Source organism: Lacticaseibacillus salsurae, assembly GCF_045862175.1.
Taxonomy (GTDB): domain Bacteria; phylum Bacillota; class Bacilli; order Lactobacillales; family Lactobacillaceae; genus Lacticaseibacillus; species Lacticaseibacillus salsurae.
This window is the reverse complement of record NZ_BAAFZI010000014.1, coordinates 1-48435: the sequence shown is the minus strand read 5'-3', so window position 1 is coordinate 48435 and position 48435 is coordinate 1. Positions and strand designations below refer to the sequence as shown.

Below are 48435 nucleotides of genomic sequence, written 5' to 3'. Positions count from 1 at the left end.
GTCCACAATAAGATGGTTCGGCGAGACTTTCCCAAAGGTGAATCCCTAGACGCTGTCAGCCCACAAGCTGTCGCCGAAACTCAAGATCGGCTCAACCGCCTCCCTCGTCGCCAACTCAGATATCGGACGACCGAGGAAGTCTTCGTCGCTGAGCGCGCTCGAGCTCAGCGACGAGCTGCCAAGGTAGTCGTAGCCAGCTAACTCAACTCATCAAAGATAACAGTTCATCTCACGGTGTCGTGCCATGGGGTGGCTAACTTGTTCTTGCAATTTGCGGGTTTAAATCGTTTGGCGAAAATAAATGAAAAAAGGCGTAAAGCCGTTTGCCTCTTCAGTATTGGCAAAACGGCTTTACGCCTTTGTATTTCATGTGCTGATTATCGCTTCAGAGCACAGAAGCTTTTTTCGAGATCACTGGGTTGAAAATGTTTTGTATACCGTGCCGATTTTAGTTCCAGAATTAGGTCGATACAGATTCAATGTCACTCGGTGAGTACCATCATGTACCAGTCTACTCGTATGATCAGATACGACGTCTGTTGTTTGCCAAACATTATTTCCCGAAGAAAATTTTGCCACGTTGACGCCGTCTAGCAATAATTGTCCAATACACCGCTTTGGTAACACGGCGGATATTTTCAGCTTATTTCCCGTAACTCTGTCGACCGTTTCTCCCTCGGCAATTTTTTTACTACCGTACGCGACTTTCACCACTGGCAGTTTAGTCAGGCTGTCAGCTGACGTTGATGTCGTACTTCTTGCATTTTTACAGCCTCCCAAAGTAAGCATTGCAAGTATAAAAACGGTCAATATCGCCGCTACATTTCGACGAGAAATACGCAAATACATTACCCCTTTACGATCTACGGCACAATTGAAATAGGATCTGGCATGTTGCCCATAATAGCTGCTTGAACAATGAAGCTTTCGGCAATAGTGGTGCTATCAACGTGACTTAATTCAAATTTTGTACTTCCTCATCATACCCAGCCGTCGTTGAAGTCATAGACATCAGTGATATTCATGTGTCACAAGCTGAATTTGAGCTATTCGGTGAAAATGAGTAATCAAAAAAGACATAATTGCACCCACCGAAATGTTGGCAGAGTGGCTTTATGGCTATTGTATTGCTTGTGTTGCAACCGTGTAATTCGTAAGCTTGCTCCTTGAAAAATCGTATTCCGTTGGAAATACAAGCTTTCAAAAGAACCTGGCAAGTAAAAAGATGATAACAAATATCACAATCGCAGTTGTGATAAGCTGAGGCGTTAACTTTTTCATGATCTATTGCTCCTAGATTGAGTCTAAAATCAAAGCGTTGGTATATGCCCTATTGATAACCGAATCCAGTAACTTTACCTGAAGATGTGTTTATATCAAACCACATGCCCTTTGTAACGTGCGAAAATCGTGAGCCAATAAAAGCGCCAATAGCGGCTCCGATGGCTTCACCACCTGCAAAGTTTAGAAAACCACCGAGAATCGCCCCACCTGCGGATCCACCGGCCTGAATAGCAGCATTAATCGTTTCACTAGAGAGACCCACATGAACGTAATTCCAGTGGATGCTGAAACTATCTTTACCAGAGCGTTCTTGAATCATTGGTTGAAGAACGCCATCATAAACGGCATATTCAATTCCTGTTGTAGGATCAACAATACCAAAAATGTGTCCTGCTACCAATTGCGCTTTGATATGAGCATTACTAAGCTCGATCGTTGCAACCACGAAATCATATTCTTCTTTTGAAACTTCATCAAGCAAATCGGGAGATAATTCAAATTGAACGGTTTCTTTGTTAAGAGAAACATATTTTCCGACTATTGTTGTATCGAAGTCTGGAGTGGCAAGCTCATTGTTACCAACTGTGGCCGTTACGCTAGTTGGCTGATCTGTGGTTGAAGCAAACGTTGTTGCGGTAGGTGCTAGTGTCCCTGTCAATGTCGCAGCACATAGCAGGGCATAGCTAAGTTTTGCAATTTTCATGTTAAGTCCGCCTTGTATATTAAGTGTTAGCTGTCTGAACATCTGTCGAACATCTAGAGCGGTGGAGAAAAATAAGGGATCATGATTTCCTTAACTTAATTAAATCAAGTTGAGGCAAGCTGTGCAATTTTGAGCAATCTTTCAGAAGCCCTAAATAGGTACAAATTTCGCGCTAAACGATCTGATGCGTTTTTTTGCTTTCATAATTATTTAGTTAATGCCATTTACAATGAGCTTTCATTATGAAAATGTATATGACAGTTCACCGGTGTCTAGTTAGGAACAAATAGTGAAATTTTTTTCGAGTACATCTCGAGAATTAGAAAATTTCACAATGATTTCGAGCACATGTCATAGCTGATGTGAGCCAGCAAAATCTGGTGGTGCACTTAGATCAAGGGGTGCTGGGATCTGACGATAGGTTGGATCAGATCCAGCTTTTCTGTTAAGTTCATGAGAGAAGCTTTTGCAACTGGCGGCAACGCGGTATCCTATTGGCGGAGGCATGCTTATGCAATATCATCCCATTACCAAAGCGGGGGTCCAAGCCTTCGCTGATGAAATCGAAAGTTTAAAAAAACAACGTCCTGCGCGCATCAAGCGCTTGGCTGAAGCGGCTGCGTTAGGCGACCGCTCAGAAAACGCGGAATATTCTGCGGCCAAGCGGGACTTGCGCCAATTGGAAAGCCGCATGCGTTATTTGGACAAGTTGATCCGCTATGCGCAAATCGTGCCGACCCCAACTGGTGACACGGCAGAAATCGGGACGCTGCTAACGATCAGCTTTGGCCCAGACGATGAGGATGTGTATGCATTGGTCGGGCCCAAAGAATCAGGGCAATCCGAAACAAATTTAGCCAGTGATTCACCGTTAGGAGCGGCAGTGTTACATCACAAAGTCGGGGATGTGGTGTCGGTTTCAGCGCCTGCTGGCAATTATCAAGTGACCTTGACGAAAATCGCTGTACCAGACGGCTTGTAACATTTTCGTCTTAATTGTTAATCTGTTATAATAGAGGTTGCTACGCGGCCAAAAACGCCGCACTCGCTCACACAAGGAGATCATCATGGCATTATCGTTGAATGCATGTATTTTATTACTTAAAGAACATCACTTGCTGAAAAGCTCTGCTGTCCAGAATTCTTTGGATACGCAAATGTCTGGCATCAGTTATGATTCGCGCAAAGTGTCTGGGCCTAGTCTTTTCTTTTGCAAAGGCACCCACTTTCGCCCGATCTATTTATCGATGGCCAAAGACAATGGGGCGATCACTTATGTTGCCGAAAAGCCTTATGTAGAAGGCAACGGCATGAATGCTTTGATCGTGGTGAACGTCACCAAAGCCATGGCGATTTTAGCGGCGGCTTTTTACGACTTTCCTCAAGACGACTTGTTCGTGATCGCTTATACCGGTACCAAAGGCAAAACCACCTCGGCATACTTCACCCGTGGCATTTTGGAACAAGCGCACCCTAAGCGCGTGGCGTTATTTTCCACGTTGGATCGCATTGTCGGCCCGAACCCGGATCAAAAATTCAAATCCGACCTCACGACGCCAGAATCACTGGACTTGTTCCATGATATGCGCCAAGCAGTGGATAACGGTATGACGCATTTGGTCATGGAAGTTTCCAGCCAAGCTTATTTGCGCAATCGCGTGTTTGGGTTGACTTATGACGTGGGCTTTTTCTTAAACATCACGCCAGATCATATCGGCCCGAACGAACATCCTAACTTTGCATCCTACTTGCATTCCAAAATGCAACTGATGGTCAACTCCCGCAAAGTGGTGATCAACGCTGAAACTGAGCACTTCGATGAAGTGTATGCTGCCGCGACCACAACCACATATCCAGATTCGATCTACTTGTTTGCGTCTAGCGACTTCAAACCTAAGCGCGATGATCTGCATATCGACTTCCGCTTTGAAAGCCAAACTTTAAGCACCACCAAAAGTCGCTTCACCTTGGTGCCCGTCACAGAAAAAGCTGCCGCATTGAACATTGGCGGCCCATATTCATTAAGCTTGATCGGCGACTTTAACGAATCCAACGCCACTGCGGCTTTGATCGGCGGCGGTTTGGCCGGCGTGGATGGCGCCAAAGCCAACCCTGGTATCTCCAACGTCTCGATCCCAGGACGAATGGAACAATATCCCGTTAAAGATCACGGGTTGGTTTATGTCGATTATGCGCATAACTATGGCAGTATGACCGCGTTGATGCATTTTATCAAAGCGGAATATCATGACCCGAAGATCATCGTCGTCGTCGGGGCCCCTGGGGACAAAGGCGTTTCGCGCCGGCCAGGCTTTGCTAAAGCATTAAGCGAATATGCCCAAGTGGCGTATTTGACCACTGATGACCCTGGCTTTGAAGATCCTGCCGACATTGTCGACGAAATCGATGCTGGCATCGATCATGATAAAGTCACCGTCAACAAAGTTTTGGATCGCAAAACTGCGATCCAAGAAGCGATTTCTGCCAGCAAGCCAGGCGATATCGTGATCGTCGCTGGTAAAGGCGCAGACCAATACCAGAAAGTTCGCGGCATCGACACCCCTTGGCCATCTGATTCCAAAGTCGTGCAAGCCATTGCCGACGCCTCACAAAACTAGGAAGAAGGCTAAACATGCGACGCTTTTTTACCGTGATCGGCGGGATGGGTACCGCCGCCACCGAAAGCTACGTCCGTTTGCTTAATGCGCGCAGCCACGCCAAAAAAGATCAAGATTACTTGGATTATATTTTAGTCAATCATGCTTCCGTGCCTGATCGCACCAGCTACATCCTTGACCACACGCAAGAAAACTTTTATCCCGATTTAAAAGAAGACATCGAACAACAAAGTTTGTTGCATCCTGAATTTATGGTGATGGTATGCAACACGGCGCATTATTTTTATGATGACCTCAACAAACTGACGGATATCCCGCTGATCCACATGCCGCATACCGCCATTCAAACTATGGGCAAGCAGTATCCTCATGAACAGCGTATCGGCTTGATCGCCACTAAAGGCACGTTAGCGGATGGCATTTATGCCAGTGAGATCGAAGCTACTGGTCGGCAAGTTGTGCTTGGCGACCAACAGATCCAAGACATGGTGATGACGTTGATCTATGACAACATCAAGGAACAAAACCGCGTGGATCCGGTGTTGTATCATGAGATCTTAAAGCAAATGCACGACCGCTTTGACGTTAATGTCATTGTGTTGGGTTGTACTGAGTTATCTTTGGCGCAAGAAAAAGCGCCTGATCACCCGTATCAGGTGATCGATGCCCAAAGCATCATTGTCGACAAAACGTTGGCGTTAGGCCGCGCATTTCGCAAAGATGAAGCGCAAGGCCGAGTGCTACTTGACGCACTGATGAAGTAACTGTAAGACTCAGACGATTTGTCTGGGTCTTTTTTGCTGGGCTTGCGGGCCGGGCGTTTGAATTTGAGACTCCGGTTGGCCGCCCCTGCATGGTGAGGGTCCTCGGGAAAGCTAGCCGGGATGTCTCGCTACGCTCGCCACCCGCCGGATCTTTCCCTGCGGCTTTCCGTAGGCGATAAATCGCCAACGGAAATCTCACCATGCAGGGGCGGCCAACCTCCGTCTCAAATTCAAACGCCCTTCGATCCAGTAGGTATCCGGCAAACGGCGTGACGTTGGCATGACTGACACTAGTATGTATGACCTACTAGTGATGAGCTGTTGGGTCGCATCACGGAAGCAAAACAGCTCAATTGCCTGTAAGCGTGCGGTGAAGTAAGCTGCTGGTTTTGGCCGATATTCGCGGCGCCTTGAAATCGGCTACCTGGGTAACTCGGTAGTTTTCTTAGTTATGCTAGCTTGACGGTTCACGTCGAAATGGACCGTCAGCAAGAGGTTAAATAGACAAACCAAGAAAAGTTGTGAGCGGAGGTGAATTGGCATCACGGAGGAAAACTGGCCGATTTCTGAAGCCGGCCGCACGGCAACTTGGCCGGTTTTCCGGAGTGGTGCCAATTCACCGGAGCTCACAGCTTTTCGAACCGGAGGGACGGCGCCATAGCGTTCCATGACCAGCCCGCCGGAGCACTTTTTGCCGCAACCCTCAGATTTTCGGCCTGATGGCCTGCTGGTAGGCACCTATAAGTGCGTTCTTGTATCACCGCTTACATTAGTATAAATTAGATACCGAGGGGGAATCGTGCATGCAACCATTAACTATTGCGTTTATCGGCAACGGCAAAAGCACCAATCGCTATCACTTGCCTTATGTTTTGCAATTACCTGATCAGTTTCAGGTCAAAACCATTTATGCCCGCCACCTGGATTCACCTTGGGCGGCCATCGATGGGGTGCATTACACCACTGATGTGAATGATATTTATGGCGACGCTGACGTTTCATTAGTCGTGATCACGACACCAGCCAGCACCCACTACCAATTGGCCAAAGACGCCTTGAACCATGGCAAAAACGTCTTGTTGGAAAAACCTTTTACTGACACGGTCCAACAAGCGCAAGAGCTGTTCGCGTTGGCCAAAGCCAAAGGGTTGTTTTTGCAATGCTACACCAATCGGCGTTTTGATTCCGACTGGTTGACTGTGCAAAAAGTGATCGATTCTGGCAAACTCGGTGATTTGACTGAACTGGATTCGACGTTTGACTACTTCCGCCCAGAAACGCCGCTGAATTCCACGTATCGCGCGGCGGATAGCTTTTTGTATGGGCATGGCACCCACACCTTGGATCAAGTGGTGGGGCGTTTTGGTCAGCCGGATCGGGTACGCTATGACGTGCGGCAGTTGCTTGGCCCTGGCAAAATGAACGATGACTTCACAGTGGACTTGTATTATGGCAACTTGAAAGTTTGCGTCCAATCCAGCTACTTCCGCATCACGTCGCGGCCGAGTTTTTCGGTGTATGGCACGCGCGGAAGCTTCATTAAGCAAGACACCGACCGGCAAGAATATGACTTGAAGCATTTTTACATGCCAAGCCATGCGGATTTCGGGCTGGATCGGCCAGAAGACTTCGGTGTGTTGACTTATATGGACGCTGATAACCAATACCACCAAGAAAAAGTCCCCACCCTGCGCGGCGATTATGGGCGGGTGTATCAAGGAGTGTATCAAACCATCGTCAATGGTGCGCCTAAAGTCACCCAAGATGATGAGACCTTGCTGGTGATGCAAATGCTTGAAACTGGTGTGAAAGACCTACATTAGGAGGAATTTTGAATGGCACATTTAACCAAATTAACTGATACCTATACGTTATCTAATGGCGTGAAGATCCCGATCGTCGGCTTTGGGACTTGGCAAACGCCAGATGGTGACGTGGCCAAAAGCAGTGTGGAAGCGGCGATCGACGCCGGCTATCGCCATATCGATACGGCGGCGGCTTATGGCAACGAAGAATCTGTTGGCGCTGGGATCAAAGCGTCTGGCATCAAGCGCGACGAGCTGTTTTTGACCACGAAGCTTTGGAACGCTGATCATGGCTATGACAACACGATGAAAGCCATCGATACCAGCTTGACCAAATTAGGCGTCGATTACGTCGATCTGTACTTGATCCACTGGCCAAACCCAGTGAAGTATCGCGATAACTGGCAAAGCGTCAATGCAGAAACTTGGCGCGCGATGGAAGATATCCTCAAAGCCGGCAAAGCTCGCGCCATTGGGGTATCCAACTTCCGCGAACATCATTTGGATGAATTGTACAAAACGGCGACAGTCAAGCCGATGGTCAACCAGATCTTCTTGAACCCATCAGATGCCCAACCTGAATTAGTCGCTTACAACAAAGCTCATGGCATGTTGAATGAAGCTTACAGCCCACTTGGCACGGGTAAGATCTTTGGCATCAAAGAGTTACAAAAAATGGCCAAGCGCTACAACAAGTCTGTGGCGCAGTTGGTATTGCGGTGGTCGTTGCAACATGACTTCTTGCCATTACCAAAGTCAGTGCACGCAGACCGGATCCAACAAAATACTGAATTATTCGACTTTGAATTGTCCCATCATGATATGGAAGTCATCGATGCGCAAGCGGGATTGGCTGGTAGCTATACTGATCCTGATACGGCTAACTTCTAAATATTTGTACCTTGATCAAAAGATCTGGCTGAACGCTTATCACGTTCAGCCGTTTTTGTATGCTTATTGAAAATATTGGGATCAATATTAGCTGAAAGTTCCCCAATAATCCTTCCGAGTTGTTCCGACTGCATTGCCAGTTGGCAGGTAGCCGAAGCCGTTATCGCGAGGCTGTCGGATCCAAACGTAGCCGCCTGAATAGCAAAAGGCATTGTAGTTAACCACTGACCCTTTTGGGAGTACGGCAATTAATGTTGCTGTTGTGCTGGGTCTACTTGAGCGCAACTTGATGCCAGCACTCGTCGTGATCGTGAATTTACCAGATTCAGTGATCCAGTTTATACCACTGTTTGATGCAACAGTTTTTGTGCTAGTGGTTTTAACGGTGGTTGTTGATGTGTTGAGCCCATTTTTCAAATCTTGGGCAAACTGCGCTTGAGAGATACCGATCGAGTTCATGTAGCTAATAGGATCAACATGTGTTGTGCCGCCAAGGTTATGGGATATCCAGTTATGCGTCTTGACGCCAGCGCGATCCTGCGTATCTAGAGTCAACGGAATACCATACTTCAAGCATTGTTCGCGTAGCAAGTTGACATAGTTGCGGTAGGCCGATAACGCGCGGGATCGATCTGAGAATTCGCACAACTCAACTTGGATCGGCGCTAGTGGGTTGGCGATAGCACCGGCGCCCCAAGCGACATACCCTGGGGTTCCGACTTGATAAACGTTCGCATCGTCAACATTGAAATGGACATAAGCATTATTGAAATCATTTTTCATGTTCCGGGAAATGTTGAGGGCAAGGGCATCAGGGGTGGCGGTTGAATGTGCGATCGCGATCTTTCCTGTTGCCAGACGGCTATCGCCTTGGGCAGATGCAAGCGCGTATTGATAATTGATGTTAGTCATAGGCTTTTTCCTCCTTGGGATGATTATTAAGCAATTAACTTGGTTTTCGGCAGCATTTTGAAAAGTCGATTGGCCAATTCGTCTTCATGTACCAAGTGTGCAAACGCAATGATCTTTTCAGGGGTAATGGCTGGATCATCACCGTGAAGCGCCAGCAAAAACAGGTACTCCAAATAGTGATTGAAGGTTGCGGATTTACTAAATTCAGGGTGCCAACGTTGTAACAAATTAGCTACGGAGGATGAAAAGTGACGCTCACCGATATGAAATAAATACATGCCGATATGAACGGTGGTATCGAAGCTTTCCCCCAGATGTTCCGAGTGTTTCATTGCGTTTTCGAGTCCACGTACTACTTGCGGAAATACTTGTTCGAGGTAGGCGGCGTCGCACTTGTTAAGGATGCTACGTAAGATTTTCATTTCTAAGTCATAGAACTCATTGCTTCGGAACAAGTGTTCACGGCCGTTATCGTGTAAAGGTTGACGTTCGTGATGAAAGATGGCTTGTTGAATTTCATGAATGACCCGCATGAGATCAACGCTTGACATGTGCATATTTGCTAGTAACCCGAAGAAAACATAAAGACTTGGGTCGTGGTCACCTTTTTCGATACTGCGAAGTTGTCGCGGAGAAACAACATCTCCTGATACAGCGGGTTGAGTCAGCCCTTTGCCAAGTCGAATTCGTTTAAGCATGTCGCCAATAACAAAGTTGTTCATAAGTGTCGCCTCCTAATTTGATTAGTTAGAGCTGATAATCTTTGGTAATCATATTCCAATTTCCATTGTATATTGAGATTTTTTTATGAAGATTTTTGCGGAAACATGTTTCCGCTTTCTCAAAAAAGGTTTGGCAACACGATATGCTTAGATCGTTCTCAAGGAGGAACACGGAAAGTTGCTCGGTGGATGTGAAGCAAAAGGGAGTGATGAATATGCTTGAACATCTGATGATTCATTTTTTTGGTGAAGCACACGTCCTCGTCAACTTCTATCTGATATGTGTCGGCATCCGGTTACTGCTGATCTTGATCACCAGTAAAGGGGCACTAAAGAAGGAGTTATTGGCGCTGTTCATCAATATTACGATCAGCACCTGTTTGATCATGATGTGCGCCGTAGTAGATGGGCTGCTCCCACACTTAAAGATGCAGTGGGAATGGAGCGTTGCCTTGATCTTTACGATTTTTGTCATCCTGCAAGAGATGATCACGATCGTTTCTAAGGCGAGTCAGTATGTAAATGTTGGCATCTTAAAGGAGGTGTTAGATGGCTTAGTCACAGTCGTTCAGAAAAAACACACTAAGTAAAGGAGGAGCCTCACATGAAGACATCATTAACTAGTCTAGATATTGACGTACTTTTGATCGTGCATCGTGAAATCGAGCAGATTCTCCGGACTGGAAAATCAATCACGATAGCCCGCGCTAATGAGCTTGACCACCTGATCAAAGAGGCGTCAGAAGAGCTCTTGAGTTTGATGGAATGGCAGGATATGCGAAGCTTCGGCTCTCGGCTTGTCTTGAATAGCTTGTTTTGGGAACTTGATCGTACTCAACCTGTGAGCGATATTCAACGCCAGATAGTCAATGCGCTGAGTGCACTAGAGGCGTTGAAACGAATGGATAAGTTAAGTCGTGGCTTGCTGAAATGGCGTCCGAATGTGGTTGACTTTATGGATTATCTTAGTGGAAATCGGCTTGTACTCGTTGACAGTATTAGTATCGAATCATTTTGATGAATCAATTGGAAGAAGGCAAATAACAGGTAATGTCAGAAAAACAAATTAGGAGGAAATTATTATGGCAGACGCAATGGTATTGGAAGTACAACAGTGGTTGAATGCAACTTATGGTAATGTTTCGGGATTTGAAGCTGCTCCGGAAAATGGGTTGACTGGCTGGCCAACCATCTACAGCTTACGGATGGGGTTGCAACATGAAATTGGTATCACTACCCTTGGCGAAGGTTTTGGGGATGCAACCAAGGCAGCATTAAAACCATATGTTGGTTTGTTCAAAGAGAAATATGATAATGCAAAAATTACTCGATTGATTAAGGGGGCATTCTGGTGTAAAGGTATTTCACCAGGCGACTTTACGGATGACTACACGGCTGAATTGACCGCGGCGTTTGAAGAATTACAAACCGATGCTGGAGTTACTGCGAACGGCGTTGTCACGGTTAACTTAATGGCGGCGTTGTTTGATATGAGTGCATTTGTTCTTGTATCTAATGGTAAGGCCAAGGTGCGAGCTATGCAGCAATGGCTGAACTCTGAATATAGTGGTTACACGGGTATCCTACCTTGTGACGGAATTTATCAACGCGATACCAATGTAGCATTGATCTATGCTTTACAGCTTGCATTAAATGTTGCGAACGCAAATGGAAATTTTGGCTCTGGAACTGAAACTGCACTTAAGGGTGTTAGCCTAAGCACCGGGTCAACTGGTGTAATTGTACGGATCGTTGAATACGGTCTTTACTTGAATGGGTTCTACGATGGGGATATTGGAATGACTTATACAGAAGAGGTTGGTGAAGCAGTTGATCTGTTCTGTCTGTTCATGAACTATGATAATGCTTCTCCTGTTGCTGGATATACTGCAATCAAAGGCTTACTAACTAGCAATGGGGATACTAGTCGAAACTCAGATACCTTTGATACCGCGACTCAGTTGCTAGACGCTAGTGTAATCAAGAAACTGTATACCGATGGCGGTTTCAGTATCGTAGGACGTTACTTGACAGGAACTGTGGGTACTGACTATGTTGATAAGAGCTTATCGAAAGCAGAAATTAAGTTGCTTACTGATGCAGGGTTTAGCATCTTTCCGATTTATGAAGATGGTGGGTATGTAGAAGACTACTTTACTGCCGCTCAGGGTAAGAGTGACGCTAAGGCTGCGGCAACGGCAGCGCGTAAGCTTGGTTTTCCGTCTAGTAACGTCATCTATTTCGCCTGTGATGTTGATCTGACGGGAGACGATATTCCTAATACGATCATTCCTTATATCAAGGCAGTTAAGAGCACTTTGAATTCACGGGGATACGAAACGGGTTTATACGGGACTCGCAATGTTTGCTTACAGGCTGAAGCAGATGCTGGTATTTCTTACTTCTTTGTTGCTGATATGTCTTATGGTTGGAGCGGTAATTTAGGCTTTGCAATGCCAAATAACTGGGCATTTGATCAGTTTACCGAATACAATTACTATGTTGATCTGGATCAGGATGCTTCATCTGGACGTGATACTGGGGTAAGTGAGTTTAATACAGCTGAGATATCTAGTTCAGATGATGCCGTGCAAGCTCTCTGGCCAGGGTTTGATCATACTGTTGAAGTGCCATTCACGTTGCTTGATTTGAATTGGTTGAAGATTACTGCTAAGTTGACGAGTGAATATGAGGCGCCTAATGACAGTACAGTGATTACCATTAAGAATGGTAAAGTTGATGAAGTCAGTATGAAAGGATTTCTGGAAAAACTTGGTGTTTCAAGTGATGCTGTCGATAATCTTGTTATTTCAGAGTTCAACAAGCTATCGTTGACGAGTGAAATTGAGGAAGGGAATGTAACGGTGAAATCCTCAACTTCGTCTGATGGATCATATACCTTCGAAATTGCGTGGACTGTCTATGAAGCGTCAACAGGTGTATTGGAGGAAACAATTACTTTCGCTTTAGAACTAGAACTTAATCTTCCGGATTGGACAAATTGGATCGATTTTTCTGGGAAGCTTGCTCGTTATGCGATTATTGCGGCTTTCTTGGCAGGTATTGTTGTGTGCGGTGCATTCGTTGTAGCATCCTTACCTGTTGATATTCCCGCAGCTGCTACTGCGGCTGCAACAGCGGCTTTAACAGCTCTTGCAACAGCGTTGGCGTAAAGAGTTCTTAACACACAAAGAAATCTATATGGTGTAACATTAACCGTATAGATTTTTTAAGGAGTGATGAGATGACACAGGTTCTTGGAACGTTAATTTTATTAATTGGAATAATCTTTTTCTGTATCGCGTTGGTAAGTGTTATTATGTTAATTTTACAAACCCGACGAATCAACAAGTTTCGTGATGAAAAACTAGAAGGAATATCTCAGCAGTTGAAAGATGAAGCACAAGCTTATATCAATCAGCGAATTACAAAAAAGCAATCTCGAAATTTCGCTGTATATGCTCTTGGCTTATTGGGGACGTTCTTGGTTGCTGGATATGTATTTCGAATGTTTGTTACCAGCCATTCTTCAGATGGTGTCATGTGTGCTGTGGTAGCGGTTATTTACTTTCTTATCGCAATCTTCGCAGGAATGTCGCGCAATGTTATTAAAAGTACACAACGCGTTTATATTGAATATCAAAGTCAAGATCATGACGTACCTTTGCCACTAGTTGTGTTGCCAGGTAACTTGTTAGCGCCTTACTTTAAATATAGTACCCGTGTTTCAAGACTTATGATAGTTAGTGGCTTACTGTTTTTGATTGCATCATTCTTAATGAAATGACTAGATTCACTCCAGGAACAAGACGGATGCTTTTCACTCCGAAAATGGGTATTTAATCGGGGGGATATTAATCAGACGATGCTGCAAAGGCATTTGTAACAATTTCAGATTATCTATCGTAGTGGCTGGTGAATGATTTGTCCAAGTTATTTGTAACAGCGACTATTTACGATTAGCCTGTTTACCGTGGAATTTAATCCACACAGCAGAAAAAATTGAAAAACTGGCCTAAACAAGCAGCGCCTCGCAATCTCGATTTTTGAGATTGCGGGGCGCTTTAGTACGGTCGATTATGGGATGCTTAGAATTTGTAGTACCAAATGGGGTAAAAAGATTGCCTACTGGATCTTTTTGCGTTACAGGCGCGTTTTTTCGATCGCTTGGCGAATGTTGGCGAGCACGGCTGTGGAGCCGGCGTCTAGGCTGACGGCGCATAACATAAATAAGGTGTCCATCAACGACATTTGGGCGATCAAGGCGTGCAAGGCTTCAACGCGGTACTGGGTTTCCTCGGCGATGGCAACAAAAAGCACATCGGCCAGCTTGGCGATCGGCGATTTGGCGGCGCCGGTGATCACGATCAGTGGGACTTGATGGTCATGAACCACTTGCGCTAACGCCAGCGCATCGCGGTCGCTACCAGTGTGGGAGATCACCACTGCGCAATCGCCAGGTTTCAAGCGGGTGGCGGCCATCAGTTGCATGTGAAAATCACTGGCATAAGTGGCGTTGATCGGGGTACGCAAGAATTTATGATAACCGTCTAACGCCACCAAGTTACTGGCGCCTAAGCCAAATAACCCGACAGTGCCGGCTTGCGTTAATAAGTCGACAGCTTGCGTAAGCGCTTGTGCATCAAGATTGGCGCAAGTGGCGTTTAACGCATCAACATTAGCCGCAAACACTTTATCGGCCATGGTAAGCAGCGAATCGTCTGGTTGGATCTCTTCAAACAGCTGGTGTTTGGCTTGCGGCTGCGATAAAGCGAGGCGCAAGGCTTGAAAGTTGGCATAGCCAAGATTTTTGGCAAAACGCGATACCGTGGCGGTAGAAACGCCAGCGTTTTGACTTAAAGTCGAAATCGACCAGGTGCTGGCGTCGAGTTGGTGTGCCAGCAAATAATCGCCTAGGGCTTGTTCTTTGGCACTAAGCGCTTGACGGTTGGTTTGGAGTTGTAAGGCGAAATTTTGCATGTCCATATCCTCTGTCGCTAGTATAGCATGGTTTAATGAGAAAAAGATTTACGCAATTATAATTTGAATTCTGTAAATAATTTACATATACTAGAGACAAATAAGGGTCCACAAAGGAGAATTATCTTGAAAATCGGCATGATCGGTTTAGGCAAAATGGGAATGAACTTGGTGCGCAACATGCGCGACCATGATATCGATGTCGTCGCGACTGACTTAAGTGCCCAAGCGCGCGCGGAAGTGCAAACCACCGGCGCCCAAGCGGCAGCGGATGTGGCTGAATTAGTCCAAGCATTACCAACGCCGAAGATCGTGTGGGTGATGGTACCAGCAGGCGATCCGACCCAAGCGTGCATCGATCAACTGGCTGACGTTTTAGATGCAGGGGATATCGTGATCGATGGCGGGAATTCCTATTATCAAGATTCTTTGCGCCACAATGACCAACTGGCGGAACTAGGCATCAAGTTCTTTGATGCCGGCACGTCAGGTGGTATGGAAGGCGCGCGGCACAACGGCAACTTCATGGTCGGCGGGGATGCCAAGACTTGGCCAGTGATCGAACCATTATTCAAAGCCATCGCCCAACCAGATGGTTACTTATATACTGGCGTTGCCGGTTCCGGTCATTATTTGAAAATGGTCCACAACGGCATCGAATATGGCATGATGCAAGCCATTGGTGAAGGTTTTGATGTGTTGTCCAAATCTGAATTCGATTATGACAATGAAGCCGTCGCTAAGTTATGGGATCATGGTTCCGTGATCCGCGGTTGGCTGATGAGCTTGGCGCAATCAGCATTTAGCGACGATCCGAAACTCGATGAGATCAAAGGCGTGATGCACTCCAGTGGTGAAGGCGCTTGGACCGTTGAAGAAGGCATTCGCTTGCATGTGCCAACGCCAGTGATCTCCAGTGCTTTGATGATGCGTTACCGTTCTGAAGAAGATGACACCATGACCGGTAAAGTGGTTGCCGCTTTACGCAACCAATTCGGCGGACATGTCGTCGATAAAGCCACGAAATGATCCCTTGAGAGGCTGAGACATAAAGCGGTTTTAGCCAGTCACACAAGCGGCTCTGCACCACGATTCGCACTTTGAATCGCGGTGCAGAGCCGTTTGTGTGACTTGGCGGTGCTTTATGGAACGCGACTACGTGACTTATGTCTGGCCCATTGTAATTGGCGTATACTAAAAGCAACAAGTCTGGGAGGTAAGTTATGGCAATCGTCATCGGGGTAGATATCGGCACCACCAGTACCAAAGTGGTCGCATTCGACCAACAAGGCCACGCGCTGGCGTCAGCGGATCACGGATATCCCTTGATCCAAACCCAAGTGGATATGGCCGAAGAAGATCCTGAAGCCATTTTTGATGCCGTGTGTGCCGGCTTACGGGCAGTCGTTGGCCAAATCTCGCCAAGCGACGTGCGTGGGATCAGCTTTTCTGCGGCAATGCATAGTGTGATCGTGATGGACGCGGCAAATCGACCGTTAACTCGGGTGTTGACTTGGGCTGATGCCCGCGGCGCCAAGTTTGCGGCGCGATTACAAAACACGTTGCAAGGTCAGGCGATCGTGGCTCATACTGGCGTACCGATCCACCCGATGAGTCCGTTTATCAAGTTGATGTGGCTCAATTCCGCAATGCCTGGCGTCATGGCGCAAGCGGCACACGTGATCGGCATCAAAGATTATGTGTGGTGGCGCTTGTTTGGCGAGTATGTGCAAGATACTTCGTTGGCTAATGCCACTGGGTTGTATGATCTGCACACCAAAGATTGGTTCCCGCAAGCGTTAGCGCTGGCTGGCGTTTCCAGAAACCAACTGCCGCGCTTGGTAGCGCCGACGTATCACCAAACGCATATGCGCGTTGAGGTAGGCTTGCCTCAAGCCACGCCAGTATTTATCGGTGCTTCTGATGGGGTATTGAGCAATCTTGGCGTCGCGGCGCAAAAGCCTGGTACAGTGGCGCTCACCATCGGCACTAGTGCCGCGATCCGCACCGTGATCACCAAGCCGCAAGTCGCCACCAATGGTAAGTTGTTTACCTATTATTTGGCGCCGGATCGTTATGTGGTCGGCGGGCCGGTGAATAACGGCGGGCTGGTATGGCAATGGGCGCAGCGTACCTTTTTGCCAGAAGGAGACTTGGCGGGTCTCTCGCAAAAAGTTTCGCCGATCCCTGCTGGTGCGCATGGCTTGTTGTTTCTCCCTTATTTGGCTGGCGAGCGCGCACCGCTGTGGGATGCCGATGCCCGTGGCAGTTTTATCGGCTTAACGCCACAAACTGATCCGCCAACGATGGCCAAAGCGGTGCTGGAAGGGATCTGTTTCAACCTTAAAACCGTGCTTTCAATGGTCAGCGCAGTGGCAGGCGCGCCTAAGGTGATCCATGCCACTGGTGGCTTTGCCCGTAGCGACTTGTGGAAGCAAATGCTATGCGACATTTTACATGTACCGATCCAATTGCCAGATAGCTTTGAAAGCTCAGCGTTTGGCGCGGCAGTGCTGGCAATGCAAGCGCTGGGGCTGATCGATTCGTTAGATGACGTTGAAGCGTTGGTCGGATCTACCAAGACTTTGACGCCAGGGCCTGATGCCGCAGTGTATCAGCGTTTGTGGCCGATCTGGTTGCAGATGAATGCGCAGTTGGCTGGCAGTTATCACGCTTTGGCGAAATTTCAGCGAGCGTAAGCATTGCGCTGACTGCGTGGATAGCGTAAAGTAGTTAATAACAAAACGTAAGTAGAGGTAAATCATGTACGAAGCAACCAAGCGCCATCATGTGTCTGAACAAGTCGCTGCGACTTTTCCCACAGAAGTGACTGATCAATTGTTTGAAGTGATCGGTTTAATGAACAAAGCCAACCAGCTGGTGACTGCCCCAGTGGCGATCGCCTTTTCAGATGATTACGATGATGATGAATTGTATGCCTTGTTGATCCAAGGCAATTTGGCTCCAGCCCAAGAATTTCCGCTGAGTTATGCCGGCGACAAGTCTGATTTCTTAGGCCACGGCTACATCCTGATCGTTAAAGATAACCCTAAAGCGATCTATATCGACTTCTCCAAAGCCAACGATTTATCTGATCTTAAATAAACCTCAAAACGATCTGAAAAGGTCGTTTTTTTGTCTGCTGGTTTGGTAAACTGGAACAAAACTGGAGGACCGCGATGATAATTTTGATCGGGGCAGTGGTATTATTGCTCGCTGCCGGCGTGTGTTGGGCCATGTTGCAAAATATCCAAGTGCAAGTGGTCGACCTGCAACTCACCACCCATAAATTAATGTTCCCTTCACAGATCAAAGCCGCGCGTAAAGCCTATTTACGCGGCTTATTGCGCGACGCCTATCGGCAAAAACTCAAACGCAATGGCGCGATCGGTTTAAGTATCGTCGCGGCGATCGCAGCATTTATCGCCGTGAATATTCAATTCAATACCACTGTCACCACTGACGTTCTCAGCAATCAGGCATTTGACGCTGGGGTGGTGTTATTGATGCGCAACTTAGCCATCAGCGTTGCCGCTGTGGCAGTGATCACTGCCGTATTGTTGGCACTGTCGGTGGCCAGTTGGCAAATGCAGATCCAAAGCGCGGCCAATGCCGATCATGATGCCAACGATCTGTACTTCACGCCGCAGAAATTGTTGACTAAGCAATTGCTATGGCGGCGCGAGTTGGGGTTGAGTTTTGCCGCTTTGGCCGTGCTGTTGATGCTAGGCGGTTGGGCTGGGTGGCTACCGGCGCCGACCATTGCCGCGGCAACGAAACCAGCGCAAACGTTTCAGCCCGCCACTAGTAGTCGCAAATCCGATGCGGCCACCAGCTCGTCTGCGGCTTCTTCAAGTACGACGAGCAGTTCGTCATGGCAGCGCAGTGATCCCAACACCCAGTATCCGATCGACGCGATGAAAGAAGCCAAGTATGCGCCTGAAAGTGCGGTGAAGTCGTTGACTGACGCGGACTTGGCCAGCTTGTACTTTTTGGAATATTGGGCGTTAAATGGCATTGAAGCCAGCGAAGCCGGGGGATACGCCCAAGCAGGTGGTTATTCCTATCAAGTGGTCAAAGATGAGCGCGGCGTGTTGACTAGCGGTGACACGGTGATGGTGATGAATGAATCATCTGCTACCAAAGGCCAAACGCATTTATTTTATGCCATTCGCAATGGCGATCAGGTGCAGTTTTTCAATATGTACAATAGTGGCATCGTGATCACCAGTTTTGCCAGCCAATTCGGGTTGAATACCATCAACGGCCATGCTGCGCCGAGCACGGCGGAGATCAGAGATTCCACGGAGCCGCTTGCACAACTGGTCACGGCCTTCAAGTCTGACGCCGCTTTTGCCATCACGAAAGCCAATTTAACGCGTGGTGCAGATCTGACGTATTAGCGAAAAGTCGCCAATTTGGCGACTTTTTTGCGTCAGGGCTGGTCAGCGTGAAAGTTTTCGTGTAAAATTGTTATTCGTAATCGTTACTATTTTCTTTTAAGGAGACTCAGATGACTGACTTGCTGTCGGTAGATCACCTAAGCTTCGGCTTTCATGACCGCCAACTTTATCAAGATTTGACCTTCAACTTGAAACAAGGGTCGATGACCAGCCTGATCGGCGCCAATGGGGTGGGCAAAACCACCTTGGTGCGTTTGCTGATGGGGCAATTGCACCCGCAAAGTGGATCGATCACGTTCATGCCAAAGATGAAGCTGGGGTATGTGCCACAATTTCGCAATATCGACCCAGAGTACCCATTATCGATCAAAAGCTTCGTGCAACTGAATCAATTAAGCCATCCATTTCCTTGGCACACCAAAAAAGAGCGGCAACAAGTCGATGCTGCCTTGGCGCAAACGCATTTAACTGCGCGCCAAGATCAATTGCTTGGGCGCGCTTCTGGTGGCGAAAAGCAAAAAGCTTATTTGGCCCAAGCGCTGTTGACGGATCCAAACTTTCTGATTTTAGATGAAGCCACTGCCAGCTTGGATGTGAATACCAAAGTCGAATTGATGCAGCTGGTGCAAGAGCTGAACCAAAAGCTGAACTTAACGGTGTTGTTTGTCACGCATGATCTGGCATTGGCCAAAGAATACACCCAGCAATATTTGCTGCTGACGCCAGGCCATTATGAAATGCGCGCCACCCATGATATGAACGAAGCCGCGATGCCTAAAGAATTGCAACCCGCTCAGGAGGTGGAATAATGTTTACTTACGCCTTCATGCAAAATGCTTGGCTGGCCAGTACCTTTATTGCCATCACTTGTGGGTTAGTCGGGGTATTTGTCACCGCTCGCGGGATGAGTTTTTTGGCGCATACCTTGTCTGAAGTCGGCTTTGCCGGTGCCGCTTTTGCGGTATTTATGGGTATTCGACCGCTGGATGGGATGTTATTGTTCACCATTATTTCCTCGATCACCGTGGGCAAGTTGTCTGTGCAACAATCCCGGCGAGAAGCCTCGATTTCAGCGGTGTCCAGTTTATTTGTCGGTTTAGGGATCTTGTTTTTGTCGTTATCCAGCGCGTCTGCCAGTTATGCCACCACGATCTTATTTGGGAGTATCATTGGGATCTCTCGCGGGGATGTGTGGCAGTTGTTGATCTTGGCTTTGGCGGTGTTGGTCACCATGGGTATCGGGTATCGCCGCTTGGCCTATGATTCATTTGATGCCACTGGCGCCATTGCCCAAGGCGTGCGGCGCAACTTGATCTCGATCTATTTCTTGTTGATCTTAGCTGTGTCGGTATCCATCGGCGCGCAGATCGTCGGTAGCTTGTTGGTGTTTATTTTATTGACGCTACCACCAAGTGTCGCCAAATATCTTGGCAAAACGCTGCCGCAAATGCTATTGATTTCAGTGGCAGCGGCGTTGATCGGCGTTTGGGCGGGACTGGCATTAGGCTATTACACCAATTGGCCAGTGACCTTCTTCATTGCCGCGATCGAATTTGCCTTTTACTTTATCGCCTTGGCGATCCATCGCTGGCGTTTAGATTAAAGCCATCATAACAATGCCCCTGCCTCACGGTTTGATCAAACCGTGAGGCAGGGGCATTTGTTTTATGTCTAGCGCAGGGGCTACTGCCAGCTAGGATAGCTGGTGATCAAGCCTTGGGTGCCCAGATCGCCTGAGCCAGCATCGACTAAGGCTTGGTAAAGTTGTTCGGCTTGCTTCGTTGCCGGCAAGTCTAAGCCCATTTGGTCGGCTTCTTGTAAGGCGATACGCAAGTCTTTGACGAAATGCTTAATGAAAAAGCCTGGCGTGTAATCCCCAGCTAGGATGCGTGGCCCGTAATTTTGCATGCTCCAGTTGGCGCCAGCGCCGCCGCCAACTGTGGCGAGCACTTGCTTGAGATCCAATCCTGCCGCTTTGGCGTAAACTAGCATTTCCGTCAAGCCTGTCATGGTGCCGGCGATCATGATCTGGTTGGCCATTTTGGCATGTTGGCCCATGCCAGCGGTGCCGAAATAATTCAGCGACTGGCTGAACGCGTCAAAAATCGGCCGCAAGTGCTCAAAAGCGTCGCGGGCACCGCCGATCATCACGGTCAAGGTGCCATTTTTGGCGCCGATATCGCCGCCAGATACTGGCGCATCTAACGCGGCAACGCCAAGTTTTTCTGCGGCAGCATGGATCTTCACTGCCAAACTTGGGGTGCTGGTGGTCATATCCACAATGGTTTGCCCAGCATGGACGCCACTTAAGATCCCGTCGTCACCAAAATAAATGGTTTCGACGTCTTGAGGAAAGCCCACCATCGAAAAAACCACATCTGTATTTTTTGCGACCGCTTGGGGAGTGTCTGCCCAAGTCGCGCCAAGATCCAACACCTTTTGGGCGTGGGCTTTGGTGCGGTTATACACGGTGACTGAAAAATTTGCTTGCAACAGATTACCGATGATCCCAGTGCCCATGACGCCGGTGCCGATAAAGCCGATCGTTTGTTTCATCCCAGTCATCCTTTCTGATCAAGCAACGCGGTGAGCTGCGCCAAACGTTGATCAAACACCGCAAATGCCGATTCCAAGTAATCAGGTTTGGTCATGTCCACGCCAGCGGCTTTCATGGTATCCAGTGGGGTTTGACTGCTACCAGACTTGAGGTAGTTCAAATAGTGGTCAACGGCATGAGGCTGATGGGCGCTGATGCCAGCAGCTAACGTTGAGGCCGCCGCAAAGCCAGTGGCGTATTGATACACATAATAATCGTAGTAAAAATGCGGGATGCGCGTCCATTCTAAGGCGATCTGCGGATCTTGCACCACGCCTTGATAATAATGCGCGTTGAGTTTGGCATATTGTTGATTCAACGCTTCTGCTGTCAGCGCTTGTCCAGCTTGGTCTTGTTGATGGAGCCAATGTTCAAATTCAGCAAATTGGGTTTGGCGATACACCGTGCCTTTGAACCCGTCCAGATAATAATTCAACACATAAGCTTGGACAGCTGGGTCTTTTTGGGTACGCAACAAGTAATCCGTCAGCAGGTTCTCGTTGGTGGTCGACGCGATCTCCGCGACGAAAATCGAATAATCGCCGTAAACATAAGGCTGATTGTGGCGCGTGTACCAAGAATGGACGGAGTGGCCGGTTTCATGGACTAAGGTAAACAGCGCATCAATGGAATCTTGCCAGTTCAGCAAAATAAATGGATCGGTATCATAGCTACCGCCAGAATATGCGCCTGAGCGTTTGTTTTGATTTTCCACCACATCGATCATGCGGTGATCAAAAATAGCTTGCACATGGCTGAGATAGTCTTCCCCTAAAGGCGCCAAAGCTTTTAACGCCACGGCTTTGGCTTCGTCGATGGTGTAGCTGACTGGCGGTTTGCCGTTTAGCGGCGTGTACAGATCATACATGTGCAGCTCATCTAAGCCTAAAAGTGCTTGGCGAAAGGCCAAATAGCGCTGCAAGCTTGGCAAGTGGGCGTTGACGGTGGCGACTAAGGTGTCATAAACGGTTTCTGGGATCTGATTGTCAGCCATGGCTTGGGCGCGGGCGCTGGCATAATGGTGGACTTTGGCGTCAAAGGTGTGCTTTTTGATCTCGCCGGCTAAAGTTTGCGCAAAAGTGTGTTGAAACTTCCCATAAGTGGCATATAGCGATTCAAAAGCCGCTTGGCGTACAGAGCGCTTGGTGCTTTTGATCAATTCGCCATAGGTGCCATGCGACAATTGCACCGCATTACCTTGTTCATCGAGAATTTCCCCAAATTGCAAGTCGGCATTGTTCAACACGTTAAAAGTCGCACTAGAGGCATTTAACGCATCGCCAGCCGCGGCGATCAGCGCTTCTTGATCTGCCGACAATACATGCTCGCGCTGGGCGACCATGGTATTGATGAACTGTTGGTACAACTGCAGTTCTGGCGTTTGTAGCCACTGGGTCAAGGTTTTGGGGGCGATGGCCAAGATTTCTGGTTGCATAAAAGCGGTTTGCGCGGAGATCTGCGTCCATAAACTTTGGGCTTGGGCGCTGAAGCCCGAGTAAGTGGCATTGGCAGTATCTTGATCACTTTTTAAGCTGGCGTAAACGTATACTTTCTCGATTTGACGATAGGCTTGGAGGATCGCTGCCAACCCATCAGCTAAGTTTTGCGCCGAGGCCCCTAAGCGGCCTTGCCACTTCGCCGCCTGCGCGCCGGCATTGGCGGCTTGGTCAAAAGCATTTTGCCAATCGGCGTCGCTTTTGAAAATGGTGGTCAGATCCCAGGTTAATTCAGTGGGTACATTATTACGATTCGGTAACATAGACATCAAAATCACTTCCGTTTCTCAACTTTTCATTAACATTATTATAACACGTATGATTTTGAGCAAATCGCGTGCGTTCGTTACGCTTTGCGAGTAAACTATTGTGAGATGAGTGTAAACAATAGGAGTTAACATATGGAAGAAGAAAACCACCGGCGTTCGCGCAAGCATCAGAATTCTCGCCGCAGCATCGGTCACTACATTGCGATGATCTTGTTGACCTTAGTGATGTTAGCGGCTGGATATGCCGTTCGCATTTACAGTCAAACCAAAACCGCAGTGGACAAAACCTACGATCCTGTTTCAACCAAAGTGGCCGTTAAATCAGACGTCACCGGCGACAAACCCATCAGCATTTTGTTAATGGGGACGGATACTGGCGAATTCGGTCGGGAATACAAAGGTAATTCTGATACGATGATCGTCGTGACCATCAACCCGAAAACTAAGAAAACGACCATGACCTCGATCCCGCGTGACACCTTAGCAGAGATCGTTGATGGCAACGGCGCCGCGGCACAAAAAATCAACGCCGCGTATAACGCCAATGGCAACGAAGCGGCCATGAAAACCGTTGAGAAGTTGTTGAACATTCCCATCAACTACTATGTCACCGTGAACATGGCCGGCTTGGAGAAAATCGTCAATGCGGTTGGCGGCGTCGACGTCAACGTGGCCTTCACTTGGACAGACGCGTCTGCAGGTGGCTACACCTTCACCAAAGGCAAAATGCATCTAGACGGGGCCCATGCGTTGGCTTACGCGCGGATGCGTCATGAAGATCCGCAAGGTGACTATGGCCGCCAAAAGCGCCAACGCGAAGTGATCACCCAAATCGTGACCAAGGCGTTATCGACCAAGTCCTTAAGTAATTATTCCACGTTGATGGACAGCTTGTCGAGTTCCATGCGCACCAGCTTGAAGTTCAGTGATATGGTCGCGATCGGCGAAAAGTACCGCGATTGCATCAAAAACGTTTCCCAATCCACGTTGCAAGGCTTAGGCGTTTATATCAACGGCTCGTCTTATCAAGTGCCAACGACGGAAGAATTGCAGAAAGTTTCTGATGAGATCCGCACCTCGATGGGTCTTGAAAAAGCCACACTGGATAATTACAACACCAAACAAAATGCTTACAACACGGCCAATGGCTTTAACTGGAATGATGGTTTCAATCCGGTTTACACCTTGTATTCAGATAATGGGACTGCCGCTGCCACCAGCACTTACAATGATGATGGCACTGTGGTCACCACTACTGGCGGCAATGGCTACTAAGTTCTTGAAATCGAGTCTTCGGGCTCGATTTTTTTGTGCGGTGGAGGCGGTGGGCGTTTGCCTTTGGGACTCCGGCTGGCCGGGGTGGCCATAGTGAGGGTCCTCAGCCGAGCTAACCGGGATGTCTCGCGTTGCTCGCCACCCGCTGGATCTCGACTTGCGGAACGCTATAGGCGATAAATCGCCAACAGCGTTCTCACTATGGCCACCCCGCCCAGCCTCCGTCCCAAATACAAACGCCCGCCGCGATGTACCTGTCCAACATGAGCATTGATGCATGAAGATCGCTTGGATGATTGAATCAGATAGTTAGCCGGCTAACTATCTCAGGTCAGACAACGTTCGATAGCACCATTCATGTGGTGGTCAACACGATTTGATTCGGCAATGCACGAGCATCGTCAAGAAAATCTGTGGGCGAAGGGGGATTGCCATAACGATTACCTATCACGACAAAAGACACGCAATTTCTGCGATGGAAAACGGTTTCAATATCGAGTCCATCTGATATAATCAAGCTGAATATGGGTGGAGGTAATGACATGACTAAATCGCAACCACAATCGAAAAAACTCCAAGGATATATAACTCTCTCTCAGTTGGCATATGAGGATGCGGTTCAGTTCTTGCTTAACAAGTATGGACCTGCTAAGGATGATTACTTTCGTGAAGTGTCATATCAACGATTTTTAAATGGTGAGATTAAGGCACCTGCCAAAGGAAAGTATTCGCGTGGCGGCGAGGGGCTTTACGCTCATCATATCGCCGAAATTGAGAACATAAACCTTGCTGGCTCCATCTTCATAAAGTACTTCGAGTACCCGTTTGAACTTCAGAAGAAAAGCGGGCTGGTGTATTGCGATATTTTCGAACATCTAATCCTACACGCGATAATTGTTCACGAAACTGATGGTGTATTTGGAATAGGCGGCTACGCCGGATTTCTCCTGCCAATGGTTAAGGATTGGTACATTCAAGGAAATCTCCCTAAGCCCAAGTGGATGCAAACAGCCTATCAGCGTGCATTTATGACTGCAAATGAAACACAACAATTGATTGACTTACTGAAAGAGAACCTTGTTGGAGATGCATTAGAAGAATTTGAGGCATTTGAACTTTTGAATGCAAACACTGTAAAGCAAGACAAGCCAGACACGAAGAAGTTGTGGTTTGATCGAGTGACCAATCGTCTCGATCAGATCCCGTTAAGTTACTTTCAGCCTTGGGTTATCTTGAACGGGAAGCGGTCTAATCCTAAGCTGAGCAAGGCGGTTGATGCTATGGCGAACTATTGTGATACTACTTGTGGAGAAATCACTGATGATAAATTTGAAGAGATATTTCAAAAAAGGTTCGCTAAGTATTTCAATTACGATGCTAGACTTGAACTCGTAAGACAAAAGGAAGCCGCCAAGAAGCAGCGAATACAGAGTGCGATTGATAGAGAACGACAAGAAGCAAATAAGAACGCAATCCATCACGAGATTGACGTGCTTGATGTGCTTGCTAAGTTTGAAATTGACAGCTCCACATCACGAGATGCGATTCTATGGCAAATTTATTCTCGAAAGTCGTCCGATATTTATCCAAAATTCGAGGATTTTAAGTTGTCCAGAGTTAACCGCACGCGCGACAAGCTACTTGCTGAATTAGCTCAGCTATTGTTGAATTAATAACCATGTTGCGATTGTTCCAGCATGGTGTTTTGATCTTGCGTCAGACTAGTACGCAATGCCTACTAGTGTGAGTTTTACTGTTCGATGAATGACGGCTGAACCAGAAAAGTTGTGGGCGGAGGGGGATTGGCAGAACGAAGGAAAACTGGCCAATTGCCTGTGGCAGTGAAATCAAGGATGACGCCTGTTTTTGGCGGTATCCGCGGATTTCACCGGCAAATTTTGAAACAGCGCTTTTTGCTGGTTCAGAATTTAGGCGTAAGCTCCTCGAACGGGTTGTGTTCGAGAGCTGAAGCCGGCCGCACGGCAACTTGGCCAGTTTTCCGCAGTGGCGCCAATTCCCCGCAGCCCACCGATTTCCGTGCTGCACGGGCAGAACCACTTGAGCGCCCAGTCAAAGATTGCGCTATACTTGGCGGTAAGTATTTTTTGGAGGCTGGGGCACGTGCAAGAATTTATGGCATTGGATCGAAACTTAAAACTGCGGACACTGACAGTTTTTTTGACCGCATTACTGAATGCGGCGGTCTTGCCGAACATGACGATCTACTATTCACATTACTTTGGCGCCGCCACGGCAGGCATTTTATTGATCGTGGTATCGATCGCCAGCTTCATCGCGGGGTTATATGGGGGACATTTATCCGACGTGCATGGGCGCAAGCCGATCATGTTAGCCGGCAGTATCTTGTTGATCATCGGCTATTTGATCGCGGCTTTGGTGAACTCGCCATTAATGACCAATCCAGTGTTGGCGTTTGTCGGCTTCTTATTAGCGCGTGTCGGTGGGTCGCTATCTGACCCAGCAGAACAAGCCATGATGATCGACGTGTCCACGCCGCAAAACCGGCGCTTCGTGTATGCGATGTTGTATTGGGTGATCAATATTTCCGTCATGCTTGGCGCGGCGATCGGCGGGTGGTTCTTCCGGGACTATTTATTCGAATTATTGCTGGCCATGGCAGTGATCGCGGTGATCAACATCAATATCATCAACTTCGGCATGCGTGAAACATTTCAAAGCCAACGAGCAGTGTCTGGTTCAGTCTGGCAAGCGGTCAAAGCTTATGGGCAAGTGTTTGCCGATAAGCGCTATGTGCTGTTTTTAGCCGGTTCGCTACTGGCCAGCATTGTGACCAACCAGCCGAACTTTTATTTGGCGGTGCATTTAGGCCGCGACTTCAATGCCACGCATTTATTTGGGATCGCGCTGTATGGGCAGCGGATGTTGTCAGTGGTGACGATCATCAACACGGTGATGATCATTATTTTAATGGCGCTGTTCACCCGCTTAACGGCCAAATGGGCGTTAGGTGTGGCCTTTGCTGTGGGGGTCGGTTTGCAAACAGTCGGCTTTGCGCTGAGTTTTGAAGTGAATAACTTCTGGCCATTGGCACTGGCGGCGGTGATCTTGACCGTTGGGGAAATGATCGCCGTGCCGTCTTCGCAAACCTTGCGCGCGGCATTAATGGATGAACAAAAAATCGGCGCCTATTCTGGCGGCTGGGCGGCAGTCAATCCGTTGGCATCGACGCTTTCCGGCGTCAGCGTCAGCGTGTCGCCACTGCTAGGCAACAGTGGGATGGCGGCGTTGATGTTGGTGCTAGGCGCCGGTGGGATCGCGTTAGTGGCCAGATCTGCGCGCGGGGTCCAGGCGTAAGTGTCAGTCGCTTGACTGATGCTTTTTTTATGCGCTGGTTTGACGATAATGTTCGGAATTTAGTGGTGAAACATTTACCCTTTACCAATTTTGTTAATTAATGTATGATAATACCCGTTGTTTCAGAAACAAAGTTCGTTTTTTTCTGCCAGCGTTCGGAATGATCTGGCGCTGAGAATCTGGAGGCATAGTTCATGCAAAAGAAGTTACTGGCCTATTTCCAAATCAAGGAATTAAACACGACCGTTCGCCGCGAAATTTTGGCAGGGTTCACCACGTTTATTTCTATGGCCTATATTTTATTCGTTAATCCATCCGTACTGGGGGCTTCTGGGATGGATAAAGGCGCCGTGTTCACTGCGACTGCCTTGGCATCGGCATTGGGGTGCATGTTAATGGGGATCTTGGCGAAGTATCCGATCGCCACCGCCCCAGCTTTAGGGATCAATGCATTCTTTGCTTATTCGGTTTGTATCGGGATGAAAATTCCTTGGCAAACCGCTTTAGCCGGCGTGTTTGTTGCCAGTTTGATCTTTATTGTGATCACCATTTTCAAATTACGCGAAATGATCATCGATGCGATCCCTGCTGACTTGAAATATGCCATTTCTGGTGGGATCGGGTTGTTTATCGCCTTTTTAGGGTTACAAGATGGCGGCTTGATCGTCGCGAACAAATCTACCTTGGTCGGGTTAGGCTCATTTTCAACTGGGACCACTTGGTTGACGGTTTTCGGGTTGATCGTGACGGCTATTTTAATGGTGCGGCGCGTGCCTGGTGGTATTTTCATCGGGATGGTGTTGACCACGATCTTAGGCTTAGGCACCGGCTTGATCCATGCGCCGAGTGCCATTGTGTCGGCGGCGCCTTCGTTGAAACCGACTTTCTTAGTGGCGTTGAAGCATGTTGGCGACATCAACACGGTGCAAATGTGGGTGGTCGTGTTGACCTTCTTGTTGGTCACGTTTTTTGATACTGCTGGGACGTTGGTCGGCTTGGCCACACAAGCGGGTTTCATGAAAGACAACAAAATGCCTCGCGTCGGCAAAGCGTTGGCATCTGATTCGACTGCCATGTTGGCAGGGTCGCTACTAGGGACGTCTCCAGTTGGCGCGTTTGTTGAATCCAGTGCCGGCATCGCTGTTGGTGGCCGTTCTGGGTTAACGGCAGTGACCACTGGGGTATTTTTCCTGCTAGGCTTGTTCTTCTCACCACTGCTGGCAGTGGTCACCACGCAAGTCACCGCACCTGCTTTGATCATTGTTGGGGTGTTGATGGCGCAAAACTTGCGTAACATCAAGTGGAACGACTTGGCCATTGCCATTCCGAGCTTCTTGATCATGTTAGGGATGCCGTTGACTTACAGCATTTCTGATGGGATCGCGTTAGGCTTCATCATGTATCCGATCACCATGATCGCCGCCAAGCGTGGCAAAGAAGTCAGCCCGATCATGTACGGTTTGTTCTTTGTCTTCATCGGGTTCATGTGGATCTTAAACGTCGGGTAAGTGCAATTTTTGAAAGTCAGATCATTGCGGTCTGGCTTTTTGTTTTGCACTTGATTACACTATTCTTCAAAAGGGGTGAGGGAAATGAACAGCAATGCCCGAGTGACGAAATTATTAGCCGACTTGATCAATGGCGAAACCTTGGATGCGGCGGTGATCTGCGAAGAATATGGTATCGGCAAGCGCACTTTACAACGCGATCTGGCGGTGATCAAAGACGCGTTAGGGGCGCGCTTTGACTTGCAAGAAGTCACTGGCGGCTGGAAATTGACCTCGATCGATGGTGATCGCCGCGATATGGTCACCGCGATCGCGCATATTTTGTTAGCCAGCCGTGGCTTAGCGCCTCAAGAGCTCAATGCTTGTGTGACTTGGTTGTTGGGGCAATTAGGCACCCAAGAGCAAGAAGTTGCGGAAAAGCAATTACGCTTAGCGCGCGCCGATTATTTACCGATGACTGAAGCCAAGCCGATTTTGTCATTGTTGCCGGTGATCGAAAAGGCCATCGCCAAGTCATTGTTACTGACGTTTAACTATCATCCCTCTCAAAATAGTCACGCCACGGCGCATTTAGTGGATTCGCCGCGCCTAGATGCGCAAACAACGATCAAACAAGCGCAACCCGTGGCGGTATTTTTTGAAGAACATTATTGGTATGTGGCGATGTATGTCCCGCAAACTGGACATTTTTGGTTGTATCGCTTAGACCGCATCGAAGCCATTGTCAAAGCAGAACCAGGGATGAATCTGGACTATGCGAAGCGGTTTTCCTTGCAAGATCATCGACACCGCACTTATTTGCTGAGTTCTGGGGAATTCGCATCGTTTACGTTTGAATACAGCGAATACCCCCCAACGGCTTTGGATAAATTCCCTGACGCCAAGATCATTCGCCGCAATCCCAATGGTACCGTGGTGATCCAAGCCCATGCATATTTAACCGGCGCAGTGATGTGGTTGATGAGTCAAGGCCCAGGCGTTAAAGTCTTAGACCCGCCGTCGTTGGTCAAGTTGATCCAACAAAAGCATCAAGCCGCCCTTGATCGCTATCAGGCTGAATAAATTGTCGGAAACGGCAATTTTTTTTGCGCCAGAAAGAGTGAACGACATAATATGTCATCGGTATTTGCTAAGCTGTTTGTGAATTGCAAAGCAAACACTTTGGAGGTACTCATATGAAGAAAACACCATTGATCACTTTAGCCACTGCAGCAGCAATTGCCGGCGTTGGGGCCACCACGACCTCAAATCAAGTTTCCGCGGCGACGACTGCGACAACGACTAAAGCCGCGGATCCGATGACTACCGCGACGCAAAATGTGAAAGCCGCCCAAACCAAGGTGGATAGCGCCAAGGCGGAAGCGGATAAGACGCAACAAGCTAAGCAAGCGGCGATCACGGCGCAAAATACCGCGCAACAAAATGTCACCCAAGCGCAAGCCGCCGTCGATCAAGCGACTGAAACCAAAGCCGAAGCCACCCCTGAGGCGATCGCCCAAGCCAAAACCGCAGTCGACGACGCTAAAGCGACGCAAACCACAGCCCAACAGTCCGCAGATCAAGCCCAACGCGCTGTTACCGACGCGCAAAAAGCCGCTGATCAAGCGACCGCTGATCAAAAAGCTGCCGATGCTGCCGTGACCAAAGACCAAAGTGCCGTTGATGACGCGCAAAAGCAAGTCGTCGCCCAAAGTCCTGCTTCTACCCAAAAAGCGCAAAAAGCCGTGGCAGACGCCCAAAAGACGGTGGACACGGATACCAAAGCCAGCGACCAAGCGACTGCTGATGCCGCTGCCGCCAGCACGAAAACCACCACTGCGCAACAAGCCGTGACCGAAGCGCAAAGTGCTGTGGATGCCACGATGGCTGCCGTGAAGAACGAACAAGGTACTGGTGGGCTAGCCATGCCAGATGGGTACTTTGAGGCAATGTTTGAAGATGATCCGGGGGCTAACTATAATCAGGATGGTCAAGGGCTGACCAACGCACAAATGAATGCCATTTACGCCAATGATGCCTTGGCCAAGCTCAAGAAACAAGTGACGATGCTTGGGTATATTCCAACTGAAGCCGACATCGCCGAAGAAATTCCAGATATGACGAAATTGACCCAGACACAAGTTCGGGAGTTGTCTGAATTTACCGCATCCGTCTTGAATGACATTCGCCAACAGCTGGGTCTCAAACCTGTCCAAGTAACAGATGGCTCGGTGATCGCAGCACAAATGCTTGCCAATGATGGTAGCGTAGTTTATGAGCAAACAGGGAACCCTTCAGTCTATGAAATCGAGTCAGATTTTTCAGTTTCTGTTGCCAAAGCGGCAGGACTGCCCACTTATGACTCTGCAGGTGAGCCTATGGGCGTCGGGAAAATGACAAATCTTGCCCCTTATTTTGGCTGGGATATTAGCCAGGATCGCTCCACGAACATGGCAATCTTGAAGGCTGGGGTTATCGCCTATATAGGTGCGCGGTTTAGTGGGACAGATTATAAAACACAATACACTGATGTGATCGCAAATGGTCCCGTTTGGGATGAAGATGAAAGTTTCTACAATGGGTATAGTGATATTTTAAGCAGCATGTTATTGAGCGAATATGATGCCCATGGTACAGCGACGCGCGACACGCCACAGACCTATAACTATTTAGGGGTAACTGTCGATGAGGACGGCAAACTGAAGTTCGTTATGCAAGATATGACCGATGTGTCCAAGTCTGTAGCTTACTTCAACCATACCACCACGCCAGCGCCGATTGGCCATCCGACTGATCTTAAGGCAGCGGCAGGATTGGCAACACAACTAGGCACTTTGCATGATGCTCAAGAAGCGTTGACTGCGGCACAAGCGGCGCAAAGCAAAGCCGAGGCTGCTAAGACTAAGGCTACCGATAAACTGGCGGCAAGCCAAGCGACCCTCAAGCAAGCCCAAGACGCGTTGGACGCCGCGCAAGCGCAAGCAGCACACGATACCCCCGCATTGACGCAAGCTAAAAAGACGTTGGCTGATGCGCAAGCAACTTTAGCTGAGGCCCAACAAACTGCGGCGCAATTCAAGTCTGAAGTGGATGCCACATATGCCACCTTGACTGAAAAGCAAACGGCAGCGACGCAGGCCCAACAACAACTTAAAACGGCCCAAGATGCGGTGGCTAAAGCCCAACAGCGCTTAGATGCTTTGCAAAATGCTGATGCCAATGTTGAAGCAGCCCAAGCCGCGCTTGAAGCCGCTAAACGCGCTGTTGATGATGCTACTTTGGCATATAATGAATCCTTTGCCCCAGCTCAGATCGCTGCGACCAAGCTGGCACAAGCGCAAGCACAACTGAAAGCCGCCCAACAACAGCTGGCTGCAGTTAAGCAACACCAAGCCCAAGTTGCCGCTTTGGCCAACCAGGCAAAAGCAGCGGCTAAAGCCAAGCACTTGGCCAAGTTATCGGCTGGGGCCAAGCAAGGTGCTAGCCAAGCTGGCACCACGCAAGCAAACAAAATGCCTCAAGCTGGTGAAAGTTCACAAAGTGGCGTGATCGGCTTAGCCGGGGCAGCATTATTGGCCTTGTTTGGTTTTGGCGCTTACAACTTGAAGAAACGTGCATAATGTCACAATGAAGCTTAAGGCCGCGGCCTTAAGCTTTTTTTCGATTCACGCCAAAAAACGCGCTGGCAGTTCGCCAACGCGTTTTTGTCATGCTGGGGTCAATTACGCTTTTGACCCGCACACATCATAATGTAAGGCCGTCAACTGGTCGAGTTTTTCCACTTTGGATAACTGCAAGTTGACGTTTTGAATACCACTGGCGACCAGTGAGATCCCGTCGCCTAACAATACTGGGGCAACAGTGATGATCAGTTCGTCGACTAAGTTTGCTTGAAGCAGTTCGGTGAAAATATCCGCCCCGCCGACTAGCCAAATGTCTTTGCCTTTTTGTGCTTTGAGTTTGCGCACAAATTCGGGGATGTTGCCGGCGACCACCGTGGTGGGATCGTCAGTGTCATGTAAAGTCGTGGAGAAGACATAACTTTCTTTGTCACTATAAGGGTAGCTGCCAGCTAAACGCAGCGCGCGTTGGTAGGTTTTGCGGCCCATTAAAACGCAATCGATGCCGGCGTAGAAGCGCTGGTATGCGTCATCTGCGGCGCTTGAGCCCAAGGCGCCAAGCCAAGCGGTGCTTCCGTCAGACTCAGCGATAAAGCCATCTAGACTCTGTGCCAAATAAAGAATCACTTTTCGTGCCATAATGCCCACCTCGTTATCTTTGATGTGTTCATTATATCACAAAATGTAACCGTTATCACGCCTTATACACGCGACCATAAATCAAGATTAGATTCTGCCAAAATGTGTCCAGCCATCGCATGCCGCGCTTCATTCAACCAAAATCCTGGCTGCAGATCAAGCGTGGTGTCCAATGCAAACACCGTTAAAGTATAAGCATGGTCAGCATTAGGTGGCTGCGGGCCAACGTAACCTTCGGCGATTTGCGGATCGGTGGCATGTACGAAATGCCCAGCGTTGGCATTTTTCCCGCGCGTCATGGGAATGGCTTGACTGCGTTCAAGGTCTTCTGGAATGTCAGTAATGTCGCCGGGAATATTGGCGATGTTCCAATGGATCCAAGGAAAACCAGAAACTGGCACCGCGTCATAATCGATCAGCCACACGGCGAAACTTTTGGTTGCCGCTGGCGCGTTTTGGATGTGGATCGGGAAACTGCGCTTCGGGTAGCCGGCATGGGTATCGGCAGGTGCGGCGTGTTTGCCAAAGCGGTCAGGCAAGAAACCTTTTTCTAAAGGAACTGAAATTTCCATTTGATAACGCCTCCTTGTAAGTTAGACTAAGGGTAACACAATCGGAGGTGCCGCGGATGCCGTATTATGATCAACATGTTCACACTTATTTCTCGTTTGACTCTGATGCCCAGTTTGAAGCTTATTTGGCGCAAACTGACCATCCTTTTGTCACCACAGAACATTTGGAAATGTTTAATCCTGATGATCAGCATTTGGATGACAAGCCAGATTATCGCGCTTATGTGCAAAAACTTGACGCCTTGCATCAACAATACCCCAACAAATTTTTGCGCGGGATCGAAGTGGGGTATTATGAACCCAAACTCGATGATATTTATGCGTATCTTGACGCCAATCGCTATGACCTGATCTTGTTGAGCTTCCATCATAACGGCGAGTATGATTTTCAAGATGACCATTTCAAAACCGTCGACAAAAAAACGTTGGTCCAAGATTATTACGCGCAGATGTTAGCAGGCGTGCGGCGTTTTGACGGCGCTGATGTGTTGGCGCATTTTGAATATGGCTTGCGGGTGGTGGATGTGTCGCCTTGTGAACTGGCCACTTGGGCGCGACCGCTGATCCAAGGGATTTTTAGTGAGATCATTGCCAAACAAATGGCCTTGGAACTCAACACCAAGTCGATGTATTTGTGGCATGACGTTGGCTTGTATGACTTGGTGATCCCGTGGTATCAAGCCCTTGGCGGTAAGTTGTTCACCTTAGGGTCTGATGCGCATGTGCCAGAAGCGTTTGAAATGGAATTTGCCCAAGCCAAAGCGCTGTTGCATCGCCACCACATCGACCAATTGGCGGTTTATCAAGAACATCAACCGACTTTGGTCACGTTTTAAAGGAGTAAATATGGTAGAAATTCAAAATCCGATTCTCAACGACTTATTCGCCAAGATCCAACCAGGCTACACCATGCCGATCAAATTCGACATCAGCGGCACCCCGGCAGATAAGCTGGTACACAGCCAATCTCAAGAAGTCTTGCAGCCAAATGGCGACTTGTTGGTACAGATCAAAGACTCACCTGATGTCGATTACACCTTGAGCCATGAATTGATGCACATGTATTTGGCCACTAGTGGCTATCCGCAAGTGCAATATCACTTGTTGACTGGCACCCCAGAAATCGACAAACAGCATTACGCCACTGCCACCGCGTTATCGACAGCGGCGCTACATGCAGTCGTCGCAGAGTGGCAGCGCGCCCACGGCTTTTTAGGCGAGAAGCAATTTGACCTGCTTAAAAAAGGCTTCGCTGCGGCGATCCCACCAGAACCTGCTGGCGGTGACAACTTGGTGATCTATCGCAGCTTGTCGTTGTTTGATCACATGACCTTGTTTGTGGATGGCGGCACTGATGCGCAAAAAGCCCAATGGGGAAACGATTTCCCTCAAGCTTATCCTTTGGCGCAAGACTTGTATCAAACCTTGACGCAAAAAGCGTTAGATACCCCATTTGCTTATCGGCGCGCGGTGGTGAACTTGTTTGCCCGCTTTAATGCGTTGGTGCAAGCCGCCAGATTTCAGCCTTTGGATAACGACGAATTTGCGACGCTGCCACCAGTATTGTCTCAGCGGCAATTGCGCTTGAGTTTGAATCAAGTGTTCACCTTGAAGCATTCCGCTTATCGCGATCGCCAAACCAAGCAACTGGCCTATGTGGCGTTAGGCAAAGGGGATCGGCAAAATGCCTTCGTGTTGCCGTTAACAGATACGTCACCAGCAGCGATGCAAAGTTTATACCAACAACCATTAGGCGAAATTTTAGATCAGTATCATATCGACTATAGCTTACGCTAGGAGGCGGATGCGATGTTTGATCTGCAACAAGCGATCAGCGCGGCACACAATATTTGCTTTTTGACTGGAGCTGGCGTGTCAACGGCTTCTGGTATTCCAGATTACCGCAGCAAAGGCGGCTTATACGCGGATTCAGAAAAACCGGAGTACGCGTTATCCGATGATAACTTAGCGCGACATCATGAAGATTTTCATCAATGGGTGTTGGCCAACATGTTTCACCCAGAAGCGCAGCCCAATGTGATCCATGACACGATGGCGGAAATTTCCAACGCCAAAGGTACGATCGTCACCCAAAATGTCGATGGCTTAGATGCCCAAGCTGGTGCCAAGCATGTGATCGAGTTTCACGGCAACTTGTATCGCTTATATTGTCAAAAATGCCACCAAACGTTCAGTTATGCGCAGTATCGCGAATCTGACGTGCACGAAGCAGACGGTGGCATTATTCGCCCAGATATCGTGTTATACGGCGAACCCATCGACCCACAAGTCGTGCAAGCAGCCGTGCAGGCAGTTAGCACTGCCGACTTATTGATCGTGGTGGGGACGAGTTTGGTGGTGTATCCTTTTGCCGGGTTGTTGCAATATGCTTCGCCTGATGCAACTTTAGTGGCGGTCAACAAAGAAGCGTTGCAACTGCCGCCTGCCGCGCATATGGTGCAAGCAGATGCGGTATCCGTATTTGAACAGTTACATTTGTAGGAGATGAAAGCTTATGCGGCGAAAAGAACGTCAAATCGAACTTCCTGAGATCAAAGCGGTCATTGAACAATGCAAAGTGATGCATTTGGCGATGAATGATCAGCCGTTTCCTTATGTCGTCCCCACCAACTATGGCTATGAGTGGCAAGGCGACACCTTGATTCTTTATAGCCATGGCGCCCGCCAAGGCAAAAAGCGCACCTTGATCGCCAAAGATCCGCATGTGTGTGTGGAAATCGACGGCGGCGCGACGTTGATGACAGCTGGGCAAAGCGCGCCAGATTATTCAGCGGCGTATCAAAGTGTGATCGGCTTTGGCATCGCTGAACTCGTCGATGATCCGGCAGTGAAGTGGCATGCGCTGGATCTATTGATGCAACATGAAACTGGGCGCAAGCTAGCTTCGTTTGACGCGTTAGCTGATCATCAGATCCAAGGCGTTGGCGTGATCAAAATCACGATCGCCGAATTCACTGGCAAAGCCCATCACCAACCACAACACTGATCAAATTCGGGGGAACTTTGATGGTGAAAGCTGGAGGAAAATATGTCAAAACATCGCGTTGAAGCATTTACTGATGGCGTGATCGCGATCATCATCACTATTATGGTATTGGAACTGCAAGCCCCGGCTGGTGGCGACTTTGCGGCATTATGGGCGTTGCGGTATCGGTTTTTGATCTATTTGGTCAGCTTTTTGACCATGGCAGTTTATTGGAATAATCATCACCATTTGTTTCAAGTGGTGACTCACGTTGACGGACTGGTGCTTTGGAGCAATACCGGATTTTTATTTGCGACGTCGCTGTTTCCTTTTGCCACCGCTTGGGTCGGGGCGCATCATTTGGCCAGCGTGGCGCCAGAAATGTTTTATGGCGGCGTGGTGTTGTTAGCCGATCTGGCGTATTACGCGCTGGTGCAATGTTTGTTGCGCGTCAACACCAAAGACCAAGCGATCCAACAAGTGCTAGGGCATGGCTACTACAAACCGCTGATCGCCGTTAGCGGAAACGTGGTCGCGTTGGTGATCGGCTTATGGTGGGCGCCGTTGACGATTATTTTAGATACATTGTTGTTATTGTTGTGGGTGATCCCGGAAAAGCGGATCGAGCGGCATTTACAAAATCAATAAGGAGTGTTGTTGATGCGGACAGTTGGAATTATCGGTTTAGGACATGTTGGGGTGACCACGGCGTACACGATGGTCACCAAAGGGTTGGCCGATACGCTGATTTTGATCGACCAAAACACAGATCGCGCCACTGCCGAGCAGTTGGACTTGGCAGATGCACAAGGGGGCCTTTCAACTTACACCAAGTTGTTAGTCAATGATTATGCCGCGTTAAAAACTGCCAATGTGGTGATTTTTGCCGCTGGGGATATTTCTCAAGTTGGCGCTGGCGGCAATCGCAATGGCGAAACCTTCTCGACCAAAGCGGCGATCGATGACGTGGCCCCGAAATTGCAAGCGAGCGGCTTTGCTGGGGTGTTGATCGACATTTCCAATCCTTGTGATGTGGCGGTCAACTATTGGCAACAAAAACTCGGCTGGCCTAAACACCGCATTTTAGGTACCGGCACTGGGTTAGATACGTATCGCATGCGCCGCGCAGTCGCTGAAGCGTTACACGTTAATGTGGCAGATGTGCGCGGCTATAATTTAGGTGAACACGGGGCGTCTCAATTTACTGCGTGGTCGACCGTTTACGTCAACAGCACACCGGTTTCCGCGTTTGCAGGATTAGATCATGACCAATTGGCTGAAGCATCGCGAGAAGGCGGGTTTGCCATTTTCAAAAGCAAGCATTACACCAATTACGGTATCGCCACAGTCGCTTGTGATATGGCCAATGCGGTGTTAAGCGATGCGCGGCGCGTTTTTGCTTGTGCGTGCTGGGATGATGCCCAACAGATCAGCATTGGGCACTTAGCCACAGTTGGCGCTACTGGGATCATCGACAACCCACCATTGACGCTGCCAGCAGATGAACAAGCCAAGTATCTTGCCTCCGCTGATACCATCAAACATAACTTAGCTACGATGCTCAGGCTGTGATATCAAGCGGTTTTAGCCCAACGCACAAGCGCCTTGGTGCCTCGATTCGTTTTTTGAATCGCGGTGCCAAGGCGTTTTGGCGTTGCGGCTAAATTTGGCCACAAGAAAACGCCGCTTCAAGGCAGAAGCGACGTTTAAAATAAGGGGTATGGTAACTAGCCCTGCCAGATGCGGCATCACCTGGCAAGGGTCGATGCATTAAGCTTGAGCTTGTTCAGTGGTCATCGCTTCTTGCGCTTCTTTGGTGACGATGGCATCGGTGGTTTCTTTGTCAAAGAAGTGTGCTTTGTTGACATCAAAGCCCATTTTGACTTTTTCACCAGGGTTGTGGAAGTCCCGCGCGTCAACAGTGGCCACGAAGTCAGTGCCATCAACGGTAGCGTACAATTGTGAAGTGGCACCCATTAATTCAGACACTGTGACGACGGATTCAACGGTTTGATCTGGCCAAGTATCCAAGAAGGCTTGTTCCGTGTGGATGTCTTCTGGCCGGATCCCTAAGGTCACATCTTTATCGTTATAGCCGCGGTCGTTTAAGATGTTAGCGCGGCCTTCTGGAATGGCAATATCCAAGCCTTTGCCATCATTGATGCGGCCATTCTTGTAGTGAACGGACATGAAGTTCATAGCAGGTGAGCCCATGAACCCAGCAACGAATTGGTTTCTTGGGTTATCATAAACTTCTGCAGGGGTGCCGATCTGTTGGACTTTACCAACAGACATGACGACCACGCGATCAGCCATGGTCATGGCTTCAGTTTGGTCATGAGTGACGTAGATCGTGGTGGTGTTCAAACGGCGGTGCAACTTGGCGATTTCAGCACGCATGGAAACCCGCAGCTTGGCATCCAAGTTAGACAGTGGTTCATCCATCAAGAAGATCGGGGCATCACGCACGATCGCGCGGCCTAAAGCGACACGCTGGCGTTGCCCACCAGACAAATCAGCTGGCTTGCGGCTCAAAAATTCCGTTAAGCCTAAGATCTCAGCAGCTTCGTCGACGCGCTTTTTGATGTCTTCTTTGCTATATTTGCGCAACTTCAACCCAAAGGCCATGTTATCAAACACGGTCATATGTGGGTACAAGGCATAGTTTTGGAACACCATGGCGATATCGCGGTCTTTTGGCGCCACATCGTTCATGACTTTGTCGCCGATGCGCAATTCGCCTTCTGTGATATCTTCCAATCCGGCGATCATCCGCAAGGTGGTAGACTTCCCACAACCAGAAGGGCCAACGAAAACAATGAATTCCTTGTCTTTAACATGTAAGTTGAAGTCCATCACCGCGTCGTGATCGGCATGCGGATATTTTTTATAAATATGATCGAGATCGATTTGAACCATAATGTGTTCTCCTTTTACAAAGGGTGGTAACGCTTCCCTGATTTATACATTCAGTATAGCTGGAAGCGCTTCACAATACATGGCACAACTTGCACAAAAAAATGCCTGACTTTTTGTACAGTTTGCCCAAAAAGCGGGTAAACTGGTGGATATACAGAAACGGAGGCCGTCACATGCCAAAAGCGTATACCGTGGTGTTGGTGCAAACGCCCACCGGCACCGTGTTGATCAATCGAAGAAAAAAGCCTTATATCGGCTTGTGGAATGGGCTCGGCGGCAAGTTCGAGCCTGGCGAAGGACCGCTGGATTGCGCCAAGCGCGAAGTGTTTGAAGAAAGCGGCTTGACCATTCAAAACGCAGCAGTGTGCGGCATCGTGCATTGGTACGTGGATACCCAGTTGCGCGGGGATTTGTATTTGGTCAAAGCCCAAGCAGACGCCTTGGAGCCGGCGGCGCAAATGACGCGTGAAGGGGTGATCACCACTTGGCCAAATACTTGGCTACAAGATCCAGATAACTTAGGCTTGGTGCCAGACTTAGCGGCAATGTTGCCAATTTTTGACCGTGGGGATGGTCAAGCATATGTGTCTAAGTTTCATGGCGACACGTTTGTGAGTTTGACTCATGCTTGAAGTTGGCTTAACTGCAGTGGCGGATCATCCCAGTTTGGCGGCTAATGGTAAAACCAGCAGCTTAAAAGAGCTGGCGCAATATTTTCCGATCATGGAAATGGATACCGGGTTTTACCACATCCCCAGCTTAAAAACGGTTTTGAACTGGCAAGCCCAAGTGCCAGCGCCAATGCATTTCATCATTAAAGCCAGCCAGTGGATGACGTTGCACAAAGTTGATCCAAATGTCGATGTGCCGGCGCAATTCAAGCAGTTGCAAGCATCCGTGGCGCCATTGGTCAAAAGCAAGCAACTGGTGGCGTTGATGTTTCAAATGCCGCCTTGGTTTGCGGCCACTGCGACGAATGTCCGCTACTTTCAACGCGTCAAGCAACTGTATCCAACCTTACCTGTGGCAGTGGAGTTTCGTCATGACAGCTGGTATTTACCCGAGTATCGGCGATCGACGTTAGCACTGCTACAACAATTGCAATTCATTCATATTGCCGTTGATGAGCCGCAAACCCCAGCTGGTAGTGTGCCATTAGTACCAGTGGCCACCAATACGGAGTGGTCGATCTTGCGCCTGCATGGTCGCAATTATGCCGGCTGGCAACAAAACCAAATGCCAGGGCGCACCAGTTATCGCTATTTGGATCCTGAACTTAAAGCACTGGCGCAAGCCGCTAAGCAGTTTGACAGCCGCAACGTGGCGGTTATTTTCAATAACAATGGCCAAGGGGATGCGGCAGACAATGCCTTACGGTTCATCCAGCAACAAAAACTGAATTATCGCGGGTTAGCCCCGCAACAAACCACACTTTTTTAAAAATCAGGTGAGCTTATGCATGCAATCGATCTCAAGCACTTTAATTTTCCAGTTTTAAGCCAGGCCAAAGCCCGCGCCGTGCAAAATGTCGGCTTATATGCGGCTAGTCATTTGCCGTTAGAATCCGTGAAGCCAACTTACAATATTGAATTAGACACCCATGGCGTTACCGCTCAAAACCATTCTGGCCGTTGTTGGCTGTTTGCGCAGTTGAATGTATTGCGGCATGTGGCTGGCGCACGCCTCAAGTTGAAAGATCTGGAGTTTTCCGAAAGTTACTTGGCGTTTTACGACCGCTTGGAAAAAGCCAACCATTTTCTGACGCAAATGATCGCCATGGCCGATCGGCCGCTGGCTGACCGCGAGTTGGCGTTTATCCTCAGCCGTCCTGATAATGATGGCGGTCAATTCGACAATGCGGTGGCGTTGATCCAAAAATATGGCTTGGTGCCAAAATCAGCGATGCCAGAAACTGATACGTCTAGCAATACCGCTGATTTCAACCGCGTGTTGAACCGCAAACTCCGCCAGTTAGCGGTGAAGTTGCGCCAAGCGCAGCCGGCTGAGCGCCAAGACATCAAGCACGCCGGCATGGCCGATATTTACCGCATGCTGACTTACGCCTATGGGTCAGTGCCGACGACGTTTGATTTTACTTATCGCGATGACGACGGTGACTACCACCGCTTGGCTGATTTAACGCCGCAAAGCTTTTATCAACAAATCGTCGGCGTTGATCTGAACCAACAAGTGACGCTACTTTCGCGAGCCGACTTGAAGTATTGGCAAACTTACACCTTGCCGGCAGAAGATAATATTGAAGGCGGACACACTATTTTGTTGGTCAATGTGCCTGATGCCTTGATGTCACAGCTGGCGATCACCCAGCTACAAGCTGGCCAGCCGGTGTTGTTTGGCAATGACGTGTTGCAAGATTTCGACCGGCCAACAGGCACGTTGAAAGGGGAATTGTATCAACTCAGCGACTTATTGGATTGTGATTGCACTTTAGATCAAGGTGCCCGCTTTGAAACTAAAGCCGCCAACTTGTCGCATGCGATGACTTTAGTTGGCGTGGATGTCGTCGATGACCAACCGCGCCAGTGGAAAGTGGAGAATTCTTGGGGGGCTAAAGTCGGCCATCAAGGCTATTTCAATGCCGATGCGCAGTGGATGCAACAATATGCCTATGAAATGGTGATCCAGCGAGAATTTCTACCAGCATCTGTCCAAGCGGCGTTGACTACCACACCAGTTGCGCTGCCGGCGTGGGATCCGTTAGGTTAGTTCAGGCATGAGAAAAGGCACCACCGAAAAATTTTCGGTGGTGCCTTTCTTCTATTATAATGACTTATTTGACGTAAGCTTCTTTAAAGTCGTAAGGCACGCCTGATGGGTTGAAGTTGATGCCTTTGACGTTAGGCTTGACCAATTGTAAGGCGTTGGCTTGATACAACGGGATCGTGCCTTGGTCTTCCATTAAGATCTTTTCGGCTTTTTGCAAAGCAGACCAGCGAGCGGCGACGTTATTGCCATCTTTGTTTTCCGATTCGTCAAGCAACTTGTCAAATTGGGCGTTCTTCCAACCAGAGTTGTTGTATGACGCATTCGACAACCACACATCTAAGAAGTTATAAGGATCGGCGAATACTGATTGCCAAGCGGTGACGACCATGTCGTAGTTGCCAGAGTTTTGCTTTTGGAGACGTTGGGCCTTAGGAATGGCAGTGATGGTGACTTTGACGCCAGGCAACTTCTCAAAAGCACCTTGGATATATTCGGCGACGGCTTTGGAATTGTCGGTATCGTCAGCTAACAAGTTAACATTCAAACTCGTCACCCCAGCGGCTTTGGTGCCTTTGGCGTAAAGCTTTTTGGCTTTGGCCAAGTCAAAGCTGACAGCAGATTTGACTTGGGTGGTTTTGGCGAAATCTTTGCCAGTATCGGCGTTGGTACCAAGACCCACAGGAATGAAGCCCAAGGCGGCTTTAGAGCCGTCTTTTAACACGTTGTTGACCAACGCATTGCGGTCAAGCGTCAAGGATAACGCTTTGCGAATGTCGGCATTCTTGAAGGCAGCGACTTTGTTTTGGTTCAAGTCGATACGCGAAATGTTGGAGCTTAAGCGATCGACGCGGTCTTTGTTTTTGGTTTGTTGCGTGGCGATAGTCCCAGACAAGCTGACCTCAGACAACTTGTTGGTGTTGTACAAGTTCAAGCCGGTACTTGGGTCTTTGATCACGCGTTCTTTGACTGCGGCGAGTTTGACGTGCTTTTTGTCCCAGTATTGGTTGTTTTTCTTCAACGTCCAAGTGTCAGACGACCCGTTCCAACCGGCTAACTTGTAAGGCCCTGAGTAAACGGACTTTTCAGAAGTGGTGGCGTAGGCTTTGCCGTATTTTTCAACCACTTTTTGATCCAAGGGGTAAAACAGCGGCCAAGCCAGCAGTTGTTTGAAGTAAGCGGTTGGTTGCGCCAAGGTGATGGTGAAGTGATGCTTATCTTGGGCTTTGATGCCTAAAGTTTCAGGGGACTTTTTGCCGGCGATGATGTCGTTGGCATTGGCCACTGGCGCAAAGTAAAAGGCGTCTTGGGACTTGGTTTTAGGATCGACGGTGCGGCGCCAAGAGTAAACGAAATCTTGCGCGGTGATCGGGTCGCCATTGCTCCATTTGGCATCGCGTAAGGTGACATGATAAGTTTTGCCGTCTGCGGAAACGTCCACTTTCTTGGCCAATGCCAGTTCAGTTTTCTTGCCAGCGTCGGCTAAGCGATAAACGCCTTCTTGGGTGTTCATCAACGTTTGAAACGACACGGTATCAGTGGCTTGGGACACGTCAGAAGTGGCGATCGCCGAACCTTCTGACCAGGTAATGGTTTGTTGCTTCTTCGGGCTTGATGCCGCTTTTGATTGATTCGAACAGCCAGCTGCGAGCAACGCAATGGCTGTTAGTGACACGACGCCTGTGATCGTTGGTGCTTTTTTCATCATTCATTCCTCCTTGATTCCAAAAAAAATACCCGCCTCAGCCGTTTCCGGCCAAGGGCGAGCACTCGCGTTACCACCTTGGGTTCATCATTGCCTCACAGCAATGATCTTTGCAGGTACCCGCTGCAGCGGATACCCAAACTCGTTAACGGGAGTGCCCGTCATCGACTTGCGAACTCATCGATGAAGACTAAACAAAGACCATATTCACAACGTTCACCAGTTCTCCTTGCACCAAACGGAGACTCTCTGAGCTGGTGTTGGCTGTTACTCATCTTTGCGATGTCAGCTATTGATGCTTAGGTTAGTGGATACTCATCAAATTGTCAACAAGTTTTCATCAATTTGACAAAATTCCTGTCGGCGTCCACACTGAGTCACAAGAAAAATGTTCGGAGGTATCACCATGTCTACACAAATCGATGCGGCGACGTTACAAGCCGATTTTATCCGTTACTGTCAAATCAACACGCGCTCAGATGCTAACAGCACTGCGTATCCGTCCACGCCTGGGCAAAGCGTTTTGGCCAAAGCCTTGGTGGCGCAACTCACAGACTTAGGGTTAAGTGAAGTCGCCTTACATGATGACGGCTTTGTTTATGCGACATTGCCAGCCAATGGGTCAGACGCTGAAGCGATCGGCTTTATTGCCCATTTGGATACGGCAGATTACGCCGCAGAAAATGTCCACCCGCAAGTGCATCCCAATTACGACGGCACGCCGATCCACTTTGAAAATGGCTTGAAGCTCACCGTTGACGAATTTCCCAAACTCAAACAATATTTTGGCCAAACTTTGATCACCAGCGACGGTACAACTTTACTTGGCGTTGATGATAAAGCCGGCATCGCGGCGGCAGTGGCGGCAGCGCGGTATTTGTTGGCGCATCCGGAAATCAAACACGGCGCGATCCGCTTTGGATTTGGCCCAGATGAAGAAATCGGCCGCGGCGGCAAGCATTTGGATACCAAAGCTTTTGCCACCAAATTCGCCTACACCTTGGATAATGGCGCATTAGGTCAAATGGAGTTTGAAACCTTTAACGGCGCCGAAGCCAAAATCGAGATCACGGGGACGTCGGTGCACCCTGGCGAAGCCAAAAATCTCATGGTCAACGCCTTATCTTTGGCAGAAAAACTCGATGCCAGCTTGCCGCAATTCGAGCGGCCAGAATTCACCCAAGATCATGAAGGCTTTTTCGCGTTGTTGCGCGTGAACGGCACTGTCGATCACGCCAGCATGTATTACATTATTCGCGATCACGACCACAACTTGTTTGAAGGCCGCAAAGCCACCATGCAAAAAGCGATCGCTGAACTCAACGCCACGCTGGATCGCCCGCGCATTGCGTTAACGCTGAACGACCAGTACTACAACATTTATGATGTGCTGAAAAAAGACTCGACGCCTTATGACTTGGCCACTAAAGCGATCAAAGCTGTCGGCTTGACCCCAGAAAGTGTGCCGTTTCGTGGCGGTACTGATGGCACGTTCATCACGTATAATGGCATTCCCACGCCAAACTTGTTCAATGGCGGCATTAATTTCCATGGCCCTTACGAATGTGTTTCCACTGAAGCGATGGTCAAAGTCGCTGAAACCATTGTGAAAGTGATCGAACTGGCTGGGGAATGACAGGCGTTTGAATTTGGGACTCCGGCTGGCTGGGGTGGCCATAGTGAGGGTCCTCAGCCGAGCTAACCGGGATGTCTCGCTTTGCTCGCCACCCGCTGGATCTCGACTTGCGGAACGCTGTAGGCGATAAATCGCCAACAGCGTTCTCACTATGGCCACCCCAGCCAGCCTCCGCCCCAAATTCAAACGCCTGGCGTGCTACCGCCAACCACTGGATTCTGCTCAGGGACTAGTATGCAATATCTACTAGTGGCAACTGATGGTTTTGCTTAGGCGATAAATGATCACCAGAGGCTCACTTTGTCGCCACCAGCCAGTATCCGCCCTAAATTCAAACGCCTGCGTGCTACTGCGAGATAATTTGCAACGGCTCATGTTGCTCGGGGGACTAGTATGTCATGCCTACTAGTGCCAAGTGCTAGGACCCATATCGAAGCGCGAGAATATTGGTGGCGTGCAAGAAAACCAGCGGATTTATCGTCATCGTATCAAATTGTGACTAACGTGATTTTGAAATTCCAGTGTCCAGTAATTTGGTCAGTTTTCCCAGCTGCGTTGATTTCATTTCTAACGTGAAGTCAGAATCTAGTGATTTGTAGGTAAGAGACACTCACGAAAAAAATCTGGAGGCGGAGGCAAAAAGCGCGGAGGCGGGCTGGTCATCAGCCGTGGGGGTCTTAGCGGTTTACCGCTTAGACCCCAGCGAGAAGGAGATCCACTCGCGGTTTTTGCGAGTTAGCTCCGACGAGCGGCATAGCGTTCCATGACCAGCCCGCCGGAGCACTTGTTGCCGGAGCCGGCCGCACGGCAACTTGGCCAGCTTTCCGGAGTGATGCCAGTTCACCGTAGCTTCCAGATTTTCGGCCGCAAGCTCAAACCTCAGCGTGATGAGACTTAGTGTAAAGTATTCCTCGGGAGGGAAAAGTAAGTAATAGGATGACCCGAAAAGCCGGTTGACAAAAGAAGACCGCTTGTCCTCTAATTGAGTTACCACACAACAAATAGAGAGAAGCGATCTTCCATGGAACCAATTGTAACAGTAGCGAGTGAATTATTGAAGTCCACTGAGTCATTTATTCAATTTGAGGAGGGATTGATTCCACTTATCGCGCAAATAGCTTGTGCGGCGGTGGCGCAAGCGCTAGAAGCGTTTGACACTGAGCTGTGTCTTGGTAAAGCGGATTGGCAAATTGTACGCAAGGATAAGCGTTCCATTCAGTGTTTGTTTGGCACAGTCCAGTTTGAGCGCCGCTTGGTGATCGACGCTTCTGGTGTACAAAGTTATCCGCTTGACCAAGCGTTAGGGATCTCTCGGGGACGGCGATATTCCCCATTATTTATGGCACGCGTTGCCGAGTTGGCATCGGGCGCGGTGTTGCGCACTGTGGCTAAGGCAGTTTCAGCGTTGACCCCAGGATCAATTAGTTTCCAGACGGTGGGCAAACTGTATCAAGAAGTTGGTCGAGACATTGCGGAAGTTGAACAAGTCGAAGCCGCCGCAAAGCCCGCGCCGAAAGCTGAGCGCGTAAGCGTCCCAGAATTGTTCATCGAAGGTGACGCCTTTGAAGCCAAGATCAAGCATCATCAACGGATCAACGTTCATCGCCTGCAGGTCAGCGAAGGCGTCTACGTGAATGGCAAGCGACATATGCTTATCAAGCGGCACGTCATCAGTGGCTTGGACCGCGAAGTGGTCTTTAGTCGGATGAAGGCATATTTGGATGCGCATTACGACTTAGCAAAAACCCAGATCATCAGCGGTAGTGACAACGGTAGCGGCTATGAGCCGGATACCTTTAGTGTTTTTGCCCGCAGTCGCAAAGGGCAAAAGCAACACGTCCACATTCTTGATGTTTATCATCTCAATCAAAAGCTTAAGCAGCGTTTCGGCGCCATGCCTGCGGAGTTGAAAGCCAAACTTCGCGCCGCCGTTTATAGCGGCGATTGGGAACAAGTGGAATTGGTTATGGATACGGCAGAATCGATCGCCGCTGAAATTGAAGATCAAGACGCAGCGGAGAACGTCGCCAGTCTTCGCAAGTATCTGGACCGCAACTGGACGAGCATCGTACCAATCGCGGACGGCAAGTGGC

Annotated in this window: 43 protein-coding genes and 1 pseudogene; 33 read left to right on the top strand and 11 right to left on the bottom strand. The window is 48.8% G+C overall.

Features of this window, described 5'->3' with window-relative positions; translation table 11 throughout:
- Positions 1–201 (top strand): annotated as a pseudogene (locus tag ACKTSG_RS06350) (IS30 family transposase); the annotation flags it as partial.
- 210 nt (positions 202–411) lie between these two features.
- On the opposite strand, the gene ACKTSG_RS06345 reads toward ACKTSG_RS06350, so the two are convergent.
- Both ACKTSG_RS06345 and ACKTSG_RS06340 read right to left on the bottom strand, forming a co-directional pair.
- Positions 412–843 carry a hypothetical protein gene (locus ACKTSG_RS06345; protein ID WP_407893061.1) on the bottom strand — a complete coding sequence of 144 codons (432 nt, stop codon included), beginning with the start codon at positions 841–843 and terminating at the stop codon, positions 412–414.
- Between the two features lie 487 nt (positions 844–1330).
- Complete coding sequence (locus ACKTSG_RS06340) at positions 1331–1987, bottom strand: hypothetical protein (RefSeq protein WP_407893059.1); 657 nt, start codon at positions 1985–1987, stop codon at positions 1331–1333.
- 505 nt (positions 1988–2492) lie between these two features.
- Between ACKTSG_RS06340 and greA the strand changes: the two genes are divergently transcribed.
- The 5 genes from greA (at position 2493) to ACKTSG_RS06315 (ending at position 8065) form a co-directional block, all read left to right on the top strand.
- Complete coding sequence (gene greA, locus ACKTSG_RS06335; protein WP_407893057.1) at positions 2493–2969, top strand: transcription elongation factor GreA; 477 nt, start codon at positions 2493–2495, stop codon at positions 2967–2969.
- A gap of 85 nt (positions 2970–3054) precedes the next feature.
- On the top strand, positions 3055–4605 hold the full coding sequence (locus ACKTSG_RS06330; RefSeq protein WP_407893055.1) for a UDP-N-acetylmuramoyl-L-alanyl-D-glutamate--2,6-diaminopimelate ligase: 1551 nt from the start codon (positions 3055–3057) through the stop codon (positions 4603–4605).
- A 14-nt stretch (positions 4606–4619) separates the two neighbouring features.
- A complete protein-coding gene (locus ACKTSG_RS06325; protein WP_407893053.1) occupies positions 4620–5369 on the top strand; it encodes an aspartate/glutamate racemase family protein in 750 nt (249 codons plus the stop codon).
- An 803-nt stretch (positions 5370–6172) separates the two neighbouring features.
- A complete protein-coding gene (locus ACKTSG_RS06320) occupies positions 6173–7192 on the top strand; it encodes a Gfo/Idh/MocA family oxidoreductase (RefSeq protein WP_407893051.1) in 1020 nt (339 codons plus the stop codon).
- A gap of 12 nt (positions 7193–7204) precedes the next feature.
- Positions 7205–8065, top strand: a complete 861-nt coding sequence (locus ACKTSG_RS06315; RefSeq protein WP_407893049.1) for an aldo/keto reductase — start codon at positions 7205–7207, stop codon at positions 8063–8065.
- Between the two features lie 87 nt (positions 8066–8152).
- Here ACKTSG_RS06315 and ACKTSG_RS06310 read toward each other — a convergent pair whose 3' ends face one another.
- On the bottom strand, positions 8153–8977 hold the full coding sequence (locus ACKTSG_RS06310) for an SH3 domain-containing protein (protein WP_407893047.1): 825 nt from the start codon (positions 8975–8977) through the stop codon (positions 8153–8155).
- Positions 8978–9003: 26 nt separating this feature from the next.
- A complete protein-coding gene (locus ACKTSG_RS06305; RefSeq protein ID WP_407893045.1) occupies positions 9004–9699 on the bottom strand; it encodes a helix-turn-helix transcriptional regulator in 696 nt (231 codons plus the stop codon).
- 215 nt (positions 9700–9914) lie between these two features.
- On the opposite strand from ACKTSG_RS06305, the gene ACKTSG_RS06300 reads away from it, so the two are divergent.
- The 4 genes from ACKTSG_RS06300 to ACKTSG_RS06285 all read left to right on the top strand — a co-directional run bounded on the left by ACKTSG_RS06300 (position 9915) and on the right by ACKTSG_RS06285 (position 13486).
- Entirely contained in the window at positions 9915–10289 is a 375-nt protein-coding gene (locus ACKTSG_RS06300; protein ID WP_407893043.1) for a hypothetical protein, read from the top strand.
- Between the two features lie 14 nt (positions 10290–10303).
- Positions 10304–10717: a hypothetical protein gene (locus ACKTSG_RS06295; RefSeq protein WP_407893041.1), complete on the top strand. Its 414-nt coding sequence runs from the start codon at positions 10304–10306 to the stop codon at positions 10715–10717.
- A 64-nt stretch (positions 10718–10781) separates the two neighbouring features.
- Entirely contained in the window at positions 10782–12872 is a 2091-nt protein-coding gene (locus ACKTSG_RS06290; protein WP_407893039.1) for a glycoside hydrolase domain-containing protein, read from the top strand.
- Between the two features lie 71 nt (positions 12873–12943).
- Positions 12944–13486: a hypothetical protein gene (locus ACKTSG_RS06285; RefSeq protein WP_407893037.1), complete on the top strand. Its 543-nt coding sequence runs from the start codon at positions 12944–12946 to the stop codon at positions 13484–13486.
- Between the two features lie 356 nt (positions 13487–13842).
- Here ACKTSG_RS06285 and ACKTSG_RS06280 read toward each other — a convergent pair whose 3' ends face one another.
- Positions 13843–14679 carry a MurR/RpiR family transcriptional regulator gene (locus ACKTSG_RS06280; RefSeq protein ID WP_407893035.1) on the bottom strand — a complete coding sequence of 279 codons (837 nt, stop codon included), beginning with the start codon at positions 14677–14679 and terminating at the stop codon, positions 13843–13845.
- A 126-nt stretch (positions 14680–14805) separates the two neighbouring features.
- On the opposite strand from ACKTSG_RS06280, the gene gnd reads away from it, so the two are divergent.
- The 6 genes from gnd to ACKTSG_RS06250 all read left to right on the top strand — a co-directional run bounded on the left by gnd (position 14806) and on the right by ACKTSG_RS06250 (position 20685).
- Positions 14806–15708 carry a phosphogluconate dehydrogenase (NAD(+)-dependent, decarboxylating) gene (gnd, locus tag ACKTSG_RS06275; protein WP_407893033.1) on the top strand — a complete coding sequence of 301 codons (903 nt, stop codon included), beginning with the start codon at positions 14806–14808 and terminating at the stop codon, positions 15706–15708.
- A gap of 194 nt (positions 15709–15902) precedes the next feature.
- Positions 15903–17378 (top strand): gluconokinase, encoded by a 1476-nt coding sequence (locus ACKTSG_RS06270; protein ID WP_407893031.1) that lies wholly within the window; start codon positions 15903–15905, stop codon positions 17376–17378.
- A 64-nt stretch (positions 17379–17442) separates the two neighbouring features.
- Entirely contained in the window at positions 17443–17784 is a 342-nt protein-coding gene (locus ACKTSG_RS06265; protein WP_407893030.1) for a hypothetical protein, read from the top strand.
- 74 nt (positions 17785–17858) lie between these two features.
- A complete protein-coding gene (locus ACKTSG_RS06260) occupies positions 17859–19082 on the top strand; it encodes a hypothetical protein (RefSeq protein WP_407893028.1) in 1224 nt (407 codons plus the stop codon).
- Between the two features lie 110 nt (positions 19083–19192).
- Positions 19193–19891, top strand: a complete 699-nt coding sequence (locus ACKTSG_RS06255) for a metal ABC transporter ATP-binding protein (protein WP_407893026.1) — start codon at positions 19193–19195, stop codon at positions 19889–19891.
- Positions 19891–20685 (top strand): metal ABC transporter permease, encoded by a 795-nt coding sequence (locus ACKTSG_RS06250; RefSeq protein WP_407893024.1) that lies wholly within the window; start codon positions 19891–19893, stop codon positions 20683–20685. Before ACKTSG_RS06255 ends, ACKTSG_RS06250 begins: the two co-directional genes overlap by 1 nt.
- A gap of 80 nt (positions 20686–20765) precedes the next feature.
- On the opposite strand, the gene ACKTSG_RS06245 is transcribed toward ACKTSG_RS06250, so the two are convergent.
- Together ACKTSG_RS06245 and pepF are read right to left on the bottom strand one after the other, a co-directional pair.
- Complete coding sequence (locus ACKTSG_RS06245) at positions 20766–21638, bottom strand: NAD(P)-dependent oxidoreductase (protein ID WP_407893022.1); 873 nt, start codon at positions 21636–21638, stop codon at positions 20766–20768.
- Between the two features lie 5 nt (positions 21639–21643).
- Positions 21644–23443 carry an oligoendopeptidase F gene (pepF, locus tag ACKTSG_RS06240; RefSeq protein WP_407893020.1) on the bottom strand — a complete coding sequence of 600 codons (1800 nt, stop codon included), beginning with the start codon at positions 23441–23443 and terminating at the stop codon, positions 21644–21646.
- Between the two features lie 132 nt (positions 23444–23575).
- Between pepF and ACKTSG_RS06235 the strand changes: the two genes are divergently transcribed.
- The 6 genes from ACKTSG_RS06235 (at position 23576) to ACKTSG_RS06210 (ending at position 33161) form a co-directional block, all read left to right on the top strand.
- Positions 23576–24718, top strand: a complete 1143-nt coding sequence (locus tag ACKTSG_RS06235) for an LCP family protein (RefSeq protein WP_407893018.1) — start codon at positions 23576–23578, stop codon at positions 24716–24718.
- Positions 24719–25260: 542 nt separating this feature from the next.
- Complete coding sequence (locus ACKTSG_RS06230; RefSeq protein WP_407893016.1) at positions 25261–26391, top strand: SAV1803-related protein; 1131 nt, start codon at positions 25261–25263, stop codon at positions 26389–26391.
- 448 nt (positions 26392–26839) lie between these two features.
- Positions 26840–28054, top strand: a complete 1215-nt coding sequence (locus tag ACKTSG_RS06225) for an MFS transporter (protein WP_407893014.1) — start codon at positions 26840–26842, stop codon at positions 28052–28054.
- A gap of 194 nt (positions 28055–28248) precedes the next feature.
- Positions 28249–29562: an NCS2 family permease gene (locus tag ACKTSG_RS06220; RefSeq protein ID WP_407893012.1), complete on the top strand. Its 1314-nt coding sequence runs from the start codon at positions 28249–28251 to the stop codon at positions 29560–29562.
- A gap of 84 nt (positions 29563–29646) precedes the next feature.
- Positions 29647–30624: a helix-turn-helix transcriptional regulator gene (locus tag ACKTSG_RS06215; protein ID WP_407893010.1), complete on the top strand. Its 978-nt coding sequence runs from the start codon at positions 29647–29649 to the stop codon at positions 30622–30624.
- 113 nt (positions 30625–30737) lie between these two features.
- Complete coding sequence (locus ACKTSG_RS06210) at positions 30738–33161, top strand: hypothetical protein (RefSeq protein WP_407893008.1); 2424 nt, start codon at positions 30738–30740, stop codon at positions 33159–33161.
- Between the two features lie 102 nt (positions 33162–33263).
- Here the strand turns inward: ACKTSG_RS06210 and ACKTSG_RS06205 are convergent, their stop codons facing one another.
- Together ACKTSG_RS06205 and ACKTSG_RS06200 are read right to left on the bottom strand one after the other, a co-directional pair.
- Entirely contained in the window at positions 33264–33800 is a 537-nt protein-coding gene (locus ACKTSG_RS06205) for a dihydrofolate reductase family protein (RefSeq protein WP_407893006.1), read from the bottom strand.
- A 62-nt stretch (positions 33801–33862) separates the two neighbouring features.
- Positions 33863–34372 carry a YbhB/YbcL family Raf kinase inhibitor-like protein gene (locus tag ACKTSG_RS06200; RefSeq protein WP_407893005.1) on the bottom strand — a complete coding sequence of 170 codons (510 nt, stop codon included), beginning with the start codon at positions 34370–34372 and terminating at the stop codon, positions 33863–33865.
- A 56-nt stretch (positions 34373–34428) separates the two neighbouring features.
- Between ACKTSG_RS06200 and ACKTSG_RS06195 the strand changes: the two genes are divergently transcribed.
- From ACKTSG_RS06195 to ACKTSG_RS06170, 6 genes are read left to right on the top strand one after another with little or no spacing between them, the layout of a single operon-like run.
- On the top strand, positions 34429–35208 hold the full coding sequence (locus ACKTSG_RS06195) for a PHP domain-containing protein (protein ID WP_407893003.1): 780 nt from the start codon (positions 34429–34431) through the stop codon (positions 35206–35208).
- 10 nt (positions 35209–35218) lie between these two features.
- A complete protein-coding gene (locus tag ACKTSG_RS06190) occupies positions 35219–36169 on the top strand; it encodes a hypothetical protein (protein ID WP_407893001.1) in 951 nt (316 codons plus the stop codon).
- A 12-nt stretch (positions 36170–36181) separates the two neighbouring features.
- Positions 36182–36874 (top strand): NAD-dependent protein deacylase, encoded by a 693-nt coding sequence (locus tag ACKTSG_RS06185; RefSeq protein WP_407892999.1) that lies wholly within the window; start codon positions 36182–36184, stop codon positions 36872–36874.
- A 13-nt stretch (positions 36875–36887) separates the two neighbouring features.
- Positions 36888–37379, top strand: a complete 492-nt coding sequence (locus ACKTSG_RS06180; RefSeq protein WP_407892997.1) for a pyridoxamine 5'-phosphate oxidase family protein — start codon at positions 36888–36890, stop codon at positions 37377–37379.
- A 42-nt stretch (positions 37380–37421) separates the two neighbouring features.
- Positions 37422–38006 (top strand): TMEM175 family protein, encoded by a 585-nt coding sequence (locus ACKTSG_RS06175; RefSeq protein ID WP_407892995.1) that lies wholly within the window; start codon positions 37422–37424, stop codon positions 38004–38006.
- A gap of 9 nt (positions 38007–38015) precedes the next feature.
- Entirely contained in the window at positions 38016–38930 is a 915-nt protein-coding gene (locus ACKTSG_RS06170) for a lactate/malate family dehydrogenase (RefSeq protein WP_407892993.1), read from the top strand.
- 198 nt (positions 38931–39128) lie between these two features.
- On the opposite strand, the gene ACKTSG_RS06165 is transcribed toward ACKTSG_RS06170, so the two are convergent.
- Positions 39129–40277 (bottom strand): ABC transporter ATP-binding protein, encoded by a 1149-nt coding sequence (locus ACKTSG_RS06165; protein WP_407892991.1) that lies wholly within the window; start codon positions 40275–40277, stop codon positions 39129–39131.
- A gap of 173 nt (positions 40278–40450) precedes the next feature.
- Between ACKTSG_RS06165 and ACKTSG_RS06160 the strand changes: the two genes are divergently transcribed.
- From ACKTSG_RS06160 to ACKTSG_RS06150, 3 genes are read left to right on the top strand one after another with little or no spacing between them, the layout of a single operon-like run.
- Entirely contained in the window at positions 40451–40909 is a 459-nt protein-coding gene (locus tag ACKTSG_RS06160; protein WP_407892989.1) for an NUDIX hydrolase, read from the top strand.
- Positions 40902–41717 (top strand): DUF72 domain-containing protein, encoded by an 816-nt coding sequence (locus ACKTSG_RS06155; RefSeq protein WP_407892987.1) that lies wholly within the window; start codon positions 40902–40904, stop codon positions 41715–41717. The genes ACKTSG_RS06160 and ACKTSG_RS06155 overlap by 8 nt, the downstream gene beginning before the upstream one ends.
- 15 nt (positions 41718–41732) lie before the next feature.
- Positions 41733–43004, top strand: a complete 1272-nt coding sequence (locus tag ACKTSG_RS06150) for a C1 family peptidase (protein ID WP_407892985.1) — start codon at positions 41733–41735, stop codon at positions 43002–43004.
- Positions 43005–43068: 64 nt separating this feature from the next.
- Here the strand turns inward: ACKTSG_RS06150 and ACKTSG_RS06145 are convergent, their stop codons facing one another.
- Complete coding sequence (locus ACKTSG_RS06145; protein ID WP_407893063.1) at positions 43069–44706, bottom strand: peptide ABC transporter substrate-binding protein; 1638 nt, start codon at positions 44704–44706, stop codon at positions 43069–43071.
- 406 nt (positions 44707–45112) lie between these two features.
- On the opposite strand from ACKTSG_RS06145, the gene pepT reads away from it, so the two are divergent.
- Together pepT and ACKTSG_RS06135 are read left to right on the top strand one after the other, a co-directional pair.
- Positions 45113–46342 carry a peptidase T gene (pepT, locus tag ACKTSG_RS06140; protein WP_407892984.1) on the top strand — a complete coding sequence of 410 codons (1230 nt, stop codon included), beginning with the start codon at positions 45113–45115 and terminating at the stop codon, positions 46340–46342.
- Positions 46343–47363: 1021 nt separating this feature from the next.
- A partial coding sequence (locus ACKTSG_RS06135) for an ISLre2 family transposase (protein WP_407892982.1) occupies positions 47364–48435 on the top strand: 1072 nt, incomplete at its 3' end.

Bases quoted from the DNA above. Each gene is read 5' to 3' on its own strand.
- ACKTSG_RS06340 (WP_407893059.1), bottom strand. From the start codon at position 1,987: ATGAAAATTGCAAAACTTAGCTATGCCCTGCTATGTGCTGCGACATTG.
- greA (WP_407893057.1), top strand. From the start codon at position 2,493: ATGCTTATGCAATATCATCCCATTACCAAAGCGGGGGTCCAAGCCTTC.
- ACKTSG_RS06330 (WP_407893055.1), top strand. From the start codon at position 3,055: ATGGCATTATCGTTGAATGCATGTATTTTATTACTTAAAGAACATCAC.
- ACKTSG_RS06325 (WP_407893053.1), top strand. From the start codon at position 4,620: ATGCGACGCTTTTTTACCGTGATCGGCGGGATGGGTACCGCCGCCACC.
- ACKTSG_RS06320 (WP_407893051.1), top strand. From the start codon at position 6,173: ATGCAACCATTAACTATTGCGTTTATCGGCAACGGCAAAAGCACCAAT.
- ACKTSG_RS06315 (WP_407893049.1), top strand. From the start codon at position 7,205: ATGGCACATTTAACCAAATTAACTGATACCTATACGTTATCTAATGGC.
- ACKTSG_RS06310 (WP_407893047.1), bottom strand. From the start codon at position 8,977: ATGACTAACATCAATTATCAATACGCGCTTGCATCTGCCCAAGGCGAT.
- ACKTSG_RS06305 (WP_407893045.1), bottom strand. From the start codon at position 9,699: ATGAACAACTTTGTTATTGGCGACATGCTTAAACGAATTCGACTTGGC.
- ACKTSG_RS06300 (WP_407893043.1), top strand. From the start codon at position 9,915: ATGCTTGAACATCTGATGATTCATTTTTTTGGTGAAGCACACGTCCTC.
- ACKTSG_RS06295 (WP_407893041.1), top strand. From the start codon at position 10,304: ATGAAGACATCATTAACTAGTCTAGATATTGACGTACTTTTGATCGTG.
- ACKTSG_RS06290 (WP_407893039.1), top strand. From the start codon at position 10,782: ATGGCAGACGCAATGGTATTGGAAGTACAACAGTGGTTGAATGCAACT.
- ACKTSG_RS06285 (WP_407893037.1), top strand. From the start codon at position 12,944: ATGACACAGGTTCTTGGAACGTTAATTTTATTAATTGGAATAATCTTT.
- ACKTSG_RS06280 (WP_407893035.1), bottom strand. From the start codon at position 14,679: ATGCAAAATTTCGCCTTACAACTCCAAACCAACCGTCAAGCGCTTAGT.
- ACKTSG_RS06270 (WP_407893031.1), top strand. From the start codon at position 15,903: ATGGCAATCGTCATCGGGGTAGATATCGGCACCACCAGTACCAAAGTG.
- ACKTSG_RS06265 (WP_407893030.1), top strand. From the start codon at position 17,443: ATGTACGAAGCAACCAAGCGCCATCATGTGTCTGAACAAGTCGCTGCG.
- ACKTSG_RS06260 (WP_407893028.1), top strand. From the start codon at position 17,859: ATGATAATTTTGATCGGGGCAGTGGTATTATTGCTCGCTGCCGGCGTG.
- ACKTSG_RS06255 (WP_407893026.1), top strand. From the start codon at position 19,193: ATGACTGACTTGCTGTCGGTAGATCACCTAAGCTTCGGCTTTCATGAC.
- ACKTSG_RS06250 (WP_407893024.1), top strand. From the start codon at position 19,891: ATGTTTACTTACGCCTTCATGCAAAATGCTTGGCTGGCCAGTACCTTT.
- ACKTSG_RS06245 (WP_407893022.1), bottom strand. From the start codon at position 21,638: ATGAAACAAACGATCGGCTTTATCGGCACCGGCGTCATGGGCACTGGG.
- pepF (WP_407893020.1), bottom strand. From the start codon at position 23,443: ATGTCTATGTTACCGAATCGTAATAATGTACCCACTGAATTAACCTGG.
- ACKTSG_RS06235 (WP_407893018.1), top strand. From the start codon at position 23,576: ATGGAAGAAGAAAACCACCGGCGTTCGCGCAAGCATCAGAATTCTCGC.
- ACKTSG_RS06230 (WP_407893016.1), top strand. From the start codon at position 25,261: ATGACTAAATCGCAACCACAATCGAAAAAACTCCAAGGATATATAACT.
- ACKTSG_RS06220 (WP_407893012.1), top strand. From the start codon at position 28,249: ATGCAAAAGAAGTTACTGGCCTATTTCCAAATCAAGGAATTAAACACG.
- ACKTSG_RS06215 (WP_407893010.1), top strand. From the start codon at position 29,647: ATGAACAGCAATGCCCGAGTGACGAAATTATTAGCCGACTTGATCAAT.
- ACKTSG_RS06210 (WP_407893008.1), top strand. From the start codon at position 30,738: ATGAAGAAAACACCATTGATCACTTTAGCCACTGCAGCAGCAATTGCC.
- ACKTSG_RS06205 (WP_407893006.1), bottom strand. From the start codon at position 33,800: ATGGCACGAAAAGTGATTCTTTATTTGGCACAGAGTCTAGATGGCTTT.
- ACKTSG_RS06200 (WP_407893005.1), bottom strand. From the start codon at position 34,372: ATGGAAATTTCAGTTCCTTTAGAAAAAGGTTTCTTGCCTGACCGCTTT.
- ACKTSG_RS06195 (WP_407893003.1), top strand. From the start codon at position 34,429: ATGCCGTATTATGATCAACATGTTCACACTTATTTCTCGTTTGACTCT.
- ACKTSG_RS06190 (WP_407893001.1), top strand. From the start codon at position 35,219: ATGGTAGAAATTCAAAATCCGATTCTCAACGACTTATTCGCCAAGATC.
- ACKTSG_RS06185 (WP_407892999.1), top strand. From the start codon at position 36,182: ATGTTTGATCTGCAACAAGCGATCAGCGCGGCACACAATATTTGCTTT.
- ACKTSG_RS06180 (WP_407892997.1), top strand. From the start codon at position 36,888: ATGCGGCGAAAAGAACGTCAAATCGAACTTCCTGAGATCAAAGCGGTC.
- ACKTSG_RS06175 (WP_407892995.1), top strand. From the start codon at position 37,422: ATGTCAAAACATCGCGTTGAAGCATTTACTGATGGCGTGATCGCGATC.
- ACKTSG_RS06165 (WP_407892991.1), bottom strand. From the start codon at position 40,277: ATGGTTCAAATCGATCTCGATCATATTTATAAAAAATATCCGCATGCC.
- ACKTSG_RS06160 (WP_407892989.1), top strand. From the start codon at position 40,451: ATGCCAAAAGCGTATACCGTGGTGTTGGTGCAAACGCCCACCGGCACC.
- ACKTSG_RS06155 (WP_407892987.1), top strand. From the start codon at position 40,902: ATGCTTGAAGTTGGCTTAACTGCAGTGGCGGATCATCCCAGTTTGGCG.
- ACKTSG_RS06150 (WP_407892985.1), top strand. From the start codon at position 41,733: ATGCATGCAATCGATCTCAAGCACTTTAATTTTCCAGTTTTAAGCCAG.
- ACKTSG_RS06145 (WP_407893063.1), bottom strand. From the start codon at position 44,706: ATGAAAAAAGCACCAACGATCACAGGCGTCGTGTCACTAACAGCCATT.
- pepT (WP_407892984.1), top strand. From the start codon at position 45,113: ATGTCTACACAAATCGATGCGGCGACGTTACAAGCCGATTTTATCCGT.